Source organism: Amycolatopsis sp. NPDC039088 (assembly GCF_055598845.1).
Genome location: NZ_JBVKAE010000002.1, coordinates 1 through 54,762 on the forward strand (window position 1 = coordinate 1; position 54,762 = coordinate 54,762).

60 protein-coding genes and 1 pseudogene (1 of these 61 only partly in view) are annotated in these 54,762 nt (G+C 69.0%); 38 read left to right on the top strand and 23 right to left on the bottom strand.

Annotated elements, in window-relative coordinates; all coding sequences use genetic code 11:
• Window positions 1–402: 402 nt before the first annotated feature.
• Genes ACZ7KI_RS02275 through ACZ7KI_RS02285 form a run of 3 tightly spaced genes read right to left on the bottom strand, consistent with a single transcriptional unit; the run spans window position 403 to window position 3,208 of the window.
• The gene (locus tag ACZ7KI_RS02275) at window positions 403–1,284 is read right to left on the bottom strand and encodes an oxygenase MpaB family protein (RefSeq protein ID WP_470271449.1); all 882 of its coding nucleotides are present in this window, start codon (window positions 1,282–1,284) and stop codon (window positions 403–405) included.
• Window positions 1,281–1,829: a TetR/AcrR family transcriptional regulator gene (locus ACZ7KI_RS02280; RefSeq protein ID WP_470271836.1), complete on the bottom strand. Its 549-nt coding sequence runs from the start codon at window positions 1,827–1,829 to the stop codon at window positions 1,281–1,283. The genes ACZ7KI_RS02275 and ACZ7KI_RS02280 overlap by 4 nt, the downstream gene beginning before the upstream one ends.
• Complete coding sequence (locus ACZ7KI_RS02285; RefSeq protein ID WP_470271450.1) at window positions 1,826–3,208, bottom strand: amidase; 1,383 nt, start codon at window positions 3,206–3,208, stop codon at window positions 1,826–1,828. Before ACZ7KI_RS02285 ends, ACZ7KI_RS02280 begins: the two co-directional genes overlap by 4 nt.
• Window positions 3,209–3,282: 74 nt before the next feature.
• Here ACZ7KI_RS02285 and ACZ7KI_RS02290 point away from each other — a divergent pair, with 74 nt between their 5' ends.
• Window positions 3,283–4,287 (top strand): D-cysteine desulfhydrase family protein, encoded by a 1,005-nt coding sequence (locus tag ACZ7KI_RS02290; RefSeq protein ID WP_470271451.1) that lies wholly within the window; start codon window positions 3,283–3,285, stop codon window positions 4,285–4,287.
• 78 nt (window positions 4,288–4,365) lie between these two features.
• On the opposite strand, the pseudogene ACZ7KI_RS02295 reads toward ACZ7KI_RS02290, so the two are convergent.
• Together ACZ7KI_RS02295 and ACZ7KI_RS02300 are read right to left on the bottom strand one after the other, a co-directional pair.
• Window positions 4,366–4,917: pseudogene (locus ACZ7KI_RS02295) on the bottom strand (DUF998 domain-containing protein); the annotation flags it as partial.
• Window positions 4,918–4,970: 53 nt separating this feature from the next.
• Window positions 4,971–5,744 (bottom strand): protein phosphatase 2C domain-containing protein, encoded by a 774-nt coding sequence (locus ACZ7KI_RS02300; protein WP_470271452.1) that lies wholly within the window; start codon window positions 5,742–5,744, stop codon window positions 4,971–4,973.
• Between the two features lie 61 nt (window positions 5,745–5,805).
• Between ACZ7KI_RS02300 and ACZ7KI_RS02305 the strand changes: the two genes are divergently transcribed.
• Both ACZ7KI_RS02305 and ACZ7KI_RS02310 read left to right on the top strand, forming a co-directional pair.
• On the top strand, window positions 5,806–6,015 hold the full coding sequence (locus ACZ7KI_RS02305; RefSeq protein ID WP_004559389.1) for a sigma factor-like helix-turn-helix DNA-binding protein: 210 nt from the start codon (window positions 5,806–5,808) through the stop codon (window positions 6,013–6,015).
• Complete coding sequence (locus ACZ7KI_RS02310; RefSeq protein WP_470271453.1) at window positions 6,015–6,539, top strand: Clp protease N-terminal domain-containing protein; 525 nt, start codon at window positions 6,015–6,017, stop codon at window positions 6,537–6,539. The genes ACZ7KI_RS02305 and ACZ7KI_RS02310 overlap by 1 nt, the downstream gene beginning before the upstream one ends.
• 101 nt (window positions 6,540–6,640) lie before the next feature.
• Here the strand turns inward: ACZ7KI_RS02310 and yczE are convergent, their stop codons facing one another.
• The gene (gene yczE, locus ACZ7KI_RS02315) at window positions 6,641–7,273 is read right to left on the bottom strand and encodes a membrane protein YczE (RefSeq protein WP_470271454.1); all 633 of its coding nucleotides are present in this window, start codon (window positions 7,271–7,273) and stop codon (window positions 6,641–6,643) included.
• Between the two features lie 61 nt (window positions 7,274–7,334).
• On the opposite strand from yczE, the gene yczR reads away from it, so the two are divergent.
• On the top strand, window positions 7,335–8,789 hold the full coding sequence (yczR, locus tag ACZ7KI_RS02320) for a MocR-like transcription factor YczR (RefSeq protein ID WP_470271455.1): 1,455 nt from the start codon (window positions 7,335–7,337) through the stop codon (window positions 8,787–8,789).
• A gap of 537 nt (window positions 8,790–9,326) precedes the next feature.
• On the opposite strand, the gene ACZ7KI_RS02325 is transcribed toward yczR, so the two are convergent.
• Complete coding sequence (locus ACZ7KI_RS02325; RefSeq protein ID WP_470271456.1) at window positions 9,327–10,469, bottom strand: hypothetical protein; 1,143 nt, start codon at window positions 10,467–10,469, stop codon at window positions 9,327–9,329.
• A gap of 376 nt (window positions 10,470–10,845) precedes the next feature.
• Between ACZ7KI_RS02325 and ACZ7KI_RS02330 the strand changes: the two genes are divergently transcribed.
• The gene (locus ACZ7KI_RS02330; RefSeq protein WP_470271457.1) at window positions 10,846–11,319 is read left to right on the top strand and encodes a sigma-70 family RNA polymerase sigma factor; all 474 of its coding nucleotides are present in this window, start codon (window positions 10,846–10,848) and stop codon (window positions 11,317–11,319) included.
• A 15-nt stretch (window positions 11,320–11,334) separates the two neighbouring features.
• Here ACZ7KI_RS02330 and ACZ7KI_RS02335 read toward each other — a convergent pair whose 3' ends face one another.
• Entirely contained in the window at window positions 11,335–12,498 is a 1,164-nt protein-coding gene (locus tag ACZ7KI_RS02335; protein WP_470271458.1) for a pyridoxal phosphate-dependent aminotransferase, read from the bottom strand.
• 29 nt (window positions 12,499–12,527) lie between these two features.
• On the opposite strand from ACZ7KI_RS02335, the gene ACZ7KI_RS02340 reads away from it, so the two are divergent.
• On the top strand, window positions 12,528–13,826 hold the full coding sequence (locus ACZ7KI_RS02340; RefSeq protein WP_465500625.1) for a DUF445 domain-containing protein: 1,299 nt from the start codon (window positions 12,528–12,530) through the stop codon (window positions 13,824–13,826).
• Between the two features lie 174 nt (window positions 13,827–14,000).
• On the opposite strand, the gene ACZ7KI_RS02345 is transcribed toward ACZ7KI_RS02340, so the two are convergent.
• Window positions 14,001–14,501 (bottom strand): CGNR zinc finger domain-containing protein, encoded by a 501-nt coding sequence (locus ACZ7KI_RS02345; RefSeq protein ID WP_470271459.1) that lies wholly within the window; start codon window positions 14,499–14,501, stop codon window positions 14,001–14,003.
• Between the two features lie 60 nt (window positions 14,502–14,561).
• Between ACZ7KI_RS02345 and ACZ7KI_RS02350 the strand changes: the two genes are divergently transcribed.
• From ACZ7KI_RS02350 to ACZ7KI_RS02360, 3 genes are read left to right on the top strand one after another with little or no spacing between them, the layout of a single operon-like run.
• Window positions 14,562–14,930, top strand: a complete 369-nt coding sequence (locus tag ACZ7KI_RS02350; RefSeq protein ID WP_470271460.1) for a VOC family protein — start codon at window positions 14,562–14,564, stop codon at window positions 14,928–14,930.
• Between the two features lie 33 nt (window positions 14,931–14,963).
• Window positions 14,964–15,341, top strand: coding sequence for a TFIIB-type zinc ribbon-containing protein (locus tag ACZ7KI_RS02355; protein WP_074038212.1), 378 nt, complete (start codon window positions 14,964–14,966; stop codon window positions 15,339–15,341).
• A gap of 2 nt (window positions 15,342–15,343) precedes the next feature.
• A complete protein-coding gene (locus tag ACZ7KI_RS02360) occupies window positions 15,344–15,970 on the top strand; it encodes a P-loop nucleotide/nucleoside kinase family protein (RefSeq protein WP_470271461.1) in 627 nt (208 codons plus the stop codon).
• A gap of 86 nt (window positions 15,971–16,056) precedes the next feature.
• On the opposite strand, the gene ACZ7KI_RS02365 is transcribed toward ACZ7KI_RS02360, so the two are convergent.
• Both ACZ7KI_RS02365 and ACZ7KI_RS02370 read right to left on the bottom strand, forming a co-directional pair.
• Window positions 16,057–16,320 (bottom strand): hypothetical protein, encoded by a 264-nt coding sequence (locus ACZ7KI_RS02365; RefSeq protein ID WP_470271462.1) that lies wholly within the window; start codon window positions 16,318–16,320, stop codon window positions 16,057–16,059.
• A 115-nt stretch (window positions 16,321–16,435) separates the two neighbouring features.
• Complete coding sequence (locus ACZ7KI_RS02370; protein WP_470271463.1) at window positions 16,436–17,566, bottom strand: methyltransferase domain-containing protein; 1,131 nt, start codon at window positions 17,564–17,566, stop codon at window positions 16,436–16,438.
• A gap of 151 nt (window positions 17,567–17,717) precedes the next feature.
• Here ACZ7KI_RS02370 and ACZ7KI_RS02375 point away from each other — a divergent pair, with 151 nt between their 5' ends.
• From ACZ7KI_RS02375 to ACZ7KI_RS02395, 5 genes are all read left to right on the top strand, one after another.
• Entirely contained in the window at window positions 17,718–18,149 is a 432-nt protein-coding gene (locus tag ACZ7KI_RS02375; RefSeq protein ID WP_470271837.1) for a helix-turn-helix domain-containing protein, read from the top strand.
• Complete coding sequence (locus ACZ7KI_RS02380; protein WP_470271464.1) at window positions 18,146–18,835, top strand: hypothetical protein; 690 nt, start codon at window positions 18,146–18,148, stop codon at window positions 18,833–18,835. The genes ACZ7KI_RS02375 and ACZ7KI_RS02380 overlap by 4 nt, the downstream gene beginning before the upstream one ends.
• Before the next feature lie 85 nt (window positions 18,836–18,920).
• Window positions 18,921–19,214, top strand: a complete 294-nt coding sequence (locus ACZ7KI_RS02385) for a DUF2516 family protein (RefSeq protein WP_470271465.1) — start codon at window positions 18,921–18,923, stop codon at window positions 19,212–19,214.
• 13 nt (window positions 19,215–19,227) lie between these two features.
• Window positions 19,228–19,782, top strand: coding sequence for a YbaK/EbsC family protein (locus ACZ7KI_RS02390; RefSeq protein WP_470271466.1), 555 nt, complete (start codon window positions 19,228–19,230; stop codon window positions 19,780–19,782).
• The gene (locus ACZ7KI_RS02395; protein ID WP_470271467.1) at window positions 19,779–21,212 is read left to right on the top strand and encodes an aromatic amino acid lyase; all 1,434 of its coding nucleotides are present in this window, start codon (window positions 19,779–19,781) and stop codon (window positions 21,210–21,212) included. The genes ACZ7KI_RS02390 and ACZ7KI_RS02395 overlap by 4 nt, the downstream gene beginning before the upstream one ends.
• 129 nt (window positions 21,213–21,341) lie before the next feature.
• On the opposite strand, the gene ACZ7KI_RS02400 is transcribed toward ACZ7KI_RS02395, so the two are convergent.
• Both ACZ7KI_RS02400 and ACZ7KI_RS02405 read right to left on the bottom strand, forming a co-directional pair.
• Entirely contained in the window at window positions 21,342–22,058 is a 717-nt protein-coding gene (locus ACZ7KI_RS02400) for an ABC transporter permease (protein ID WP_470271468.1), read from the bottom strand.
• Window positions 22,055–22,741, bottom strand: coding sequence for an ABC transporter permease (locus ACZ7KI_RS02405; protein ID WP_465501043.1), 687 nt, complete (start codon window positions 22,739–22,741; stop codon window positions 22,055–22,057). The genes ACZ7KI_RS02400 and ACZ7KI_RS02405 overlap by 4 nt, the downstream gene beginning before the upstream one ends.
• 149 nt (window positions 22,742–22,890) lie before the next feature.
• Here ACZ7KI_RS02405 and ACZ7KI_RS02410 point away from each other — a divergent pair, with 149 nt between their 5' ends.
• The 3 genes from ACZ7KI_RS02410 to ACZ7KI_RS02420 all read left to right on the top strand — a co-directional run bounded on the left by ACZ7KI_RS02410 (window position 22,891) and on the right by ACZ7KI_RS02420 (window position 25,501).
• A complete protein-coding gene (locus ACZ7KI_RS02410) occupies window positions 22,891–23,811 on the top strand; it encodes an ABC transporter substrate-binding protein (protein ID WP_470271469.1) in 921 nt (306 codons plus the stop codon).
• A 151-nt stretch (window positions 23,812–23,962) separates the two neighbouring features.
• A complete protein-coding gene (locus ACZ7KI_RS02415) occupies window positions 23,963–24,397 on the top strand; it encodes an SRPBCC family protein (RefSeq protein WP_470271470.1) in 435 nt (144 codons plus the stop codon).
• A gap of 105 nt (window positions 24,398–24,502) precedes the next feature.
• On the top strand, window positions 24,503–25,501 hold the full coding sequence (locus tag ACZ7KI_RS02420) for an NADP-dependent oxidoreductase (RefSeq protein WP_470271471.1): 999 nt from the start codon (window positions 24,503–24,505) through the stop codon (window positions 25,499–25,501).
• 77 nt (window positions 25,502–25,578) lie between these two features.
• Here the strand turns inward: ACZ7KI_RS02420 and ACZ7KI_RS02425 are convergent, their stop codons facing one another.
• Genes ACZ7KI_RS02425 through ACZ7KI_RS02445 form a run of 5 tightly spaced genes read right to left on the bottom strand, consistent with a single transcriptional unit; the run spans window position 25,579 to window position 29,096 of the window.
• On the bottom strand, window positions 25,579–26,208 hold the full coding sequence (locus tag ACZ7KI_RS02425; protein WP_470271472.1) for a pyridoxamine 5'-phosphate oxidase family protein: 630 nt from the start codon (window positions 26,206–26,208) through the stop codon (window positions 25,579–25,581).
• A gap of 15 nt (window positions 26,209–26,223) precedes the next feature.
• On the bottom strand, window positions 26,224–27,108 hold the full coding sequence (purU, locus tag ACZ7KI_RS02430; RefSeq protein WP_470271473.1) for a formyltetrahydrofolate deformylase: 885 nt from the start codon (window positions 27,106–27,108) through the stop codon (window positions 26,224–26,226).
• Complete coding sequence (locus ACZ7KI_RS02435; RefSeq protein ID WP_470271474.1) at window positions 27,086–27,745, bottom strand: DedA family protein; 660 nt, start codon at window positions 27,743–27,745, stop codon at window positions 27,086–27,088. The genes purU and ACZ7KI_RS02435 overlap by 23 nt, the downstream gene beginning before the upstream one ends.
• 47 nt (window positions 27,746–27,792) lie before the next feature.
• Entirely contained in the window at window positions 27,793–28,617 is an 825-nt protein-coding gene (locus ACZ7KI_RS02440) for a class I SAM-dependent methyltransferase (protein ID WP_470271475.1), read from the bottom strand.
• Window positions 28,599–29,096, bottom strand: a complete 498-nt coding sequence (locus tag ACZ7KI_RS02445) for a DUF2505 domain-containing protein (protein WP_470271476.1) — start codon at window positions 29,094–29,096, stop codon at window positions 28,599–28,601. The genes ACZ7KI_RS02440 and ACZ7KI_RS02445 overlap by 19 nt, the downstream gene beginning before the upstream one ends.
• A gap of 26 nt (window positions 29,097–29,122) precedes the next feature.
• Here ACZ7KI_RS02445 and ACZ7KI_RS02450 point away from each other — a divergent pair, with 26 nt between their 5' ends.
• The 7 genes from ACZ7KI_RS02450 (at window position 29,123) to ACZ7KI_RS02480 (ending at window position 36,583) form a co-directional block, all read left to right on the top strand.
• The gene (locus tag ACZ7KI_RS02450; RefSeq protein WP_470271477.1) at window positions 29,123–30,187 is read left to right on the top strand and encodes a UDP-N-acetylmuramate dehydrogenase; all 1,065 of its coding nucleotides are present in this window, start codon (window positions 29,123–29,125) and stop codon (window positions 30,185–30,187) included.
• 213 nt (window positions 30,188–30,400) lie between these two features.
• Entirely contained in the window at window positions 30,401–31,579 is a 1,179-nt protein-coding gene (locus ACZ7KI_RS02455) for a L,D-transpeptidase (RefSeq protein WP_470271478.1), read from the top strand.
• Between the two features lie 182 nt (window positions 31,580–31,761).
• Complete coding sequence (locus tag ACZ7KI_RS02460) at window positions 31,762–32,574, top strand: alpha/beta fold hydrolase (RefSeq protein WP_470271479.1); 813 nt, start codon at window positions 31,762–31,764, stop codon at window positions 32,572–32,574.
• 21 nt (window positions 32,575–32,595) lie between these two features.
• Window positions 32,596–33,900 (top strand): D-inositol-3-phosphate glycosyltransferase, encoded by a 1,305-nt coding sequence (mshA, locus tag ACZ7KI_RS02465; protein WP_470271480.1) that lies wholly within the window; start codon window positions 32,596–32,598, stop codon window positions 33,898–33,900.
• Window positions 33,897–34,412 carry a type III secretion system chaperone family protein gene (locus ACZ7KI_RS02470; protein ID WP_470271481.1) on the top strand — a complete coding sequence of 172 codons (516 nt, stop codon included), beginning with the start codon at window positions 33,897–33,899 and terminating at the stop codon, window positions 34,410–34,412. The genes mshA and ACZ7KI_RS02470 overlap by 4 nt, the downstream gene beginning before the upstream one ends.
• Before the next feature lie 67 nt (window positions 34,413–34,479).
• A complete protein-coding gene (locus ACZ7KI_RS02475) occupies window positions 34,480–35,400 on the top strand; it encodes a DUF4349 domain-containing protein (protein WP_470271482.1) in 921 nt (306 codons plus the stop codon).
• A 433-nt stretch (window positions 35,401–35,833) separates the two neighbouring features.
• Entirely contained in the window at window positions 35,834–36,583 is a 750-nt protein-coding gene (locus ACZ7KI_RS02480) for a phosphoglyceromutase (protein ID WP_470271483.1), read from the top strand.
• Window positions 36,584–36,666: 83 nt separating this feature from the next.
• On the opposite strand, the gene ACZ7KI_RS02485 is transcribed toward ACZ7KI_RS02480, so the two are convergent.
• Window positions 36,667–37,584 (bottom strand): hypothetical protein, encoded by a 918-nt coding sequence (locus ACZ7KI_RS02485; protein ID WP_470271484.1) that lies wholly within the window; start codon window positions 37,582–37,584, stop codon window positions 36,667–36,669.
• Window positions 37,581–38,228 carry a DNA-binding response regulator gene (locus tag ACZ7KI_RS02490; RefSeq protein WP_470225427.1) on the bottom strand — a complete coding sequence of 216 codons (648 nt, stop codon included), beginning with the start codon at window positions 38,226–38,228 and terminating at the stop codon, window positions 37,581–37,583. The genes ACZ7KI_RS02485 and ACZ7KI_RS02490 overlap by 4 nt, the downstream gene beginning before the upstream one ends.
• 292 nt (window positions 38,229–38,520) lie before the next feature.
• On the opposite strand from ACZ7KI_RS02490, the gene ACZ7KI_RS02495 reads away from it, so the two are divergent.
• From ACZ7KI_RS02495 to ACZ7KI_RS02545, 11 genes are all read left to right on the top strand, one after another.
• Window positions 38,521–39,753, top strand: a complete 1,233-nt coding sequence (locus ACZ7KI_RS02495; RefSeq protein ID WP_470271485.1) for a sensor histidine kinase — start codon at window positions 38,521–38,523, stop codon at window positions 39,751–39,753.
• Entirely contained in the window at window positions 39,750–40,439 is a 690-nt protein-coding gene (locus tag ACZ7KI_RS02500) for a response regulator transcription factor (RefSeq protein ID WP_037319339.1), read from the top strand. The genes ACZ7KI_RS02495 and ACZ7KI_RS02500 overlap by 4 nt, the downstream gene beginning before the upstream one ends.
• Before the next feature lie 83 nt (window positions 40,440–40,522).
• The gene (locus tag ACZ7KI_RS02505) at window positions 40,523–41,512 is read left to right on the top strand and encodes a Ppx/GppA family phosphatase (RefSeq protein WP_465500653.1); all 990 of its coding nucleotides are present in this window, start codon (window positions 40,523–40,525) and stop codon (window positions 41,510–41,512) included.
• Window positions 41,513–41,617: 105 nt separating this feature from the next.
• Window positions 41,618–43,210: a hypothetical protein gene (locus ACZ7KI_RS02510; protein ID WP_470271486.1), complete on the top strand. Its 1,593-nt coding sequence runs from the start codon at window positions 41,618–41,620 to the stop codon at window positions 43,208–43,210.
• Window positions 43,211–43,232: 22 nt separating this feature from the next.
• Window positions 43,233–44,030, top strand: a complete 798-nt coding sequence (locus ACZ7KI_RS02515) for a sugar phosphate isomerase/epimerase family protein (RefSeq protein ID WP_470271487.1) — start codon at window positions 43,233–43,235, stop codon at window positions 44,028–44,030.
• A gap of 141 nt (window positions 44,031–44,171) precedes the next feature.
• Entirely contained in the window at window positions 44,172–45,002 is an 831-nt protein-coding gene (locus tag ACZ7KI_RS02520) for a thioesterase family protein (protein WP_470271488.1), read from the top strand.
• Window positions 45,003–45,103: 101 nt separating this feature from the next.
• A complete protein-coding gene (proC, locus tag ACZ7KI_RS02525; RefSeq protein WP_470271489.1) occupies window positions 45,104–45,919 on the top strand; it encodes a pyrroline-5-carboxylate reductase in 816 nt (271 codons plus the stop codon).
• 363 nt (window positions 45,920–46,282) lie between these two features.
• On the top strand, window positions 46,283–46,498 hold the full coding sequence (locus ACZ7KI_RS02530) for a helix-turn-helix domain-containing protein (protein ID WP_016330918.1): 216 nt from the start codon (window positions 46,283–46,285) through the stop codon (window positions 46,496–46,498).
• 145 nt (window positions 46,499–46,643) lie between these two features.
• Entirely contained in the window at window positions 46,644–46,745 is a 102-nt protein-coding gene (locus ACZ7KI_RS02535) for a 30S ribosomal protein bS22 (RefSeq protein ID WP_007030867.1), read from the top strand.
• Between the two features lie 288 nt (window positions 46,746–47,033).
• Window positions 47,034–48,083, top strand: coding sequence for an NAD-dependent epimerase/dehydratase family protein (locus tag ACZ7KI_RS02540; RefSeq protein ID WP_470271490.1), 1,050 nt, complete (start codon window positions 47,034–47,036; stop codon window positions 48,081–48,083).
• Window positions 48,080–49,186 (top strand): lysophospholipid acyltransferase family protein, encoded by a 1,107-nt coding sequence (locus ACZ7KI_RS02545; RefSeq protein WP_470271491.1) that lies wholly within the window; start codon window positions 48,080–48,082, stop codon window positions 49,184–49,186. The genes ACZ7KI_RS02540 and ACZ7KI_RS02545 overlap by 4 nt, the downstream gene beginning before the upstream one ends.
• A gap of 81 nt (window positions 49,187–49,267) precedes the next feature.
• Here the strand turns inward: ACZ7KI_RS02545 and ACZ7KI_RS02550 are convergent, their stop codons facing one another.
• The 3 genes from ACZ7KI_RS02550 to ACZ7KI_RS02560 all read right to left on the bottom strand — a co-directional run bounded on the left by ACZ7KI_RS02550 (window position 49,268) and on the right by ACZ7KI_RS02560 (window position 52,200).
• Window positions 49,268–50,170: an HAD family hydrolase gene (locus tag ACZ7KI_RS02550; protein ID WP_037308177.1), complete on the bottom strand. Its 903-nt coding sequence runs from the start codon at window positions 50,168–50,170 to the stop codon at window positions 49,268–49,270.
• Window positions 50,171–50,266: 96 nt separating this feature from the next.
• Complete coding sequence (locus ACZ7KI_RS02555; RefSeq protein WP_470271492.1) at window positions 50,267–51,361, bottom strand: DUF5667 domain-containing protein; 1,095 nt, start codon at window positions 51,359–51,361, stop codon at window positions 50,267–50,269.
• Between the two features lie 113 nt (window positions 51,362–51,474).
• Entirely contained in the window at window positions 51,475–52,200 is a 726-nt protein-coding gene (locus ACZ7KI_RS02560) for a sigma-70 family RNA polymerase sigma factor (protein ID WP_470271493.1), read from the bottom strand.
• Window positions 52,201–52,492: 292 nt separating this feature from the next.
• Between ACZ7KI_RS02560 and ACZ7KI_RS02565 the strand changes: the two genes are divergently transcribed.
• The 3 genes in view from ACZ7KI_RS02565 to ACZ7KI_RS02575 are tightly spaced (at most 57 nt apart) and all read left to right on the top strand, a layout consistent with a single transcriptional unit that may run on beyond the window.
• Window positions 52,493–53,977, top strand: coding sequence for an AMP-binding protein (locus ACZ7KI_RS02565; protein ID WP_470271494.1), 1,485 nt, complete (start codon window positions 52,493–52,495; stop codon window positions 53,975–53,977).
• A 10-nt stretch (window positions 53,978–53,987) separates the two neighbouring features.
• Entirely contained in the window at window positions 53,988–54,224 is a 237-nt protein-coding gene (locus ACZ7KI_RS02570) for a glutaredoxin family protein (RefSeq protein WP_005151738.1), read from the top strand.
• Between the two features lie 57 nt (window positions 54,225–54,281).
• Window positions 54,282–54,762, top strand: the 5' end (the start) of a protein-coding gene (locus tag ACZ7KI_RS02575) for a molybdopterin-dependent oxidoreductase (RefSeq protein ID WP_470271495.1). The gene runs 1,055 nt beyond the window's last position; 481 of the gene's 1,536 nt are visible here — the first part of the coding sequence; the start codon lies at window positions 54,282–54,284; its stop codon lies beyond the right edge, outside the window.

Below are 54,762 nucleotides of genomic sequence, written 5' to 3' on the forward strand. Positions count from 1 at the left end.
GGGACCCTGACGCCTAGCGCAAGGAAGGGGACCTTCATGTACTTCACGACCGGCCGCACGCCACGACACGTTTGACTTACCCCTCAATAGAACCCTCCTTCGCACTCAGGACCCACGCGCGAAACCACGCACACCACCCAAGTCGGACACTTATCTCCTAAATAGGGTCCTTTGTGGACAGATCAGCCTCCGTCCCCGCTTCCGTCGGTCGGCCCGGACCTGCGCCGGGGCACGCCACGTTTGCCTCACGCCTCAATAACCCCTACTTTGCAATCATGACCCCGCCCACAACTGGGCATATAGGCATCAAGTGGACATTCGGTCAGTCCGTGAAGGCCTCCTTCGCTACCTTCAGGGTAGGTAAGGGGGTCTTCGCGGCAGTGGGCCGATCACGCCACTCGACTAGACGCGGGCACTTCCGGGGCCGGTGGTGCCGCCCAGGAAACGGTACGCGCGGGGATGGGCCCGGAACCAGACGTTGAGCCTGCCGATCCGGCGCACGAGCGAGGAGCGCAACGTCGTCGGCACCAAGTTGCCGAAAACCCGCACCACCAAACGGAAACGATCGAAGCGACGTTGGTCGCGATCAGTCCACTGTAGACCGAGCCGGGTGCGCAGGACGGGCGGCAGGGTGCCCCGGATGACGAACATCTGCGCAAGGTACTGCCATCGACGTAGGCGAACCCAGTGCTTCTCGGGCAGCCGTTGCCACGGCTTCTTCACCGTCCGGATCGTCTCGAACAACGTCGAGATCGTCTCGTTCGGGCCGAAACCGTCGATCATCTCCGCGTAGTACCGCTCGAATTCCGGCCACGTCGGTGGCATGTCCTGCTCGCGCAGGCCGAGGAGCCGTCCGACGTCGCACATCTGCGCGTAGTATTCGTCCACTTCGGGCCGGGTCATCGGAGTGCCGTAAAACCGTTGTGTGTCAACGGGAACCATCACGAGCGTGGCGTGCACCCAGGCGTAGGCGTGCGGATTCAACGCGCTGTACCGGTGCCCGTCGGCGTCGATCCCGGTGAACGACCGGTGCACCGCGCGCAACCGGTCCGCCTCGTACCGGGCGCCGTCCGGACCGCCGTAGATGTAGATGGACAGCGACGCGGCCGTGCGCATCAGCCGGGTCCACGGATCCTCGATGTAGTCGGAATGATCCCGCACCCCGGCCGCCACCACCGGATGGGCGACCTGCAGCACCAGCACCTGACCGGCCAGCAGGCCGGCCCGGAAGTCCCCGAAGTACCGCCACGCCGCCGTCCCCTTGACGATCGGCGGCCCGCTCATGACGCGCCGCGGATGAGCATCATCAACGGCAGCGCCACCGCCACGCCGTCGTCGCCGGTGGCGAGCCTGCGCAGCTGCAGCCCGGCGATCAGCGCCACGACCGGTCCGGTCAGCCGTTCCGGCGACGCGACACCGAGCGTCCGCAGGATCACCAGCGCGAGTTCGTCGTAGGCGGCGAAACAGCGTGCTGCCGCGTCCCGCAGGCCGGGGTCGCGCGCCGCCTGCAGATACAGCTCGTGCGCGCCGAGTTCGTCGGTGCCGAACGGCAGCTTGGCGATGACCTGCTCGACCACCGACGCGGCCTCCTCGACGCTCAACCCCTGTTCGCGGTAGGCGTCGACGAAACCGGTCAGCTTCGCGGTCTCTTCTTCGACGAACAGCAGCATCGCTTCGCGCAGCAACGCCGTCTGGCTGGGGAAGTGGTAGGTCAGCGTGCCGAGCGAGACGCCGGCAGCAGTCGCGATGCGGCGGTTGGTCAGCCCGCCGACCCCCTGTTCCCCGACCACCTTGAGTGTGGCGTGGAGGATGGTCTCGCGGGTGTTCACCAACCGGTCTCGGGTTTGCGGTCCTGCCACCGTTCGACCTCTTCCAGTTGCGCGGCCAGCGAGATCAGCCGTTCTTCGGCGTGCGACGGGCCGAGCAACTGCCCGCCGAGCGGCAGCCCGTCCGGGCTCAGGCCGGCGGGCACGTTGACCCCCGGCCAGCCCAGCACGTTCCACGGCCAAGCGTAGGGGCACGCCGCGATCATGGCCTGGTCGGTCTGCCAGCCGCTGAGCTCGTCGAAGCTGCCGATCCGCGGTGGCGGGGTCGCGGTCGTCGGCGTGAGCAGCACGTCCACCCGGCCGAACACCGAGCCGATTTGCCGCTGCAGCAACGGTTCCGCGGCCCTGGAAAGCCGCAGTGCCGGACCGGCGAGCACCGAACCCTGCCGTGCGTTGGCCCGGGTGCGCGGATCGAGCCGCGCCTGATCCGGGACGCGACGGGACCAGTCACGGACGCCGACGAGCGAGCGCGGCAGGAAGGTGAGACCGATCAGCCGGTAGTCCGGTTCGACCTCGACGATCTCGTGGCCGAGTTCGGCGAATCGTTCCGCGAGCCGGATGACGGCCGCGTGCGCGTCCGGGTCAAGCCGGGTTTTCGTCGCGGTGAAAGGGATCCTGGTGGACAGCCCGATGCGCATCCGGCCGGGTTCGCGCCGGGCGGCCGCCTGGAACGCGGTGCCGGTGCCCGCCGCGACGTCGAGCAGCAGGGCCGCGTCGGCGACGGTACGCGCGAGCGGGCCGACCACGGTCAGGCCGTGGAACAGTTCCCGTTCGGTCGGGACGCGGCCGCGTTGCGGTTTGATCCCGACCAGATCGGTCCACGCGGCGGGGATCCGGATCGACCCGGCCCCGTCGGAACCCAGCGCGGCGGCGATCACCCCCGACGCGATGGCCGCCGCCGCGCCGCCGGAGGAACCGCCCGGGGTGCGCTCGGGATCCCACGGATTGCGGGTCGCACCGAACGCCGGGCCTTCGGTGAAGGGCCATTGGCCGAGTTCCGGGGTGTTGGTCTTGCCGATGAGCACCGCGCCCGCCTCGCGCAGCGCGGCCACGGGCGGGGAGTCGGTCGTCGCGGGTGAGAAGTCGCCTTCGCAGCCGAACGCCGTCGGCAGTCCGGTGACGTCGAGGTCGTCCTTGATCGCGGTGGGGACGCCGAGCAGGGGAGCGGTTTCGCCCTCGGCCAGCCGCCGGTCGGCGTCCTCGGCCTCGCGAAGGGCTTCCTCATGGCGAAGGCACTTGAAGGCGTTGAGGGTCGGTTGACTCGCTTCGGCCCGTTCGAGCGCGAGACGGGTCAGCTCGACGGACGACGTCGCCCCGCTGGCGAGCAGGGCGGCCTGTTCGGCGAGGCCGGTGAACGCGAGGCTCGATTTCGAGGTGGTCATGGCTCCCCCTGGACGTCTCGTTCGTTCAAACGAACGATACCACCGGGTAGCATCGGTGTGGTTACGTGAGTTTCATGAACCTCGATCGCTTTCCCCGCGTCGACCTCGGTGGTTACCCGACGCCGCTGCATCCGGCACCTCGGCTGGCCGAGGCACTCGGCCTGGAGAACCTGCTGCTCAAACGGGACGACGTGCATCCGCTCGGCGTCGGCGGCAACAAACTGCGCAAACTCGAGTTCCTGCTCGGCGCGGCGATCGAGACAGGCGTCGACACGGTGATCACCTTCGGCGCGCTGCAGACCAATCACGGCCGTCAGACCGCCGCCGCCTGCGCGAAGCTCGGTTTGCGGTGCGAGCTCGTGCTCACCGCCAAGGTCCCTCGTGACGGTGACGCGTACGAACGGTCCGGCAACGTCTCCCTCGACCACCTCTTCGGCGCGAACGTGCACATCTGCCGGGACGGCGAGGAGACCGGCAAGACCTACGACCGGCTGATCACCGAAGCCGCCGCCGAGGGCCGCGAGGTGGCCACCTTCCCGGTCGGCGGTTCCGACGCCGTCGGGGCGCTCGGGTACGTCGCCGCCGCGGGGGAGATCGCCGGGCAACTCGCCGAGCGCGGCATCACCAAGGCGCGGCTGGTCGCCCCGCATGCCAGCGGCGGGACGTCGGCCGGGCTCGTCGTGGGGACGGCGGACCTCGACTGGCTGACCCTCGACATCGCCTGCGTCAGCCATCCGGTGGACGAGGCCCTGGACAACCTCGCCGATCTCACCACCGCGGCGTCCGCTCTGCTGGGCAAGACGCCGCCATCACTCGAAGGTCTTCATATCGACGACCGCACGATCGGCCCCGGCTATGGCATCCCGACCGCCGAGACCTGGGACGCGGTGCGGCTTTTCGGCCGTACGGAAGGGATCGCGCTCGATCCCGTGTACACCGGCAAAGTGGGCGCCGCGCTGATCGACTGGGCCGCTGAAGGCCATTTCGCGGCCGACGAGCACGTTGTTTTCCTGCACACGGGCGGGCTGCCCGGCCTCTACGGGTACGCCTCGGAATTCGCCGACGCGGTGAGCCGCTGACGCGACCTTCAGCATCCCGGCGATCAGGACCACGTGCACCACCAGCGAAAGCCGCTGCGCGACACCGACCGGGACGATGTCGGTGAGGGTCATGAAGAACGGGATGTCGGACAGGCGCACGAAAATGAAGCTGAGCCCGAAGACGACCAGGCCGGTCGCGCTGCCCCAGGCCAGGCGGCCGATCTGCCTGGCCGCGGGGGTGCCGCGCAGATTGTCGCGCAGGCTGAACCCGGCGGCGGGCAGGCTGAGGAACGCCACAAGGCAGGCGTAGAGGTGGATCTCGCCGCTGACCGGGTCCGGGAATTCGGGGTAGCTCGCCGGGAAGACCGCGGCCGCCGCCAATCCCAGCGACCACAGCACGAAGAGCAGTTTCGTGGTGCGGCTCAGCGGGATCCCGGCCGCGGCCAGCGCGCCCAGCGCGGTGAGCGAGCCGATGGACAGCGAAAGCACGCTGGCCCCGAGCATGCCCGTGCCGCGGTCGACGTAGGCGTAGCTGGACAGCGTGTCGAACACCGGATCGCGTGAGCTGATCAGGTGCAGCACGACCATGGTGAACAGTGCCCAGCCGATGGCCGCCCCCGACGCGATCAGCCAGGGCTTCGTCCGCGATCTCTCCCCAGGGAACGTCATGCGTCCAGCGTGCTCGCGCGGCCGCGGATTTCCGATCCGGGAAGCCCCCGGTTTTACCCTGGGGCTACCCCGAAGTCGACTACTACCAACAGCTGGTCATCGTGCCTTTTCGCGCGGGGCCAGCGTTCGCCGTCGGGGTCCTGTTTCTCCGCCGTGCGCACCGCGTCGAGGACGGCGTCCGGACCACGCTTCCGGCTGATGTCGAGCACTTCCGGCCAGTCGAAGAGTTCGTACTCGTCGACACCGACCGCGACGCCGTCCGTCGCCAGCAGCAGGGCTTCGACCTCCGAACGCGGCCAGCTTCGGCGGACGGCCTCGGCGGCCGCCTTGGGTTCCGCCTCGGCGACCCAGAAGCCGTCCGGCGCGTTGCGTTTGGCTCGGACGTCGGAACCGGTGCGGAGCTGACCACCGCCGCGCAGCTCGACCAGCCTGTCGTCGGTGAGCGGGTCGGCGCCGGAGGGCCCGAAGGCGACGATCGGGCTGTCGGCGAGTACGAGTCCGTCGACGGTGTCGTCCGTCCAGCGGGCGATCGCGACCGTGCTCGACGGCGAGCGGCCCGGTTCGAGGCCTTCGCGCCGGGCGACGTCGGCGATCGACTCGGCCAGCAGCACCGCGAGATCCGCCTGGGGTTCCGCGCTCAGCGCCTGCGACAGGCTGTGCACGAGCAGGCTCGCGTACCAGCCGCCGGGCGGGAGATCCGGATGCGGCGAGGTCGCGCCGTCGAGCACCACCACGGCGTTCCCGAGCACGGCGACGTGGTCCTCGGTCGGGCGCGGCGAGCCGTCCGCACCTACTCCGTCCCTTTCCGCCACTGCGATTTCGGCCATGCCCCGACCCTAACTGTCAACCAGCGTTGACACAGCCGGGATGTCAACGTAGGTTGACGTCATGACCGAAGCGACAGACCTGGCCGCGCGAGCCGGCGACCGCGATCCCCGGGTGGGATTGCGCGCCGTCGCCGCCTTGCGCCGGCTGTTGGAACAACTCGAAGCCGTGCAGGTCCGCAGCGCGCGGGTCCACGGGTGGTCCTGGCAGGAGATCGCGGCCGAGCTCGGGGTCAGCAGGCAAGCGGTGCACAAGAAGTACGGGAGGCACTGATGTTCGAACGCTTTACCCCCGAAGCCCGCGAAGTCGTCGTCGAGGCTCAGCGCGTCGCGTCGGACGAGGCGTCCGCCAACGTCGACCCGCTGCACCTGCTGACCTCACTCGCCCGGAACACGAAGGTGCTGACCGCGCTGGGCTGCCCGGGCGACGAACTGGCCGACGACCTCCGGCGCGTCCGCCGCCGTGGCGGGATGAGCGACGCCGATGTCGAAGCACTGAGCGGGTTCGGCATCGACGTCGAGCACATCGTCGAGCGGGTCGAGCAGACCCACGGTCCCGGCGCGCTGACCGGCGGACAACGGAGCAAACGCGGCCACCGGCCCTTCACCCCCGAGGCGAAGAAGGTGCTGGCGCAGACCCTGCGCGAAGCCATCGATGTCGGCAGCAAGCGCATCGAGGGCGAGCACCTCTTGCTCGCGCTGACGTCACTTCCCGGCGTGGCCGCCGACGTCCTCGCCCAGCGCGGCATCGACTATCTCGCCGTCCGCCGCCTGCTGGAGCGGCGGGAGGCCAGCTAGCGCTCACTGATCAGACGGAGATCTCACGTGATCTCCGTCCAATCACGGGAGATCGCCGCTCAGTCACGCGTGATCGCCGTCTAGTCACGTGTAAGACCTCTTCAGCTCTCGGCCCGTCCACGCCAGGCGACCAGTGGCAGGAAAGCCTGCGTGAGCGGTCCGATGGCGAGTGCGTAGAGGATCGTGCCGATGCCGACGGTGCCACCGAGCAGCCAGCCGGCGGCCAGGACGGTGAGCTCGATGAGGGTCCGGACGAAGCGGATCGACTTGCCCGTCCGCGCCGCGAAGCCCGTCATCAGCCCGTCGCGGGGTCCCGGGCCGAGCCGCGCGCCGACGTAGATCGCGGCGGCGAGGCCGTTGAGCACCACGCCGGCGACCAGGTTGGTGATCTGCCAGCCGAGCACGTGCTGGTCGGGCAGGAAGAGCCGCACGAAGTCGACGGTGAGCGAGATGACCACGATGTTGGCGACCGTGCCGATGCCGGGTCGCTGCCGCAGGGGGATCCACAACAGCAGCACCGCGACCGAGGCGAGCGCGGTGACCGTGCCGAACGTGAGGCCGGTGAGCTTCATCAGGCCTTCGTGGAGCACGTCCCACGGGTCGAGGCCGAGGCCGGACCTGGTCAGCATGGCCATGCTGCCGCCGTAGAGGGCGAGCCCGCCGACGAGCTGGATCGAGCGGCGGGCGGTGTCGTGGGAGATGCCGACGGGTCTGAGGTCGAGTGTAAGTGCCACGACTGCACCATCGGGGGTAAGTGGCTACCTTGACCATGACCAATCCGCAATAATTGGCCTTATGGAACCGCTGATTCCGCTGACTGGACGTGTTTCGGGCCAGAAATTGGCCACCTTGCTGGGAAGTTGGCGGCAGAGTGGTTCTCGTCACGGCGCCGCGGACCTCGCCGCGGCGGTCGAACTGCTGATCCTCGATGGCAGGCTGCCGCTCGGCACGAAACTCCCGGCCGAACGAGAACTCGCCGACGCGCTGGAGGTCAGCCGCACGCTGATCGGCGCCGCGCTGGACAAACTGCGGGCCGACGGGCTGGTCGCCAGCCGCCGTGGGGCGGGCTCCTGGATCGCGTCTCCCGGCGGCCGTGGCCGGGAGACGCTCCTGCCGTCCGGCGAAGACCTCATCGACCTCGCCCAGGCCTGCCCGCCCGCCATCGCGGGCCTCGTCCCCGCGGTGGACGCGGCCCGGAAGTCCTTGGTGGAGCATCTCGGCGAGAACGGCTATCACGTGCGCGGTCTGCCGGTCCTGCGTGAACGGATCGCCCGCCGCTACACCGAACGCGGGCTGCCGACCAACGCCGATCAGGTGATGGTCACCAACGGCGCGCATCACGCGTTCGTGCAGGTCCTGCGGATGCTGGCCGGTCCAGGTGACCGGGTGCTGGTCGAGCAGCCGACGTATCCGAACGCCCTCGAAGCCATCGGCGCCGCGCACGCCATCCCGGTGCCGGTGCCGCTGGATCCGGCGGGCGGCTGGGACATCGTCGGGATCGAGGCCGCGCTGCGGCAGTCAGCGCCGAGGCTCGCGTACTTCGTCGCGGACTTCCAGAACCCGACCGGGCTGCGGCTGGACGTCGACGGCCGGGAGCGGCTCGCCGCCGCGCTGAACCGCGCACGGACACCGGCGATCATCGACGAGACACTGGTCGAGCTGGACCTCGAAGGCGATCCGGTGGACGGGCCGCCGCCGCTCGGCGCGTTCGCGGGCGATCTGGGCATCACGATCGGCTCGGCGTCGAAATCGCATTGGGCCGGGCTCCGGCTGGGCTGGATCCGCGCTTCGGAGGACGTCATCGGCAGGCTGATCGCGGCCCGTTTCGCCGTCGACCTGGGGTCTCCGGTCTTCGAGCAACTCGTCCTCGCCGAACTGCTCGACGACGGCGGGGCCGCGCTCGCGCACCGCCGCGAGGAGACGCTGGCCCTGCGTGACGCGCTGACCGGAGCACTGAACTGGTACTGCCCGGACTGGACGTTCACCGTGCCGCCGGGCGGGCTTTCGCTGTGGTGTCGTTTGCCGGAGCCGATGAGCACGCGCTTGGCCGTCGCGGCGGCGGGGCACGGGGTGCAGGTGGCGCCGGGCTCGCGATTCGGCGTCCACGGTGGGTTGGAGCGCTGGCTGCGGCTGCCGTACGCGTTGCCGGCCGACCGGCTTTTCGAGGCCGTGCGCCGGCTTGGCGCGGCCGCCGCTTCGGTGAGCGCGACCCCCGCCACGGCCGCCCCCGTAGCCGTCCAGATCACCTGACGCGCCCCCTGACCGCCCGCGTTTCGTCCTCTAAACGCGGTAGTTCGTACTGCCAACTACCGCATTCAGAGGACGAAACGCGAGGGGTACGGGGCGGGAAAACGGAAATAGCCGGTGCGCCGGTGGGGCGGCCGATGCTCCAGGGAGGGCATCGGCGCCGCACGACCAGCGCACCGGCTATCCGGCCCGCCCCCAGGCCGAAACCTGGGGACGGGCACCGCGGCGGTTACCCGGCACCGCCCCTCGACGTGCCGGGAACCGCCCGCGGATCAGGTGGTCTTCGAGCTTGGCCGGCTCCTGCTCGGCGCGGTGAGCAGAAGCCCCCGAAGTCCACCCGGTGCTGGTCCCGGCGCCGCAGGGGCAGCGCGGCGCCGGGGCCGGAATCCGAACCGGCCGGGCGCGGTCGGCCGTTCGGGAAGACGGGAAAACCTGAACGAGGGCAGGCTGAAACGCGACTGGGCCGAGGATTGTCAGAAGACGTCGAAAACCGAAGTTGATCTTGGTTTGGACGTGGTTCTCCCCGGCGACCCGGTCAGGTCAGTCGGGGGAGGTGGCGGGAAGCGCGGCTTCCCTGCCGGTGCGCTCGCCTTCGTGATCGCAGCCGGTGCCAAGGAGCTTCAGCTGCGTGGCGGGGATTCCGGCGTCGAGCACCGCGAGCGGCCCGCGGCCGCCGGCGGAGTTGTCATGCCCTGGCTGAGCGCTCGAGGTGGGCGCCAGCGGGGCCACCGGGGTGTTCGGCAGGCCACCGCCGCCGCCCGAGCCGCCGCCGTGCGGGGACGCGTGCGTGCCGGACTCGGCGGGAGCGGCCGGGGAAGCGGGCTGGACGTCGGACTTGACCCGGGTGGGCAGGACGACGCGGTGGTTCTGGCTCGCCGCCGCCGGAGCGGGTGTCTCGGCCGGGACGGCCGGACGCGGGGCCGGGGCGATCGGCGCTGTCGGTGCGAGCGGCGTGGCGGTCTTGGCCGGGACGGCGATGGTGACCGAGCCACTGGCCGAATCGCCGGAGCCGCCGCCGAAGACCGGGTCGAGCGCGTCGCCGACGCCCGGCAGGATCTCGGGGTTGTCCGATCCGCAGCACGGACTCGGCGTGATGATCGGCACGATGACGTGCTCGCCGATGCCGCCGACGACCCCGCCGACGGTTTCGACGACGCCGCCGACCGTGTTCGTGACGACGTCGAGCACTCCGCCGAGGAGGCCGCCCAGCAGACCGTTGCCGGACTGGGTCTTGGTGGTCTGCGTGGTCGTCTCGACGGGTTCCGGGGAAGCGGTCTTCTCGACGGGACTCGCGTTCGATACGGCCTGCTCCTCGACGGTGGCCTCAGGCTCCTCGCTCGAAGCGGGAGCGGGCTCTGCCGTCGCGGGCTCTTCCTCGGGGGACGCGGACTTCGTGGATTCCGTGGTCTCGGCGGGTTTCGTGGCCCCGGCCGAGCCGGAGTCCGAAGTGGACTCATTCGGAGTAGTCGTTTTCCCGGCGTCGGTTTCGTTCGACGGCTGGACCACGGAGCTCTCGGGCGTCGTGGCTGCCGGTTCTTCGGCCGAAGCCGGGGTGCTCAGGACGGCGCCGAGGACCCAGCCCGTGAGCGCGATTCCGCTCGCGAAAAGGATTCGCGCTCCGGCGTTCGACAGCGTTTTCGACGGGATGCGGCCGCGACGGTGCACGACTGCCGTACCGCTCATGGCAATCACCGCCGTCCGCGCCTGAAACCCACGTTTTCCGCGTGAGTTCGATCTTTCTTGGGGTCTCTTCCGGTCAGGTCGCAGTTCCCCCGGGGCTGCACCAGTTTTAGCACCGGAGGGGAGTGTTTCACCTCAGCCGCCGTTGATCCAGCCCGTTAGGCGGAACGACGCAACCGGCTCCGGTACCTGGAGTACCGAAGTTGATCACTCTCGGTGTGTGTCCGGCGGCCATCCGGGCACAGGTGGAACTACTCAAATGCTCGGTGACCTGATGTTTTCAAGCCTTGAGCCGGATCCCTGCTGCGGTGCGTGCCGTCGAAGTCGCGTTCGGTGATCGAGCGGGCGGACGTGCGCCGCCGGGAGGGGAGAGTCCGCGATGTGGGACGTGAACGCGGTGACGGCGGCGGTGCTCGGCGCGCTGAAGGCCTACCGGCTGAGCGAAGCCGACGCCAGGGACGTCTGTCAGGAAGCGTGGCTGGAACTGTTTCGCGCGCCGGGCTCACTGCGCGACGAAGCGAAGCTCCGTGCTTGGTTGACGACCACCGCGCGACGCCGCGCGCTGCGGATGATCACCAGGAACAGACGCGAAACGCCGCCTCCGCCGCCGGGTCCGGAGCCGACCCCGGAGGCCGAGGTCGTCCGCGCCGAACGCGACCGCGCGCTCTGGGCGGCGGTCGATCGGCTCCCGGACGTGCACCGCCGCCTGATGTGGTTGCTCGCGCACCGGCCGGAGCTGTCCTATGCCCAGCTCGCCGGGGAGCTGGGGATCAGCCCGGCCAGTGTCGGAAGGCTCCGAAGACGGTGTCTCGACAGGCTCCGGCGTGCTCTCGAAAAGGGCGGCTGGGCCTGACGGACATCAGACCAGTCACGCCAGTTTGCGCAATCGGGTGACGGCTTCATCGATGACCTCGTTACGTTTGCAGAACGCGAAACGCAGCAGGTGTTTCCACTCTTCCGGGTGATCGGTGAACACCTTTACGGGGACGGCGGCCACGCCCACCCGTTCGGGGAGCTCCCAGGCCAGTTCCGCGGCGTCTTCGAAACCGAGCGGCCGGACGTCGACGCAGATGAAGTACGTCCCGGCGGTCGGCCGGACGGCGAACCCGGCTTCCGCGAGGCCTGCCGCGAGCCGGTCCCGTTTGCTCTGCAAGCTCTTACGCAGGTCTTCGACCCACGGCAGTTCGTGGTCCAGCGCGTGGGCGACGGCCGGTTGCAACGGGCCGCCCGAGACGAAGGTGATGAACTGCTTCGCCGCCTTCACCGCCGCGACCAGTTCGGGAGTCGCGCAGACCCAGCCGATCTTCCAGCCGGTGCAGTTGAACGTCTTGCCGGCGCTGGAGATCGACACCGTCCGCTCGCGCATACCGGGCAAGGTGGCGAGCGGGAAGTGCTCGGCGTCGTCGAAGACCAGGTGCTCGTAGACCTCGTCGGTGATCGCGATCAGGTCGTGCGTCACGCAGAGCGCGGCGACCGCCTCCAGCTCGGCGCGGGTGAACACCGTGCCGGTCGGGTTGTGCGGCGAATTGATCAGGATCGCCCTGGTCCGGTCGGTCACCGCGGCGCGGAGGCCCTCGACGTCCAGCGCGAACCGGCCGTCACGTTCCACCAGGCCGACCACGCGCCGCTCCGCGCCGGCCATGGCGACCGCGGCCGCGTACGAGTCGTAGTACGGCTCGATGACGATGACCTCGTCGCCTGCCTGCGTCAGCGCGATCAGCGACGCCGCGATGGCCTCGGTCGCGCCCGCGGTGACGAGGATCTCGGTGTCCGGGTCGTACTCGACGCCGTACCGCAGGCGGTGCCCCGCGATCGCCGCGCGCAGCTCCGGCCGCCCCGGACCCGGCGGGTACTGGTTCGCGCCGCCGAACAGGGCGTTCTTGGCGGCGTCGAGCATCCCGGCGGGCCCGTCGGTGTCGGGAAAACCCTGGCCGAGGTTGACGGCGTCGTGGCGGACGGCCAGCGCCGTCATCTCGGCGAAGATGGTCGAGGTGAAGGGCTGGAGGCGGGAGACGAGGAGAGGTTCGCGCACGATCAGCCATCCTCACGGACAATGGCGGTGTGGAGCAACTGACGCCCGCCAAGGTGACCCCAGCCGATCCGCCCGGTGGTACCGCCGCCGAGGAGGAGAAGCGGCGCGGCCTGCGCAAGATGAAGATGGTCGCGCTGTCGTTCCTGCTCGGCGCCACGGTGATCTTCCTGCTGACCAGCTGGGCCGAAGCCGCGGGCTGGCCGGGCTGGGTCGGCTACGTCCGCGCCGCCGCCGAAGCCGGGATGGTCGGCGCGCTCGCCGACTGGTTCGCGGTGACCGCGCTGTTCCGGCATCCGCTGCGGATCAAGATCCCGCACACCGCGATCATCCCGAACAAGAAGGACGCGCTGGGCAGCAGCCTCGGTGACTTCGTCGGCTCGAACTTCCTGTCGGAGTCCGTGATCCGCGAGAAGCTGAGCCGCGTCGAGGTCTCGAAGCGCCTCGGCGGCTGGCTCTCGCAGCCGCAGAACGCCGAACGCGTGACATCCGAGCTGGCCACCGTCGTCCGGGCCGCGGTCAAGGTGCTCCGCGACGAAGACGTCCAGGCGATCATGGAACAGGCCGTGGTCAAGCGGATCGTGGACAAGCCGTGGGGTCCGCCGCTCGGCAAGATCCTCGCGGGCGTGTTCGCCGACGGGGCGCACCACAAACTCGTGGACCTGATGTGCGACCGCGCCTACGAATGGGTGCGGGACAACCACACGACGATGCTGCGCGTGGTCTCGGACCGGGCGCCGAGCTGGTCGCCGAAATTCGTCGACGAGATGCTCGCGGACAAGGTCTACGGCGAGGTGCTGTCGTTCGTCTGGGCGGTGAAGACCGACGTCAACCACCCCATGCGGCTGGCGCTGGACAAGTTCCTCGGCGAGTTCGCCCTCGACCTGCAGACCAACCCCGAGGTGATGGCGCGCGCCGAGCAGGTCAAGTCCCAGATGCTGGGGCACGACGAGGTGCAGAAGCTGATCGGCTCGGCGTGGGCGACGGCCAAGGAGATGCTGCTCAACGCCGCCGAGGACCCGTCGAGCGAGCTGCGCCGCCGGGTGCGCACCGGACTCGAGGCGCTGGGCGGGCGGCTGGTCTCCGACGACCACATCCGGTCCAAGGTGGACAACTGGGTGGAGGGGGCGGCGGCCTATCTGGTCACGCACTACTCCAAGGAGATCACCACGATCATCACCGACACCGTGGAACGCTGGGACGCCGAGGAGACCTCGCGCAAGATCGAACTCCAGGTCGGCCGGGATCTGCAGTTCATCCGGATCAACGGCACGGTGGTCGGCGCGCTCGCCGGGCTGGTCATCTACGCGGTCGCGCAGCTGCTCTTTTGAGCGGCGGCGCCTATACCACACTCCGGAGGCCTCACCGCGAGTTGTCCACAGGAAGTGGAGTCATCCCCAGGGTTATCCACAGCTTTTCACGTTTTTGGCCTAACGCTGTGCACAACCCCTGGGGGTAACTCGGGGGTGGATGACACCAGAAGTTGTGGTGAGGACGCGTGCCGGTCAGGTCGAGATGTCCGCCGTCCGCGCCCGCCACGCCCGCGCCTTCTCCCGGTTCCCGCACGACCGCATCGAGCACCACGTCCGTGACCGGTTGCGTGACTCGTCGTAGAACGCCCACAGGCAGTCGTCCGCCGGGCAGATCTTGAGCCGGATCCACTCCCCGAGCACGGTCAGCCGGATCGACGCCGCCATCACCGCCTCGCTGACCGATTCCGCGACCAGGAGCGGGCCTTCCGGGCCGAGGACGACCTCCGCCGGAGCGCGCAGGCCGAGCCGGGGCAGCCGCGGATCGCCGATCGCCGCCCGCAGCGCGTTCCGGGTTTCGCGGGCGGCCGCGGGGGTATCCGGGCGCAGCCGGTGATCGTGGGCCCAGCGTTGCCAGGTCTCCAGATCGTCCAAGAGGTCGGTGCCGCGTTCGACGTTCACCGTGTTCAAAAACTCGACCACCAGGGACGCGTCGGTGTTCACCTCGCCCAGTGTACGGCCGGGACCGGTTGTCATCGGCAGCGATAACCCTCATACTCGATTCACTGGTTACTCGATCATTCTGGAGGCTGAAGCATGGGTGCGGTACCGACCTTCGGCGCGGTGGCCCTCGACTGCCCGGACCCGGTCGCGCTGGCGGAGTTCTACCGCGAGCTGCTCGACTGGAAGGCCGCGGAAGTCGCCGAAGACGGCCATTGGGTGACGCTGCGGAACCCGGAAGGCGGCGCGCGGTTCTCGTTCCAGCGCGTCCTGGACTACCGCCCGCCCGCGTGGCCGTCCGCCGAGAACCCGCAGCAGGCGCACGTCGACCTCGACGTCACGGACCTCGAAGCGGGGCACGAGCGCGCGCTGGCCATCGGCGCGAAGCTGCTCGACGACTCCCCGGAGGACTTCCGCGTGTACGCGGATCCGGCCGGGCACCCGTTTTGTTTGTGTGCCTGCTGACCAGGGCCGCGAAAAATGCGTAATCTCTGATACGTGATTTGTCCGAAGTGTCAGAACGTCATGAAGACCGTCGACAAGAACGGTATCCACATCGACCAGTGCCAGGGATGTCGCGGCATCTTCCTGGACAGGGGTGAGCTGGAAGCCATCGCCGGCGCCGAGAACTCGTACTACGCGGGTGGGCACGCGCCGCCTCCGCCGTACCAGGGAGGTGGGCACGCGCCGGCTCCGCACTACGGACGGCCCGACTCCCCGCGTCCCCACCGCGGCGGTTACGCCGACTCGCCGAAGGGCTACCGGGGCGGTTACGCGGATTCGCCGAAGGGTTACCGCGGCGGCTACGCGGACTCTCCGCACGGGTACGGCCACAAGCGTCGTAAGGGCGGTTTCCTCGAGGGTCTCTTCGACTGACCGTGGTCCTCGATCTCAAGATCTGCCCGGCCTGCGGTGATCGCGCCGAACGGCCACGAGTCGAGAGCGGGCTGCTGGTGTGCGCGAAATGCGCGCATCGGTGGCCGTTCCGGCGGCTCCCGCTGTTCGCGCTGACCGGCCCGAGCGGGGCGGGGAAATCGACGGTCGGGCCCCGGCTGGCGGACCGGCTCGGCGAGCTGGCCCTCGTGGTCGAACAGGACGTGCTGTGGACGGGGGCGCTGCGCGACGACGTCCCCGGCCACCCCGCGTTCCGGTCGACCTGGCTGCGGATGGCGGCGATGCTGCACCAGAACGGGCGGCCGGTCGTGCTCTGCGGCACCGTCGCGCCGCCCGAGTTCGAGCGCTTGCCCGAACGTGTCTTCTTCTCCGACATCCACTACTTGGCGCTCGTCAGCGAGCCCGAAGCCTTGCGCAAGCGCTTGCTGGCGCGGCCCGCCTGGCGCGAGTGGGACGAGGAACGGGTCGAGGAGATGCTGGAGTTCAACGAGTGGCTGCAGCGGGAAGCGCCGTCGCTGGAGCCGCCGGTCGAGTTGTTCGACACCACCCACATCCCGGTGGAGCAGACGGTGGACCGGGTCGAAACGTGGGTGCGGGACCACCTGACGTGAGTGGCGCACTGCCTGTGTGAACTCGGCCGCCAGGCAGGTGCGGGTCCGGAATCCGGCCGGCACCTGCCTTTCATGGCCGCTGAGACCTATCGGTAGATCCAGGTCGCCCAGAAGGGACCGGCGCCGTCATCGCCCTCGAGGCACCGCCCGGGAGGATTGATGTACGTCCCCGCCAGATAGAGGCAGTCGTTGTGCCCCTGATCGGTGTACGGGAAAATCTTGACGATTCGCCAGGACGCCTGGACGGTGATCGGGGACTCCGAAGCCGCGGCCGGAACGCCGGAGCCGATGAGGCCGACCGCGGCGCCGGCCGCTATCAGCCCGGTGATGGCCATCTTTCGCAAACCCATGCTTTTCCCTCCAGTTGATCTTGCGAGGGCAGTTTCCCCCAGATCGACGGCGCTCGGCGTTTGTTTCGCGGAATTTGACTCCTTTTGCCGCAGGATCTGGAGTGACGTTGACGGCTCAGGGTGACAACGGCCAGGTGCGGCCGTCGGGTGAATCCAGCCAGATCACCTGGTCTTCGCCGTCGAGGCTGAGCCCGAACCGGTCCCGCCACGGCTCACCGAGTTCGAACCATTCCTCCTGCGCGCTTTCGACCAGTTCCCAGAGCCGTCGAGGACCGCCTTCGGCCACCTCGAACCCGTCGCCCCGTTGCCGATGCCGCACCCATGAGCCGTCCGGGTGGACCAGCGCGGTGTTCCGGCCGTCCCGCAAGGCCGTCACGCCGGGAAGCTGGAGCCCGGCGAAGAACTCGAAGCGGCTGCGGACTTCGGTGATGGCCCTCATCGGCAACCGGGTCGGCCGCCAGGCCGCTTCGCCGTCGGGCACCTTCGACGGTTTGAACCGATGCGCGCGCAGCGGCATGAAGCGGCCGTCGCGGGCGAGCACGCGTCCGTGTCCTGTCGCGCCTTCGCCCGCGACGATCCGGACGAGCCCGCCGCCGATGGGCCGGTTCAGCGTGGTGACGATCAGCCCGCCCGGCACCGTCTGTTCCAGCCAGGCAGGCGGAATCGACGACACCGAGCAGGTGCACAGGATCCGGTCGTAGAGCACGCCGGCCGGGTATCCCTCGGCGCCGTCGGCCGCGGCGCACGAAGGCGCGTACCCGGCCTCCGCGAGCCGTTTGCGCGCGGTGGCCACCAGCTCCGGGTCGATGTCCACTGTGTACACGAGTCCGGAGCCCAGGCGCTGGCACAGCAGGGCGGCGTTGTAGCCGGTGCCTGTGCCGATTTCCAGCACTCGATGCCCGTCGGCGACCCGGAGCTCCTCGAGCATGATCGCCATGATCGACGGCATGCTCGACGAACTCGTCGGCGTGCCCGGCTGCGCGCCGAGGTAGCGCGCCCGTTCCCAGAGGCCGGAATCGTCATCGAGCTGGATGACGAGCACGTCGGGCGAGTAGGCCCTGGCCAGCCAGCCGTCGTCGCCGCTCTGCATCGCGGCCCAGCCGTCCGCCACCGGGACGAAGAAGCGCGGCAGGAAGACGTGCCGGGGCACGGTGCGGAAAGCGGTCATCCAGTGCGCGTCGTGCAGTACGCCTTCGGCGAGCAGATGCTCGACGAGGCGCCGCCGTAGCCGCGTCGCACTCGACATCCCTCCACCGTAGCGGGGTGAGCGCCAACACACCCGATGGTTGCAAGCAGAGTGCTTGCAATAGCTAGCACTCGGGCGTAGCGTTGAAGACGTCGCGAGGAGGTGACCGATGTCAGACACCAACCGGGACCAGCCCGCATCGGGTGGACCGATGGAGAAGGTCGCGGACATCGCTTCCGACATCGGCGAGTACATCCGCCAGCAGCGCAGCAACGCGAAGATCTCCTTGCGGCAGCTGTCGAAACTCGCCGGCGTGTCCAATCCGTACCTGAGTCAGATCGAGCGCGGGGTCCGCAAACCCAGCGCGGAGATCCTGCAGCAGATCGCCAAAGGCCTGCGTATCTCGGCCGAGGCGCTCTACGTGCAAGCGGGAATCCTCGATCTGCCGATGGGCGGCCCGGTCGGCGACGCGATCCGCGCCGACACCGAGCTGACCGAACGGCAGAAGCAGGTCCTGCTCGACGTCTACGAATCGTTCCGCCGCGAGAACGCCGTCGCGAAGCCAGAACAGGCGGCGCAGGCGAAAAGCACAGCCACAGTCAAGATCGAAAACGAAGCCGTCGAATCCAAGGAGTCAGCATGACCACGGCCACGAAGAACAAGACCGAGCGCAAGCACAGCGCCCTCGACCAGGTCCGCACCCCGCTGCTCGCCGCCCTCGGCGCCGGGAACCTGGCGGGCCAGGCCGTCGTCGACGCCGTGTCGAAGGCCAAGGAGCGCGTCGTCGAGGGCAGCGAGACCGCCCGCAAGAACATCGAAGAGCTCCCGCACGACGTCGAGGGTCTCCGCGAGAAGCTGGACCCGGCCGAGCTGCGCAAGGTCATCGACGAGTACACCGAGGCCGCGCTGAAGCTGTACAACAAGCTGGCCGAGTCCGGTGAGCAGGCGTGGGACAAGATCGCCACGCAGCCGCAGGTCAAGAAGGCCATCGAGCAGCTCGAGGACGCGCTGAGCACCGCGCAGGACCGCGTCGAGGAAGCCACCACCGACGCCCGTGAGCGCATCGACACCGTGCTCGGCAAGGTCACCAAGGGCACCCGCTCGGTCGGTGAGAAGACCGCCCGCAAGGTGACCGAGGTCGCCGGCGAGATCGCCGACGAGGTCGAGGAGATCGGCGACGACCTCGCGCACGAGACCCGCTCGGCTTCGCGCAAGGTCGCCAACAAGACCGCGCCGAAGACCACCACCCCGGCGCGCCGCACCACCACCAGCACCACCAGCCCGGCCGCCAAGAAGCCGGCCACCGCGCCGAAGACGACCGAGAAGTAAGGTCCGCGTGAATCCCAGGGCCCCTGGTACCGGCTTCGGTACCAGGGGCCCGGGCCATTCGCCCGGTTTGACGTAAGCTGACTTCGTGTTCGTTGCCACCTGGATCCTCATCGCCATTCACTGGGGCGGCGCACTGACGGGGCTGTTCGCTTTCGTGCATGCGCTGCTGCAGCGCGCGGACGCGTATTCGGCCGCCGACCGCAAGACCAAACCCATCTGGATGCTCATCACCGGCGGGGCGACCGCGGTGCTGACCATCTTCGAGTTCTACGGCGGCGGCATGATCCTGTGGCTGCCCGCACTCGTCGCGGTCCTGGTCTACCTCGTGGACGTCCGGCCCAAGCTCATCGAGGTCCAGCGCGGCGGCCGCAACTGGTGACTATCGTGGCGGTGTGACTGACTGGACCATCGCCGGAAGCCTCACCGTCGTCCCCGCCCCTTCGCGCCCGGACCTGCTGGCCGAGCCCGTCGCCAAGGCGCTCGCCGCCCTTGCCGATCCGGACGCCGTCGGCGTCACCGAGATCGATGCCGAACTGGCCGACACCGCCGCCTTCTGCGAGGCCTACGGCTCACCGCTTTCCGCGTCCGCGAACTGTGTCGTCATCGCCGGCAAACGCGCCGGTGAAGTCCGGTTCGCCGCCGCGATGATCCTCGCCACCACCCGCGCCGACGTGAACGGCGTGATCAAGCGCCGCCTCGACGTGCGCAAGGCGTCCTTCGCCCCGATGGACGAAGCCGTCTCGATCACCGGCATGGAGTACGGCGGCATCACGCCGGTCGGGCTGCCAGAGGGCTGGCCGATCCTGATCGACCAGCGTGTCGCGGACGAGCCCGAGCTGGTCATCGGAAGCGGTATCCGCGGCAGCAAGCTGCTGATCTCGGGTGCGGCGCTCGCGTCCCTGCCCGGCGCCGAAGTGATCGACGGTCTCGCTCGTCCCATCGAGTGAGGCTGTCCACAAAGGACTTCACACTGAGCTCGGCGTTCGAAGCCGAGTTCCTCGAGGTCGATCCCGCGTTGCTCACCAGGCTCGGTGAGAACCGCGCACGCGTTCTCGCCGCGCTGTCCGACCGTCCGGTCTACGGCGTGAACACGGGCATGGGGCGGCTTGCCGGAATTTCCGTGGACGGCTCGGCCGGACACCAGCGGAACCTGCTGATCGGCCGGGCCGTCGGCGGACCGCCGTGGCTCTCGGCCGAAGAAGTGCGCTGGCTACTGCTGGTGCGCCTGCGGGATCTGCTCGCGCCGGAGGCGGGTGCGAGCCCGGAACTGGTGACGTTCCTCGTCGACCGGCTGAACGAGGGGTTCACGCCCGCGGTGCCGAAGACGGGACTGGGCAGCGCGGGCGAGATCATCCCGCTGGCGCATGCCTTCCAGACGTTTCTCGGCGTCGGAACCGTGCTGGTGGACGGCGTCGAGACACCCGCGTCGGAGGTGCTGGCGAAGCCGTATGAGCTGGGCCTCAAAGAAGGGGCGACGCTCATCCAGGGCTCGCCGCTGGCCGAGACACTCGCGGCTTTCGCGCTGCCCGAGGTCCATCAGGTGGTGGATTTCCAGACGCTGGCCGCCGCTATCGCGATCGACGTTCTCGGTGCGCCGCAAGCGGTTTATCGCCCTTCGCTCGCGGGAGACGACTGCGTGCTGGAGTCGGTGCTGTATGAGATCACCGGCTTGCTCGACAGTGCCGAGACGCGCTCAGGCGTCGTGCAGGCGCCGGTCTCCGTACGCGTCGCGCCGCGGGCGATCGCCCATCTGACGCGGGTCAACGGTGAGCTGCGCGAGGCCATGCGGCGTTCGATGCCGACCGACTCGCCTGCCTTCCTCGACGGCGAATTCGTGTCCACGACGGGTTTTCACGCCGTCGAACTCGGCCTGCGGATGGACGCGGTGACGGCGGCGCTGGTGCATCTCGGCGAGGTGAGCGTCCAGCGGACGCACCGGTTGCTGGACGAGCGGTTCAGCGGGTTGCCCGCGCAGCTGGCGGTGGATCCGGGGCCGCAGGCGGGGCTGGTGCCGTTGCACAAACGCGCGGTGGGGGAACTGCACGCGCTGCGAAGGCTGGCCACCCCGGCGACGGTGGGTTCCGTCGACACTTCCGCCGGGCAGGAGGACGTGCAGGCGTTCGCCTGGGCGGCCGGGAATCAGCTCCGGGAGGCGTGTGCGCGGATGTTCGCCATCACGGCCTGCGAGCTGATCACGGGTTCGCAGGCGCGATTCCTGGCAGCCGGACAAGGTGCTTCCGGACTTCGGACCGCTTACGAGTGGCTCGGGTCGCTGGTTCCGCCGGTCGTGGTGGATCGGTCGCTGGGGCCCGAGGTGACCGCGTTGATCGCCGTCCTGCGGGACTCGTACTTCGACGACCTGACGACGTTGACCTGAGCTCGTCCGACGGTAGCGAAAGCCTCCTTCACTACCCTCAGAGTAGGCAAGGAGGCCTTCACTACCAAGAGAACGCGTACACAGGAGCGACACCGGCCCCACGCCGCGACACGTTTGACTTACCCCTCACTAACCGCGGACTTCCGCGCGGGATCGGACGGCCAGTCCCCGCGGAGTCACCAAGCGAGTGATGAGCGCGAAGGCGGCCTCGCACACCAAAGCCAGTACGACGACGGCGATCCCGCCTGCCAGGATCTCGCCGTGGCCGGGATCCCCGAGCGCGAAACCGTCCACAATGTACCGGCCGAGCCCGCCGCCGTCGTTGACGATCGCGCCGATCGCGACGGTGGCGACCAGTTGCAGGAACGCGACGCGAGCACCCGCGAGAATGACCGGAGACGCGAGCGGCAACTCCAGGCGCAGCATGATCTGCCACTCGCGGTAACCCGTTCCGCGTGCGGCGTCGATGGTTTCCTGCTCCAGCTGGATGACGCCCGCGTACGTGTTCGTGAACAACGGCGGCAGCGCCAAAGCCACCAGCGCGAGCATCAGCGGCCAGAACGTCGTGTCGACTTCGAGCCGGGAAGCCAGGAACCAGAACAGGATCACCAGCCCGAAACTGGGGATCGCGCGGCCGATGTTCACCGCGCTCGTCGCGAGGAACTGCGCGCGCCGGTAGTGCGCCAGCCACAACGCGGGCGGGATGGTCAGCACGGCCGAGATCACCAAGGCCAGCAAGGAGAACTGGAGATGTTCGACCGTCCGGTACGGCACGCCTGCCGGGTCGGTCCAGCTCCAGCGGCCCGGTTCGCCGAACCACTCGATGGTCTGGTCGATGATGCTCATCGCGACGCCGCCTTCCGCGACCACGGCGCGAGGGCGCGCCCGCCGAGCCACAGCAGCAGATCCACCACGACGGCGAGCACCACGGAAAGCCCGACACCGACGATGATCGACGTCGGATTCGGGGTGGCCGTCTGGATTCCGTTGCGGATGAAGTAACCCAAGCCGCCCTTGCCGAGCATGGAAGTCACCGTCACGAGCCCGATCGTGGTCACCGCCGCTACCCGCAGCCCCGCCATCACCACCGGCAGCGCGAGCGGGAGTTCGACCTGCCACAGCAAGCGCGAGCGCGTGAAACCCATGCCTATCGCGGCTTCGCGGACTTCCTTGGGTACCTGTTCGACGCCGGTGACGATGTTGCGGATCAGGATCAGCAACGTGTAGGTCGCCAAGGGGATCACCGCGGTGGTGAAGGACGTCAGGCCGGTGAACGGCACCAGTACGGCGAAGGCGCCGAGACTCGGTATGACGTACAGCGAACCCGCCGTGCTCAGCGCGACGACGTAGAACCATCGGCGACGCAGCGAAACCACGGAGATACCGACCGACACCACCAGTCCGATGGCCAGCGCCGCCGCGGTCAGCGTGATGTGCTCACCGAGCCGATCGAGGATCTCGTCGAAATGACGGTCCACCCAGCGCCATTCGAACAGCGGCCGCCCGCTTTGGGCAGGCACGGGGAACACGGAGGACGCTCGCACCGGCCGACCCTACCCCGTTCGGAGGGCTCGATTCCGTCTGTCGGGAGCGAAAAGGGCGGAACTCTCAAAATGTGGATTCTGTCGGTACCCGGAGATACTGTCCATTCCTCTGATCGAGTCATAGGAGTGTGCACGTGCGCTGGACACGGAATGTTCGAGTGGGCGCGGTGCTCGCCGCCGCCGTCCTCGGGATGACCGCCTGCGGGGGTGGCGACGACGCAGCGGCTCCGGCCGCGCAGAGCAAGGGCGGGGCACCGATCGTCGTCGCCTCCTTCAACTTCACCGATAGCCTGATCCTCGCCGAGCTGTATGCGAACGCGCTGGAGGCCAAGGGCTATCCGATCACCCGCAAGCTGAACCTCGGTTCGCGCGAGCTGATCTACCCGGCGCTGAAGTCCGGGGAACTGCAGTTCATCCCGGAGTACCAGGGAGCCGCCATCACCACCGGCTTCGGCAAGGAAGCCGCGAAGGACGCGGCGGGCGAGCACGAGCAGCTCAAGAAGCTGTTCGAGCCCGAAGGGATCGGCCTGCTGGACTACTCGCCGGCGGAGGACAAGAACACCTACATCGTGAAGGCCGATCTCGCCAAGGAGAAGGGGCTCGCGAAGATCAGCGATCTGTCCAAGGTCGACAACGTCATCGTCGCGGGCGGCCCGGAGTGCGAGAAGCGGCTTCCCTGCTTCAAGGGCTTCACGGACGTGTACAAGCTGAAGGCCACGTTCCAGACCGTGCAGGAAGCGGGCCCGCGCGTCGAGCAGCTGCGATCCGGCAAGGTCACCGTCATCCCGGTCGACTCGGTGAGCCCGCTCGTCGGTGACCCGCAGTTCGTGGCGCTGGAGGACGACCTCGCCATCGTCCCGACCGAGAACGTCGTGCCGGCGGTGAACAAGAAGGTGCTCGACGAGCGCGGCGCCGACTTCGCGGCCGCCGTCAACGCCGTCAGCAAGGCCCTCGACACCGCGCAGCTGCGTGAGCTGAACAAGCGCGTCGACTCGGACGGCGAGAAGCCGGGCGACGTCGCGAAGGACTGGCTGAAGGAGAAGTCCCTCATCTAGTCCTCTCGCGCGCGCCATGAAAGGTCCTTTCCTTGCGAAATTTCGCAAGGAAAGGACCTTTCATGGCGTCCGGGGCAGGGGGCGCCCGCTCCGGTCGCACTCAGCGGTGGAATCGTGGACGCTGTCTTGCACACGGGTGAAAGGGAGTGGGATGGGAAAGGTCACGGCCATCGCGGAGCGCACCATCGAGGCGCCGGTCGACAAGGTCAGGGCGCTCGTCGCGGACTACGCCGAAACCCGCCCGAAGCTGCTGACGGAGCACTACCGCGACTACGAGGTCATCGAAGGCGGCGTCGGCGCGGGCACGAAGGCGCGCTGGAAGCTGCAGGCGACCTCGAAGCGCGTACGGGACGTCGCCGCGACGGTGACCGAGCCGTCCGAAGGCACCCTCGTGGAAACCGACGCGAACTCCAGCATGGTCACCACCTGGACCGTCCGCGAGGTGCCAGAGGGCAGCCTCGTCCACATCGAGACGACTTGGGACGGTGCGGGCGGCATCGGCGGCTTCTTCGAGAGGACCTTCGCGCCCGGTGGGCTCAAGCGGATCTACGAGGGAGTTCTCGGCAAGCTCGCCGAGGTCGTGTAGCGCTCGCCACAATCGGAATGGTCGCCCCGGTTAGCTCGTTGTACCGGTAGTGAATACGGGGCGATCGCCCCGCTTGTGTTTCGCAACAGACTTGGAGTCACCCCCGTGAACGCAACCGAGATCCGGCTCGCCTCCCGTCCGCACGGTGTCCCGACGCTCGAGAACTTCGAGATCGCGGACGTCGAGATCCCGACCCCCGGCGAGGGGCAGCTCTTGGTCCGCAACCAGGTGCTGAGCGTGGACCCGTACATGCGTGGCCGGATGAGCAGCGCGAAGTCCTACGCCGCGCCGTACGAGGTCGGCAAGGTCATGGAGGGTGGCGCCGTCGGTGAGGTCGTCGAGTCGACCGTCGACGACTTCAAGCCGGGCGACATCGTGCTGCACGGGCTCGGCTGGCGTTCGCACGCCGTCGTCGCCGCCAAGCACGCGGTGAAGGTCGACCCCGATGCCGCGCCGATCTCGGCGTACCTCGGTGTCCTCGGCATGACCGGGCTCACCGCGTACGCCGGGCTGCTGGAGGTCGCGGAGTTCAAGGAAGGCGACACCGTCTTCGTATCCGGCGCTGCGGGCGCTGTCGGGTCCGTCGTCGGCCAGCTGGCGAAGCTGAAGGGCGCGAAGCGGGTCATCGGCAGCGCTGGCTCGGACGACAAGGTCAAGTGGCTGACCGACGAGCTGGGCTTCGACGCGGCGTTCAACTACAAGGACGCCCCCGTCATCGAGCAGCTGCGCGCGGCGGCGCCCGAGGGGATCGACGTGTACTTCGACAATGTCGGTGGCGACCACCTCGAAGCGGCAATCGACTCGATCAACCTGCACGGCCGGATGGCGATCTGCGGGATGATCTCGGTCTACAACAACACCGAACCCGCCGCGGCGCCGCGGAACCTTTCGCAGATCATCGCGAAACGGTTCACCATGCGCGGCATGCTGGTCGGTGACCACTACGCGCTGCAGCCGCAGTTCGTCAAGGAGGTCGCGCCGCTGGTCGCCTCCGGCGAACTCAAGTACTCCGAGACCATTGTGGACGGTATCCGCAACGCGCCGCAGGCCTTCCTGGACCTGTTGGGCGGGGCGAACACCGGCAAGATGCTGGTCCGCGTCTGACCCACGTCCCAGTGCAATGAAGGGGCCTTTCATCGCAAAATTTGCGATGAAAGGCCCCTTCATTGCACGCGGGGGGCTCAGTACTGCGTCGTGAGCGCCCCGTGCGTCAGCGTCGCGTCCAGTTCCTCGGCCGTCACGTCCAGCTTCATCTGGTCGCGGAAGATCTGACCGGCGGTCGGCAGGCTGGACCGCTCCGGCCACGTCTCCGGTTTCCACAGCGAAGACCGCAGGAACGCCTTGGCGCAGTGCACGTACAGCTCTTCGACCTCGACCAGGATCGCCAGCTTCGGCCGCTTGCCCTTGACCACGAGGTCGTCGAAGAACGGCGCGTCCGCGACCAGTTTCGCGCGGCCGTTGATCCGCAGCGTCTCGTTCATCCCCGGCACCACGAACAGCAGTCCGGCGTACGGGTTCTCGATGATGTTGGTCTGGCTGTCGAGCAGTTTGTTGCCGGGCCGGTCGGCCAGCACGAGCGTCCGGTCGTCGAGCACCTTCACGGAACCGGCCGGGTCGCCGCGCGGGGAGACGTCACAGGTCCCCTCGGACGATGCCGTCGCCAGCAGGTAGAACGGCGAGTGTTCGATGAGCGTGCGCGCGTGCGGGTCGATGAAGGGGATGATCTTCCCCTTGGTCCGCTCGGCCGGGTGGCCGAGATGCTCGCGCAGCGCTTCGTGCGTCTCGATCACCTGGATCTCTGGAGTCCCCATGGACCTAGTCAACCATTAGAAGACGACAGTCCGGTTCCCGTGCACCAGGACGCGGCCTTCCAGATGCCACCGCAGTCCCCGCGCCAGCGTCACCTTTTCGATGTCGCGGCCCTTGCGGACCAGGTCCTCGACCGAGTCGCCGTGGTCGACGCGGATGACGTCCTGGTCCACGATCGGGCCCGCGTCGAGGTCGGCGGTGACGTAGTGGCAGGTCGCGCCGATCAGCTTCACCCCGCGTGCGTGCGCCTGGTGGTACGGCCGCGCGCCGACGAACGACGGCAGGAAGCTGTGGTGGATGTTGAGCGCCCGCCCGGCCCAGGCTTCGCACAGTTCCGGGGGCAGGACCTGCATGAACCGGGCGAGGACGACGGCGTGCGGGTCGTGTTCGTCGACCAGTTTCCGCACCTCCGCGAAGGCCGGCGCCTTGGCTTCCGCGTCGCCGGCGGGGAACGGGACGTGGTGGAACGGGATGCCGTGGGCGCGGGTGATGTCGCCGAGCGACTCGTGGTTGCCGATGACCGCGGCGACGTCGACGTCCAGTTCGCCGGACGCGACGCGGCCGAGGAGGTCGTAGAGGCAGTGCCCGGCCTTGGAGACGAGGATCACGGCGCGGCGGCGCTCGCCGGTGTCGGTGACCTGCCAGCTCGACTCGGCTGAAAGCGACTCCGCGACGTCGGCGAAGCGCGAGCGCAGTTCCGCGGCGTCGAAGGGGAGCGAATCGGCGCGGACGACCTGGCGGGTGAAGAACCAGCCGGTGTCCGGGTCGGTGTGGTACGCGGCTTCGACGATCCAGCCGCCGTGCTCGGCGAGGAAACCCGAGATCCGGGCGATGATGCCGGTGCGGTCGGGGCAGCCGAAGGAGATCACGTAGCGGCGTTCAGGGTTTGACACGCACACCATTGTCGCTGGTCCCGGCCGCGGCGCGGCGCCGGGTCAAGATGCGGACGCGGACCCGGCGGCCGATCTCGATCGCCCCGACCAGCAGCAGGCCGAGTGCGAAGGACAGCAGAAGGCCCTTCTCCGGTTCGTCCGCGAAGGCCGCTCCGCCGACGAGGCCGATCAGGACGCTGTACACCGCCCAGACGCTCGCGCCGAGGGCGTCGAGCGGGACGAATTTGCGCGGCGGGTAGCCGAGGCTGCCGTTGGCGAGTCCACTCGCGACACGGCCGCCTGGCAGGTAGCGGGCGGCGAGGATCAGCAGGACGGCGTTGCGCCGCACCTGGATCTTCGCCCATTCGTAGCGCCGGATCCCGTCCGGACCGCGCTGCAGTCGGGCGAGTGCCCGGGGGCCCGCCGCGGCGCCGACGGTGTAGCCGAGGCAGTCGCCCAGCCAGGCCCCGAGCGCGGCGACCACGGCGAGCAGCACCAGTCGCGGCAGCTCCGGCCCGATCAGGACGGCGACCGTGATGACGGTCGTCTCACTCGGCATGAACGGCAGGAGCGCGTCCAACCCGGACACGAGGAACACGATCACCCACAGCCAGGGTGATCCCAGCGAGCCCCGAAGCAGTTCGGTGACGTACTCCAGCAGTTCCACGGTTCCATGGTGATCACCGCAGGTCGCGGCGGGATGACGGAGCGGGGTTATACCGGTGAATTCCCGCGAAGGTCCTGGTCGGGCGCGACCGAAGCCCACGGCACGGTGAGTTCGCCCAGCCGCCAGCGCGACGGGCGGCTCAGCACCGGCCAGCCGCGCGCGGTGAGCAGGTGCACGGTATGCGCCCAGCGGGCACGGACACCGAAGTTCTGATGCGGCGCGGCCGTCGCCCAGCAAATGTCCAGAGTGGACAGTAGTTCGTGGATGCGTTCACCGGGAACATTGCGGTGAATGAGGATCTTGGGTAGTCGTTCGGCCACTGTGGACGGACGTTCCAGGCTGGCGAGATGCACCGAAAGGGTCAGCGCGCGGGGACCGTCGTGCCCGACGGCGACCCAGGTACTCAGCCGCCCGATCTCGTCGCAGGTGCCTTCGACGAGCAGTCCGTCCGGCGCCATCGCGTCCAGCATCAGCGACCAGGCCCCGGCGACCTCGGCTTCGTCGTACTGCCGAAGCACGTTGAACGCGCGCACCAGCACCGGCCGGGTCCCGGCGAGTTCGAAGCCGCCGCGCCGGAAGTCCAGCCACGGCCGGTCGACACACGCCTGCGCCACGGCCACTCGTTCGGCGTCCAGTTCCAAACCCAGCACCCGGACGTCGCGGCGCACGGAGCGCAGCCAGCGCGCCATCTCCACCGTGGTCACCGGGGAGGCGCCGTAGCCGAGGTCCACCACCAGCGGTTCGTCCGCGCGGCGCAGCAGCCGGGTCACGCCGGCGTCGCTCGCGAGCCACCGGTCCACGCGGCGGAGCCGGTTGGGGTTGGTCGTCCCGCGTGTCGGTGCCCCGACCGGTTTCAGCGCTCGGCCAGCCACTTCGCGACGAATTCGGCCTCGCGCTCCAGCAGTTTGACGACCTGTTCGGCGATCACGCCCTCCAGCTTCCCGCCGACGAACGGGATCCGCACCTTGACCTCGCCGCTGTTGGCCAGCGTCGTCTGCCCGCCTTGGCCGGTCAGCGACGTCTTCGCGGTGATCTCGCCCGGCACACCGTGTACGGACGCCGTCGCGACGCCCGTGTACCCGTCGCCGTCGGCGCGCCAGGTCTGCTCGCGCTCGACGACGAGGTCGCCGCGGTGCAGGGTCCGGACGGCGGACGGGAGCTTGTCCGAGCTGATGCCCTGACGCAGCTTGTAGCGCACGCCGTCCCCGGTCGTGACGTACTCCAGCAGTTCCGCGTCGTCCCCGCCGATCTGCTCCAGCCTGGCCCGCAGCGCCGCCTCGCTCGACACCGCGTCCCACACGCTCGGGACGTCGGCGGAGAAGGCTGTGCGGTGCTCGATACGGGAGGCCATGGCGCCAGACAGTACCGTTCACGGGCGTGAGCACTGCTGAAACTCCCACCCAGCACGCCGCCCTCGCCGACCACACCACGCTGCGGCTCGGCGGCCCGGCGCGGCGCTACGCCGAGGCGACGACGGCACAAGCCCTGGTCGACGCGGTCCGCGAGGCCGACGACGCGGGTGAGCCGGTCCTGCTGCTCGGCGGCGGTTCGAACCTGGTCGTCGCCGACGAGGGCTTCGAGGGCGCGCTCCTGAAGGTCGGTAACACCGGCTGGACACGTGACGGAGCTCTCATCGAGGTCGCGGCCGGGCAGAACTGGGACGGTTTCGTCGAGGGCCTCGTCGCGGAAGGCGTCGGCGGACTCGAATGTCTCTCCGGGATCCCCGGCTCGGTCGGCGCGACGCCGATCCAGAACGTCGGCGCGTACGGCTGCGAGGTGGCCGAGTCGCTGGTCTCGGTCGACCTCTACGACCGCGCCGCGCGCGAGATCCGCACGCTGACCGCCGAAGAGCTCGGATTCGGCTACCGCACTTCGATCCTGAAGGGGACCGACGCGGGCGTCGTGCTCACGGTGCGCTTCAACGTCACCGAAGACGGCCTCTCGGCCCCGATCCGCTACGCCGAACTCGCTCGCACACTCGGCGTCGAGATCGGTGATCGCGTCCCCACTGCCGAAGCGCGCGAAGCGGTCCTCGAACTACGTCGCGGCAAGGGCATGGTCCTCGACGCGGACGACCACGACACCTGGAGCGCGGGCTCGTTCTTCACCAACCCGATCATCGGGGAGGCACAGGTCGCGAAGGTGCTGGCGGGGATCGTCGACGTCGTCGGCGAGGACGTGCGCGTGCCGCGATACCCGGCGCCCGGCGGCACGAAGCTGTCCGCGGCGTGGCTGATCGAACGGGCGGGGTTCGCGAAGGGACACGAAGGGCCGGGAGGACGCGTCTCGCTGTCGACGAAGCACACCCTCGCGCTCACGAACCGGGGGAAGGCGTCGACCGCCGACCTCCTTGCCCTGGCCCGCGAAGTACGCGACGGCGTCGAAGCTCGCTTCGGTGTTTCGCTGCACCCCGAGCCCCTGCTCATCAACTGCTCGCTCTAGTCCCTGTCGCATTTCGTCCTCTAAATGCGGTACTTGCACGCGCAAAGACCGCGTTTAGAGGACGAAATGCGGGTACTCGGAACAACCCGGTGACCTTCCCGCGCGTCTAGACCATGAGGGGCGAGGGTGAGTTCCGTCGCCGCGGGTAACGTCGGAGAGGTCTCCAGCGCTGAGCGGGTAGGTGCTCGCGTGGGGGTCAATGGGAGGTTCACGGTGATCGAACGGCGCACGGTGTTCAAGGCCGCGCTCGCCGCGGGTGCGGCCATGCTGGCCGCTGCCTGCTCCAGCGAAGAAGGCGGCAACGCCAAACCGCAGGGCAGTGGTGGCGAAGGAGAGACGTCCGCGCCGCCCGTCGCGAAGATCACCGCCGAACCCGCCGTCGACGCCAAGGACGCTTCCGTGGTGACCCCGGTCGTGGTGAAGGTCGCCGACGGCAAGCTCACCGAGGTCAAGGTCACCGGCGATGCCGGAAAGGACGTCAAGGGCGAGCTTTCCCCCGACGGCCTCACCTGGACGGCCTCCGAGGTCCTCGGCTACGGCAAGACGTACACCTACGCCGCCAAGGCCACCGGCAGCGACAACAAGACCGCCGAGCTCAAGGGCACGTTCACCACGGTCAAGCCTGCCAAGGAGGTGCGCGCCACGCTGAACCCGACCGACAACGCCGAGGTCGGCGTCGCGATGCCGATCAGCGTGAAGTTCGCGTCCGCGGTCAAGGACAAGGCGGCCGCCGAGAAGGCGCTCAAGGTGAAGACCGACAAGGACGTCGAGGGCTCCTGGGGCTGGCTGTCGGATACGCAGGTCGACTGGCGGCCCAAGGAGTACTGGCCAGCCAACATCACGGTCAGCGTCGAGGCCAAGCTCTACGGCGTCGCGCTCGGCGGCGGCGCGTACGGCAAGGCCGACGTCACGACCAAGTTCAAGATCGGCCGCAACCAGGTGGTCAAGATCAACACCCCGGACCACGTCATGAAGGTCTACCGCGGTGGGGCGGAGTCGGCGAGCTACCCCTGCTCGAACGGGCTCGATGGCGACGTCCAGCGCAACACCCCCAACGGCACGTTCATCGTGATGACGAAGGAGCCGACGGCGCGGTTCGACAACGCGCGCTACGGCTACACCAACGTCAACAAGAAGTGGTCCTGCCGGATCTCGAACAACGGCGAGTACATCCACGAGAACCAGGACAACGCGGCCAACATCGGCAAGGCCAACACCTCGCACGGCTGCGTGAACCTGCTCGAAGCGGACGCGAAGAAGTACTTCGACTCGGCGATGATCGGCGACCCGGTCGAGATCACCGGCTCGAAGCTGGGCAGCCCGACCAAGTCGGACGTCAAGAACTGGTTCTACGACTGGAAGTCCTGGAAGGCCCTCTCGGCCGTCAAGTAGCCGTCGGGCTCGTGAGTGAAGTACATGAAGGCCCCCTTTCGTCGCGCTAGGCGCAAGGAAGGGGGCCTTCCTTCATGGCACGGCCGCTACCGAACTCGCCCCGGTAGGTACCTAAAACGCTTTTGGCTCTGACCGCCATTGCCACTCACGACCTCCCCGGCGGAAGCCCATAAAGTGCTGGCATGAAAACCGAAGTGGTCGGCTACGGCGGGACGCGGATCGGCCTGTGGGTCGAGGGTGCCGAGAACACCCGTCCGATCGTGTTCGTGCACGGCTGGGCCCAGTCCGCCAAGGCCTGGGCGCCCCAGCTCGCCGATCCCGCGTTGTCCGAGCGGTTTCGCCTGGTCGCGATGGATCTGCGCGGGCACGGGGACTCCGAAGCCCCCTCGGCCGGCTACGACGACCCGCGGGTTTGGGCCGAAGACCTCGCCTCCGTACTCGACTTCGCCGGCGAAGACGCGATCGTCGTCGGCTGGTCCTACGGCGGCTTGGTGATCACGGACTACCTCCGCGTGCACGGTTCCGCACGGCTCAGCGGGGTCGTGCTTGTGGGCGCGATCACAGAAATCGGCAAGAATCGTCCGGGCGGGAAGGTCGGCCCCGCCATGCGCGAAGCCATTCCGGCGGTGCTGTCGGACGATCCGGCGGTCGCGATTCCCGCGTTGGTGCAGTTCAGTCAGCGGATGACCGCATCGCCGGTGTCGGGAACGCTGACCCAGTCCCTGCTCGGCACCAGTCTCGCGACGCCGCCCTCGGTGCGTTCCGCGCTGTTCCGGCGCGACGTCGGCAGCGAGGACGTTCTTCGCGATCTGGACAAACCGACACTGATCGTCCATGGTCTCGCGGACGCTGTGATCGATCCGACGTCCGCGGAGTACGCGGCCGGGAAGATTCAGGGTGCCGTCATGCGTTGGTTACCTGAGGTGGGGCATCTGCCGTTCGCCGAAGCGGCGGAGGAGTTCGGTGGCCTGCTGCGCGGGTTCGCCGATCAGTAGGACTTCAGGAGTGTTGACCAGGTGACGTTCCCTCTGCACGGGTTCGATGCCGCGCCAAGGCGCGTCGCGGTGCTGTCGTTGCACACCTCTCCGCTGGAACAGCCGGGTACCGGTGACGCCGGCGGGATGAACGTCTACGTGAGCCAGACGGCCACCGAGATGGCCCGCCGCGGCGTCGAGGTCGAGGTGTTCACGCGGGCCACGTCCTCGGACCAGCCACCGGTGGCCGAACTGGCGCCCGGCGTACTGGTGCGGCACATCCCGGCCGGCCCGTTCGAGCCGCTGGGCCGCGACGAGCTGACGGCGCAGCTGTGCGCCTTCACCGCCGGGGTGTTGCGGGCCGAAGCGTTCCACGAGCCCGGCTACTACGACCTCATCCATTCGCATTACTGGCTCTCCGGCCAGGCGGGCTGGCTCGCCCGCGACCGCTGGGGCGTGCCGCTGGTGCACACCGCGCACACCCTGGCCAAGGTCAAGAACGCCGCGCTGGCCGAAGGCGATACCCCCGAACCGCGCACCCGCGTGATCGGCGAGGAGCAGGTCGTCGCCGAGGCGGACTGCCTGGTCGCGAACACCCGCGTCGAGGCCCGCGAGCTGATCGAGCTGTACGACGCCGACCCGCACGCAGTGCACGCCATTCCGCCGGGGGTCGACCTCGACCGTTTCACGCCGGGTTCCCAGTCTGCCGCGCGCCGGGCACTGGGGTTGCCGCAGGACGCGATCGTGCTGGCCTTCGCGGGCCGGATCCAGCCGCTGAAGGCACCGGACGTCCTCCTGCTGGCCGCGGCCGAAATGCTGCGCGAGCGGCCGGAACTGGCGTCGCGGCTGGTCGTGCTGATCGTCGGCGGTCCGTCCGGGAACGGGCTGGAGCAGCCGCAGGCCCTGCGTGAACTGGCCGTCTCCCTCGGCATCGAGCGGCAGACCCGGTTCATGCCGCCGCAGCCGGGCGCGGCACTGGTCGACGTCTACCGCGCGGCCGACATCGTCGCGGTGCCGAGCTACAACGAGTCGTTCGGTCTCGTCGCCCTCGAGGCGCAGGCCTGTGGGACGCCGGTGATCGCGGCCGAGGTCGGCGGGCTGCCGGTCGCGGTCCCGCACGGCGTTTCCGGGCTGCTGGTGCCTTCGCATGATCCGAAGGACTGGGCAGGCGCGCTCGCGAACGTCGCTCTGCGGCCCGGCTGGCGTGCCGAACTCTCGGCCAACGCCGTCGTCCACGCGCAGCGCTTTTCCTGGCGCCGTACGACGGATCGGCTGCTCGACACGTACGCTCAAGCGACCGGCGCGTTCCGGCGTGCCCTCGAACAGCGCGCGGAGGTGGCGGTTTGACGCTCGACGAGACCTTGCAGTCCTCTTTGGACAACGCGGGCCTGAAGTACGACAAACGTGGCGAGGGAAAGTACTTCGTCACCTTGCCCGGTACCAAGAAACTGCAGACGAACTGCTGGCTGGTCGCCGGGGATCACGCCTTCGCCGTCGAAGCCTTCGTCTGCCGCCGCCCCGATGAGTCCCATGAGGACGTTTACCGTTTTCTGTTGCGGCGCAACGCGAAACTGTACGGCGTGCACTACACGGTGGACGCGATGGGCGACATCTACCTGGTCGGCCGGTTCGGCCTGGACACGGTGACCGAGTCCGAACTGGACAAGATCCTCGGGCAGGTGCTGGAGGCCGCCGACGGCGACTTCAACACGCTGCTGGAACTCGGGTTCGCCGAGTCGATCAAACGCGAATGGGACTGGCGGGTCTCGCGTGGCGAGTCGCTGGCGAACCTGCAGGCGTTCAAGCATCTCGTCGAGCCTTCGAACGGGCACGAACCAGGGGCCTTGACCGACTCGTGACCCGGATGGTGCAACGGCGCCGGGCTCCGCTCCGTCTCTCTCCGCAGCACTGGAGGGAGAAGGTTTGATGCACAAGCGATGGAGATGGGTCGCCGCCGCCGGGATCGTGCTGGCGCTCGCCGGCTGCTCGGCGAACGACTCCGGCGAGAAATCCGCCGCGCAGCCGATGTCGGCCGACGGCAGGGAGGCGGCCCCGAACCAGGGGGCGCCGAACAAGGAGAGTGGCGACAGCGCCGGAACGGCGGGCAAGGAGAAAGCGCCGGTGCCCGCCGGGCAGCCGGGAATCGCCGACCGCAAGCTGGTGCGCACGGCGAGCCTGGAGCTCACCGCGCCGAACGTGGGCGACGTGATCTCGCAGGTACGCGTCATCACGCAGGGCGCCGCCGGGTACACCGGGCAGGAAAGCACCCAGGAGAAGCGGGCGTCGGTCAACGTCGTCGTCCCCTCCGAGCGCCTCGACGGCGTGCTGGACCAGTTGGGGAAGCTGGGGAAGCAGGTCAGGCGTGAGGTCACCGCGACGGACGTGACCGAGCAGATGGTCGACGTCGATTCCCGGCTGGCCACCCAGCGGGCGAGTGTCGAGCGCATCCGCGCGCTGCTCGCGAAGGCGACTTCGGTTTCGGAGATCGCGTCGGTCGAGAGTGAGCTGACGAGCCGCGAAGCCGAACTCGAGTCGCTTCAGAAGCGTCGGGAAAGCCTCGCCGGAAGTGTCGCCATGTCGACAATCAGTCTACAGGTGAAGGCGGATACGGTCGCGGCGAAGGAGGAATCGAGCAGCGGGTTCTTCGGCGGACTGGCCGACGGCTGGGACGCGTTCCTGACCTTCGGCGGCGGCCTGCTGACCGTGCTCGGCGCGATGGCGCCGTTCCTGCTGGTCTTCGGGGTCCCCGCGGCCGCGCTGGTGTGGTGGCTGCGCAAACGGCGCCGCTCGGCGACACCCGCGATGGCGACGGCGTCGGATCTGCCGTCCGCGCCGCCGCTGGAATGAAAGAACTAGGCGGGACGGCTCGAGGGAGGGGGGAGTCGCGATCTCGAGCCGCCCCGCTGAAGTTCCCGCCGAGGTGGACCCGGTGACGAGGGGGATGCCAACGGGGCCGGCGGGCGCCGCGACTCGGCAGGGGGGAGACGAGTCGCGGTCGTCACCCGCGTCGGGCCGGGGAGTGCGTGGAATCCGGCCGCGCGGGACGTAGTCAACCTGTCAGATCTCCACCTGTAATCACAAGACTACCCGTTACTCCGTTAGAGTGAACTTCGCGAACTGGGATAACGGAGTGCAGACCGAAATTCGCGGATTCACGCTTGTTGGCAGCCCGTCTTCTGGACGAGTGAGGTGTTACTCGCGGGTAACGCACTCTCTGTAGAGGAACAGGCAATTCCAGCCCTCTGACCGGCGCTTCCGCTCGCTCTGGCAGGCTGGGTGCATGGCTGAGCTTGGGACTCTGGTGCTGCTGCGTCACGGGCAGAGCACGTGGAACGCCGAAAATCTGTTCACCGGCTGGGTGGACGTGCCGCTCTCGGAGCAGGGCGAGCAGGAGGCCCGGAAGGGCGGGCAGCTGCTCGCCGAATCCGGTCTGCTGCCGGACGTCGTGCACACCTCGCTGATGCGCCGGGCGATCTCCACCGCCAACCTGGCGCTCGACGCCGCCGACAGGCACTGGATCCCGGTGAAGCGCGACTGGCGCCTCAACGAGCGGCACTACGGCGCGCTTCAGGGCAAGAACAAGAAGCAGACCCTGGACGAGTTCGGCGAGGAGCAGTTCATGCTCTGGCGCCGTTCGTACGACACCCCGCCGCCCCCGATCGACCCGGCCGACGAGTTCAGCCAGGTCGGCGACGCGCGCTACGCCGACCTCGGCGACTCCGCGCCGCTCACCGAATGCCTCAAGGACGTCGTCGCGCGGCTGCTGCCGTACTGGGAGTCCGCGATCGTGCCGGATCTGCGCGCGGGCAAGACCGTTCTGGTCGCCGCGCACGGAAACTCGCTGCGGGCGCTGGTGAAGCACCTCGACGGCATCTCCGACGACGCCATCGCCGGGCTCAACATCCCGACCGGTATCCCGCTGCGCTACGACCTGACCGACGACCTCAAGCCGGTCACCGCCGGCGGGACCTACCTGGATCCGGAGGCCGCCAAGGAAGCCGCGGCCGCCGTCGCGAACCAGGGCCGCTGAACCTCGCGCCACACCGCCCGCGTTTCGTCCTCTAAATACGGTAGTTCGTACTACGGACCACCGCTTTTAGAGGACGAATTGCGTCAGGGGAGGGCCGCGACCATCTCGACGTTGGCGGCCTTCCAGCCTTCGGGGAGACGCTGCAGGCGCAGGACGATCGGCAGGTACTTCGGCTGGGTCGTGCCCTGGGCATCCGTGACATTCGTCGTCGCGAAGAGCAGCACGCTCGCCTTGTCGCCCACGAGCTCCATCACCGCCGCTATCGACTTCGGATCCATCGACGACTTCGTGCCCCCGCTCCGGATCCGGTCCATCTGAGCCGCTTTGCCCTGCTGGAACTGGGTCAGCAGCGGTCCGGTCGAGACGGACTCGTAGCGAGCGTAGGTGCCTTCAGGGTCGGCGGGATTCACGTTCAGCAGGACCTCCGCGATCCGCAGACCGCCGTCACGGGCGGAGTCCCGTGCCACCGCGATCGCGCGGTCGCCCGCGCCCGGCTTCTCGGGCGGCAGCTGGACCCGCGACGGGGTCACCTCGATCTTGTCGATCCGCCAGCGGTCGCCTTCACGCACCGTCCCGAGCAGCACCGACGCGATGCCCTTGCTGGTGGTGCCCGCCCTGGTGCTGGTCTGGTCCAGCACGGTCAGCACCCGCGCCTTGTCCGGCGTCTGCTCGACCGCGGCCGAGACGATCACCTTGGTCACCAGCTTGATCGGCTCCGCCGAGCGCAGAACCTCGGCGAACAGCTTCGCGATCTCGCCGCGCGCGCCCGGCGTGATGTTGTCCGCGATCGCCTTCTCGTAGGCGGGCACGGCCGTGCTGTCGTAGGAGAACGCCGCTTCGATGGCCGTCTTCACCGCTCCCAGCACCGAACCCGTCTGCGCCGGGTTGACGAGGGCGAAGTTCGCCGGTGGGCTCTCCGGCTCGGGTCGCGCGGCGCCGGAGACCGTGGTGGTGCAGCCCGCGAGCGCGAGCAGCACGGCGAGCCCCACCCAGCGCTTCACAGCAGGCCCAGTTCCCGCGCCCGCGCGTCCACCTGGAGCCGCGACGTCACGCCGAGCGCGACCAGCAGTTCCGACACACGCCGCTGATAGGTGCGCACGCCCATGCCGAGGCTCTTCGCCGCTTTGTCGTCCTTGCAGCCGGTGGTCAGGAACTCGAGGATCTGCGGTGCCTCCATCCGGATGTCGGCGAACCGCGCGTCGAACGTCTCCAGCGTGGCGGCCGCCCGCCAGGCGGTTTCGAACAGCGACAGGATGCCCTGCACCAGCTCCGGGCGCGAGATGACGCTGTAGGAGCGCACCGCCTTGCCCTCGTCGCCCGCCATGATCGCGACCCGCTCGTCGAGCAGGATCGTCTCGTTGATCTCCTCGGTGCCGATCCGGATCTGCGCGCCGAGGCCGGAGAGGCGGTGCAGGTGCTGCGCGGTCTGCTCGTTCAGCAGGACGCCGGGGCGGTACAGCTTGCGGATCCGCTTGTCGTGCACCAGCCGCTCGCCCTGCCTGGTGAGCGAGGGCCGGGAAAGCGCCCAGGTGTACAGGTCGTCGGCCGCGCACGCGATGTCGGTCGCCGCGACGAACAGATGAGCCGTCCGGTCGAACAGCTCTTCTTCTCCACGGATCAGGGAGATGTCACTGACGAGTTCCACGGCGACAGTCTCCCAACATTCAGAATGACTTGTGATGGGAACGTCGCTATTTCCCCGTGGACGGGACAGGGGGTGCCGGGATAGTCGCGACGAAAGTAGGAATCCGGGCACCGGCGGCCCACGCCGTCCCCGCTTCGGGTGACCCGCCTCACCCAGGAGATCTCGGCGAGGGCTCGGCCACGTGAACGGGGTCTGACCTGCAGGCGAACAGGGTGCCGCCAGGTGTCATAGGCATCACGAGTACGGATCCAGGACTAGGCCAAAAGGCTACCCGGACGCTTACGATCCCCTTGTGACCACGCCTGTTGCCCTCGCCCTTGCCGTCGGCGGACTGATCGTCGGTGTGGTTTTCGGCTTCCTGATCGCGAGGGGCCGTGCCCGCCGCGAGGAACGCCGCCCGACCGGGCCGACCGTCGCCGAACTACTCGAACGGCTCGTGCGTTCCAGCAACAACGGGGTCGTCGTGCTCAACAAGTTCGGCGACATGGTCCTGCACAACCCTCGCGCCTACGAGCTGGGCCTGGTGAAGGTCAACCAGGCCGACCCGCGGGCCCGCAAGGCCGCCGAGCAGGTGACCGAGACCGACGAGCCGGTGGAGATCGACCTGTCGCCGCTGGAGGCGAGGGGACGCCAGCCCGAAGCCGTCCTCGGCGAGGTCCGTCCGCTCGGCGACGGATTCACCGTGGTCGAAGCCGTTGACCACTCCGAGGCGGCCCGCCTCGAAGCCGTCCGGCGGGACTTCGTCGCGAACGTCAGCCATGAACTGAAGACGCCGGTCGGCGCGATCGCGCTGCTCACCGAGGCCGTCCTCGACGCCGCGGACGACGAGGAGGAGGTCCGCCGGTTCGGCGGCAAGATCCTCCGCGAGTCGACCCGGCTCGGCCAGCTCGTCACGGAGCTGATCGCGCTTTCGCGGCTGCAGGGCGCCGAGCGGCTGCCCGACCTGAACGTGGTCGAGGTCGACGCCGTCGTCCGCGAGGCGCTCGGCCGGACCACGCTCTCGGCCGAATCCGCCCAGATCACCATCACCACCGACGCGGCGAGCGGGCTCCTCATCGAGGGCGACCGGACGCTGATGGTCACCGCGTTGTCGAACCTGCTGGAGAACGCGGTCGCCTACTCGCAGCCGGGCAGCCCGGTGTCGATCAGCAGGCGGCTGGTCGACGGCAAGGTCGAGATCGCGGTGACCGACCGCGGCATCGGCATCGCCGAGGACGAGCAGCAGCGCGTCTTCGAGCGGTTCTACCGCGCGGACAAGGCGCGGTCGCGGGCCACCGGCGGGACCGGGCTCGGCCTGGCGATCGTCAAGCACGTCGCGGCCAACCACGGCGGTTCGGTCGGCCTGTGGAGCCGCCCCGGCACCGGATCGACGTTCACCCTGCGGATCCCCGCGCATATCGGTGCCGAACCGGCGGCGGCCGCCAAACAGACTCCGCCGGCATCCCGGCCGGAGAAGACCCCCGAGCGGACACCCCGTCTCGTGGCAACAGGGCAAGAAAGCCCCGACCATGGAGGAAACCTGTGACGAGGGTTCTCATCGTCGAGGACGAAGAGTCGTTCGCCGACCCGCTCGCGTTCTTGCTGCGCAAGGAGGGCTTCACCGCCGCCGTGGCCGGAACGGGACAGCAGGCGCTCGAGGAATTCGACCGCAACGGCGCCGACATCGTCCTGCTCGATCTCATGCTCCCCGGAATGAGCGGAACGGACGTCTGCAAGCAGCTCCGGCAGCGCTCCGCCGTCCCGGTGATCATGGTGACCGCGCGGGACAGCGAGATCGACAAGGTCGTCGGGCTGGAACTCGGCGCCGACGACTACGTCACCAAGCCGTACTCGGCCCGCGAGCTCATCGCGCGGGTGCGGGCGGTGCTGCGCCGCGGCGGTGAGCCCGGCGCCGAAGGCGAGCTGGCGCCGCTGGTGCTGTCCGCCGGGCCGGTGCGGATGGACGTCGAGCGGCACGTGGTGACCGTCGACGGCCAGGAGGTGTCCCTGCCGCTCAAGGAGTTCGACCTGCTCGAGTACCTGCTGCGCAACGTGGGCCGCGTGCTCACCCGCGGGCAGCTGATCGACCGGGTGTGGGGTGCGGACTACGTCGGTGACACCAAGACGCTCGACGTCCACGTGAAGCGGCTGCGGTCCAAGATCGAACCGGATCCGGGTTCGCCCCGGCACCTGGTCACGGTCCGCGGCCTTGGCTACAAGTTCGAAACCTGATCGGCGCTGGTACCCGCCCGCTGCGATACAGATCACGGTTACGGTTTCGTGACCTGACGGGCGGGCGGGTACCGTAGACGCTCGTGCGCCTAGGGGTACTCGACGTCGGTTCCAACACCGTCCACCTACTCGTGGTCGACGCCCATCGTGGCGCCCACCCGACCCCGATGCATTCCGAAAAGGCCGTCCTCCGGCTCGCCGAGCAGATCACCCGCAACGGCGACCTGAGCCGCGCGGGCGCGGACAGCCTCGTGCGGGCGGTCGAATCGGCGAAGGCGGCGGCCCTGCGGCTCGGCTGCGAAGAGGTCATGGCGTTCGCGACCTCCGCGGTCCGCGAGGCCAAGAACGCCCCCAAGGTGCTGGCGAAGGTCCAAGAGCAGACCGGCGTCGAGTTGAAGGTGCTCTCCGGGGTCGACGAGTCCCGGCTCACCTTCCTCGCCGTCCGCCGGTGGTTCGGCTGGTCGGCGGGCAAGCTGCTGGTCCTCGACATCGGCGGCGGCTCGCTCGAGGTCGCGATGGGCCGCGACGAGGAGCCCGAGCTGGCCGAGTCACTCCCGTTGGGCGCGGGCCGGACCACCCGGACGAGGTTCCGGAACGATCCGCCGTCCCGCTCGGAACTCATCGCGACTTCGGCCTGGCTCGAAGAACAGCTCGGCACGCTCGCGAAGAAGGTCGCCAAATTGGGTGAACCCGATCGTGTCGTGGCGACGTCGAAGACGTTCCGGTCACTCGCTCGGCTGACCGGAGCGGCGCCGTCGGCCAGCGGGCCGCATGTGCGCCGTACCCTGACCGACACCGCGTTGCGCCAGCTCATCGCGTTCATCTCCCGGATGACCGCCCATGACCTGGCACAACTCGAGGGGGTCAGCGCGAGCAGGTCGCATCAGCTGGTGGCGGGCGCGCTCGTCGCGCAAGCCACCATGCGGGCGCTTTCACTGGAAGAACTGGAGATCTGCCCGTGGGCGCTGCGAGAAGGTGTCATCCTGCGGCGGCTGGACCATTCGAATGGTGCGGACGAGACTGGGGGCGGCAGCGCCCGACTGGACTTCGTCGAAGGAGAACGGGCACGGTGAAGAGGTGACGGAAATGCGGATGACGGCCACTAGCGCGCGCGACGCCGCCGATGCCCCGTCGCGAGCCGGTTCGCAACGGCTGGAGCGCGCATTGGACAGCACGGTATGACGGACGAGACAGAGAGCGGCCCGCCGCAGAAGACCGTGGCGGAGCTGCTCGCGCAGCACGGAGCCCAGCCCGAAGGCGGGCGCCGCAGGCGACGCCGCGCGGCCGACGACGAGGACGAGGCTCCCGAGCCGACGCGCGGCCGCCGTGCGCCGTCGGTGAGCGACACCGCGCCGCAGGCGATCATCGACCGGGTCTCCGGCGACACCCCGCCGCCGCCCTCGCGCCCGCCGCGTCGCGGCCGCCCGCAGGCGCCGCCGCAGCAGGACTCCGCGCCGCTGCCGGTGCCGCCGGACGTCGCGTCGACACCGACCCGCCAGACACCGCCGGTGCGCCCGCCGAAGCCGGTCCAGCCCCCGCAGGAGTCCGGGCAGTTCGCCCGTCCGGTCCCGCCGAAGCCGGGCCAGCCTCCGCAGGAGTCCGGCCAGTTCGTCCGACCGGCCCCGCCGCAGGAACAGAGCGGCTACCAGCAGCGGCCACCCCAGCAGTCCGGCCAGTTCGCGCGCCCGGCCCCGCCCCAGGAGTCGAGCGGCTATCAGCGGATGCCCGATTCCAACGGCCTGCCCCCGCGCGGCCGTCCGCGGCCGCCCGGCCCGGACGAGACCCGCGGCGCGGTACCGCCGGTCCGCCGCCGCCCGGAGCCGCCTGCCGGTCCGCCGTCCGCCGGTCTCTCGGCGAGACTCGACGGTGGGGCGGACTCGGGCGTCGACGAGGACCAGGACCAGCCCGGCCCGATGGCCAGCGGCGCGTTCGCGACCCCGCCCGCCCAGCCGGCGCGGCGCCGTCGTCCGCCCGCCCGCCCGGTCCAGCCCAAGGCCGAGCCGAGCACCGAGCAGTTCGCCGCGGTGGGTGACGAGGCCGCTCCCGAAGCCAAGGCGCCCGCGCCCGTCGAGCCGGAGGTGCCTGCCGGGCTGGCAGGCTGGCGCAAACGACGCCAGAAGGTGCAGTCCGAGGACACCGAGATCGGCGGGATCCCGCCGGTGCCGCCCCCGGCGGCCGCCGCGCCCGTCGAACCGCAGGCGGATCCCGAACCGGATCCGTTCGACGGCGGCCCCCCGACCATGGGTGCCGCTCATCCGGCACCGATGCCGTTCGTGCCGCCGCATTCGCTCGACGAACGCGACCGGCAACAGGACGACCTCGACGAGTACGAGCGCGACTTCGCCGACCCGGCCTACCCCGACAGCGGTCCGGACTTCGACCGCGAGGAGTACGGCTTCGGCCGGACGGCGGACGGCTACCGGTCCGACGACTACGAGGACGACTACGAGGACGACCAGGACGCGGACGTCGTCGAAGGGGACGAGCCCGAGTACGCCGAGAACGCGTCGCCGGGCAAGCAGTGGCTGGCCTTGGCCGGCCAGCTCGCCCTCGGCGTCGTCGGCGGTGCCGGCGTCTGGCTGGGCTTCAACTGGCTGTGGGTGAACATCCCCGCCGCCGCGCTGGTCGCCGCGTTGCTGGTGATCGTCGCGCTGGTGTGGATCGTCCGGAAGATCCGCAAGGCGGACGACCTGCAGACCCTGGTGCTCGCGGTCCTGGTCGGACTGGTGGTGACGGTCTCACCGGCCGCACTCCTCCTCGTCGCCCGTTAGCGGCCTCGGGGAGGATGCCGGAATGGCAGTTCCTGTTCCGGTGGGGATCTCGACCGCTTCCGTCTGGCCGTTGCGGGCGGGAGCGGCCTTCGAGATGGCCGCCGACCTCGGCTACGACGGCGTCGAGGTGATGGTCTGGGCCGACCCGGTCAGCCAGGACGTCACCGCGCTGCGCCGGTGGTCGCGCCGCACCGGGGTGCCGGTGCTGTCGATCCACTCGCCGTCGCTGCTGATCACCCAGCGCGTGTGGTCGCCGGATCCCGAAGTCCGCCTGCGGATGTCCGTGGACGCGGCGCTGGAACTGGGCGCGCGCACGGTCGTGGTGCATCCGCCGTTCCGGTGGCAGCGGCGCTACGGCGACGCGTTCGGTGACCTCGTCGACGAACTCGAAGAGGAAAGCGGTATCGAGATCGCGGTCGAGAACATGTTCAAGGTCCGCCCGCCCGGCGGCTCGCGGACCGCGCGCGTGTCGGCCTTCCGGCCGTCGATCGACCCTACGGACGTAGGGTTTCGCCACTACACGCTCGACCTGTCGCATACGGCGGCGGCGGGAATGGACGCCCTCGCGCTCGCCGAACGGATGGGTTCCGGGCTCACGCACGTCCATCTGGCGGACGGCACGGGCCTCCCGAAGGACGAGCACCTGGTGCCCGGACGCGGGATCGAACCCTGCGCCGAACTCCTCGAAAAGCTCGTGAACAGCGATTTCGCCGGACAGATCGTGCTGGAGATCAACACCCGCCGGTCACCGAACGCGGCACAGCGGTCGAGGGACCTCGCGGAGTCACTCCTGTTCGCGAGGTTCCACCTCGGCCAGTGACAAAGATCGTCTCCAGGTGCGGAGATTCATTCCTGTCTGCACTCCAGGCGCTGGTACACGTAAAGTTCCGACCGTGAACCAGCTGCGCTTGTTGATCTCCCGCACCCCGACGGATCGGCTCGTGGCCTTGGTCAGTTCTCGGTGAGCGCGGCCGACGACACGGTCACCTCCTTCGACGCGGCATGCGCGACGCGATCACTGGGTGACGGCACGTTCACCGCGGTACTGCGCACGGAATGGTCGATCGGCGGACATCCGCACGGCGGCTTCCTGATGGCACTGATGGCGCGGACCGCCCTCGCGCACCTGCACGAACGCGGCGAACCGCCGTCCGAGCCGCTGGCGATCAGCGCGGAGTTCCTGCACCCGCCGGCGGTGGGGCCGGTGCTGCTGCGGATGGACGTCCGGAAGGTCGGAAGGCGCGCCTCGGTCGTCGCGGTCCTGCTGGAGCAGCGGGGCCGCAGTTGCGTCGAGGCCAGGGTGACCACCGGACGGCTGCCGATGCGGCGGCCGGAGTGGACCGACGTCCCGGCCATGCCCGCCGAGCCGCCGCCCGGCGCGGTGCCCGTCACCGGTGAGACCTCCGAAGGCATGTTCAACCTGGCGAAGGGGTGCGACGTCCGGCTGGATCCGGCGAGTGTCGGCTACCTGCACGGCCGGATCGGCGACCCGCCGAAGATGCGGCTGTGGGTCCGGCCGCGGCACGGCCTGCCGGATCCGTTCTTCGCCCTGCTCGCGGGGGACGTGAACCCGCCGGTGGTCTACAACCTCGGCCGCGTCGGCTGGGCGCCGACCGTGCAGCTGACCGCGTTGCTGCGCACGCGTCCGGCGCCGGGCTGGCTGCGGGTGATCGTGCAGGCCCAGTCGGTGCACGAGGCCTGGTTCGACTCGGACGCCATGGTGGTGGACTCGCAGGGCAGGCTGGTCTGTCAGGCGCGTCAGCTGGCGCTCGCCCCGGCGCCCGGCGGCTGACGGCGGTTTGGCACGCTGAACCGCATGAGCGAGCCTGCGAGCGAATCATTGACACAGTGCCCGCTCATGCGACGCGAAGTGACCCAATACGGGGAGAAGGCATGAGTGTGATCGCGGTTCTCGGTGCCGGGAAGATCGGAGAGGCCCTGCTCTCGGGCCTGCTGCACGGCGGGCACAGCCCCGATGACCTGCTGTTCACCGAGCGCTACCCGGCCCGCGCGGCCGAGCTGACCGAGCGCTACGGCGTCCAAGGGGTCACCGTCGCCGACGCCGCGCGCCGGGCGGACATCCTGGTCGTCGCGGTCAAACCGCAGGACATCGACCCGGTGCTGGCCGATCTCGCGCCGTTGCTCGGCAAGGAGTCGCTGGTGGTCTCGCTGTGCGCGGGCCTGCCGACCGCCCTGTACGAGCGCAGGCTGGCCGAGGGCGTCCCCGTGGTGCGGGTCATGCCGAACACCCCGATGCTCGTCGGCGAGGCCATGAGCGCGGTCTCAGCGGGTGCGCACGCGACCGCCGAGCACATCGCGGTGGTGAAGGACCTGCTTTCGCACGTCGGGCAAGTCGTGGAGGTGCCGGAGTCGCAGCAGGACGCCGTCACGGCCCTGTCCGGCTCCGGACCGGCGTACTTCTTCTACCTGGTCGAGGCCATGATCGACGCCGGGATCCTGCTCGGCCTGCCGCGCGCGCTCGCCGGGCAGCTGATCATCCAGTCGGCGGTCGGGGCGGCCAAGATGCTCGCGGAGTCCGACGAACACCCGGTGCTGCTGCGCGAAGCCGTCACTTCGCCCGCCGGAACGACCATCAACGCGATCCGCGAACTGGAGAAGCACGGCGTCCGCGCTGCCCTCCTGGCCGCCATCGAGGCCGCGAAGGACCGCTCGACCGAACTCGGCGCCGCCCACGACCCCCGCGTTTAGTCCTCTAAACGCGAGGCCGTACGCGGCTCCGGGTGAGTCGGCTGTGGCGTCGGCAAGACCAAAGTTGCCCCGACCGAGGCTGAGGCGACCGAGGCTGACCCGACCGAGGTCTTTTGATCCCTTGAAGTCGCGCCTTTAGGCCGATAGGCCCCGCTATCGCGATGGCAGGGCGCCATCCAGCCTAACCGCGACTTCACTACGTAGTCGCGCCCTGGCAGCGCGATCACGGTCGCGCGATAATTCATACAGTCTCGCGTCGCTTTAGTCCCACCAGTCCCGCTACTCTCAGGAGAGCACGTGCGTGTCGATACCACAGGTGGGGAAGCCTCGTGGCGCGACACGTGTCGAAGGACACGGTGAATCATGCCGCCGAACAAGAAGGATGATCTGCCCTCGGTGGGCCAGGTCCAGTTTCTGACGGTCGCCGAGGTGGCCACGCTGATGCGGGTCTCCAAGATGACCGTCTACCGCCTAGTTCACTCGGGCGAGTTGCCCGCGGTGCGCGTGGGGAAGTCGTTCAGAGTGCCCGAAAAGGCCGTTCACGAATATCTGCAGGGCGCGTACTTCGACGTGGGCTGAGGCTCGCTTCGCGGAGCACAACGTGCCCGCCGGAGGGTGTCTTCCGGGGCGCGGGTACCCTGGAAGACCGCTCGTGCCTGTGCGCTCCACCCGTTGGACGCTGCGCCGGGCAGCGTGACCGACGACGAAGGAAGGAGCGCTCTCGATGGGCTCTGTGATCAAGAAGCGCCGTAAGCGCATGTCGAAGAAGAAGCACCGCAAGTTGCTGCGCCGGACGCGCGTTCAGCGTAGGAAGGCCGGCAAGTAAGACACAGCCGGTGAGTGGCCCGTCCAGTTTCTGGACGGGCCACTCCCATTTAGTGGGCGCCGTCCACCCATTCGAGTGAGACGTGCATCCTCTCTGCGAGCGCCTGGTTAATAGCATGTAAGCGCTGCATCGACTACCCCTAATGAGCGGTAACATCTCAAGGGCAGCCGCGCGATGCTTCCAGTGAGTGCAGGTACGCGCACACTCGGTGGATCAAGTACGTGCTCAAGGTCATCAGGACCCCGTGATCGAAGTCCGAGAAACCGCCTGAAAGCCGCAGGGAGTCCTATGCCGTCGAACATCGTGCTCGTGACCGGGGTCGGGGGAGACCTTGGCGGGAAACTGCTCGCCAGACTCGGCAACAATCCGGAGTTCGAGCGGGTGATCGGCGTGGACACCACGCCACCGCAGAAGTCGGTGCTGCAGCGGATGGGCCACGCCGAATACGTCCGCGCCGACATTCGCAACCCGCTGATCGCCAAGGTGATCAGCACGGCCAAGGTCGACACCGTCGTGCACGCGTCGTGCACCGCGCATCCGGCCGGGCCCGCTCGCCGTACGGCGATCAAAGAGGTCAACGTCATCGGCACGATGCGGCTGCTGGCGGCCTGCCAGCGCTCGCCGCTCGTGCGCAAGCTCGTGGTGAAGTCGACGGCCGCGGTCTACGGCGCCGGAGCGCGTTCGCAGGCCGTCTTCACCGAGGATTCCGAGCTCATCCCCACCTCGACCAGCGGATACGCCAAGGACGCCGTCGAGATGGAGGGGTACGTGCGCGGGCTCATGCGCCGCCGTCCCGACATCACGACGACGCTGTTCCGGTTCGCCAACATCATCAGCCCGGAAATCGACACCGTGCTCTCGCGCTACTTCGCGCTGCCGGTCGTCCCGACCGTTTTCGGCTACGACGCGCGGATCCAGCTGCTGCACGCCTCGGATGCCCTTGCCGTCTTCGAGCGGGCGACGCTGGAAGACAAGCCAGGCGTGTTCAATGTCGGCTCGGAAGGGGTACTCACCCTGTCTCAGGCGATCCGGCGAGCCGGCCGGGTGGGGCTGCCGATGCCCAGCGGTGTCGTGCCGTCGATCGGGAAGGTCCTGCGCGGTGCCCGCGTGGTCGACTTCTCCGCCGACCAGGTCCGGCTGCTGAACTTCGGCCGCGTCGTGGACATCACGAAGCTCAAGAAGGACTTCGGCTACATCCCGCGCTGGACGACGCGTGAGGCGTTCGACGACTACATCACCGGCCGCGGGCTCAGGCCCGTGGTGGACGGTGGCAGGCTCGCCGGGCTCGCGGGCAAGGTACTGGTGGCCGCGGCGACCGGGCAGGCGGCGAACCGGTGAGCAGGCCTTACGGACACACCCCCGAAAACTCTCACGAAGGCGAGGCGGAAAACGTGAGCGGCGCTGAAGCGCAGGTCATCCCGTTGCACGGCCCCGGCAGAGAGAAGCCGGACCCGGCCGCTCAGGCGGATCGGGATCTTCGCGAGTCCGAAGAGGCGCAAGAACATCTGAAGCAGCAGGAACGCAGGGCGGACGCGCCCGTCGTGGAGTTCCCCGGCTCGGTGCGGGTCCCACCCGCCACGACCCAGCCCGCGGATTCGGATCTGCTCCCGGAGTCGCTCAAAAAGGCACTGGGGTTCCTGCGGGGCAGGCTGACCGGTGACTACACCGTCGACGAGTTCGGCTTCGACGCCGAACTCACCGAAACACTGCTGATGCCGCCACTGCGCGCGCTGTACGAGAAGTGGTTCCGCGTCGACACGTTCGGCGTCGAGAACCTGCCGCCCGACGGCGGCGCGCTGCTGGTGTCGAACCACTCGGGCACGTTGCCGCTCGACGCGTTGATGACCGCCGTCGCCGTGCACGACCACGCCCCCGGCGGCAGGCATTTGCGCGGCCTCGGCGCGGATCTGGTGTTCCAGGTGCCGTTGATCGGCTCCTTCGCGCGCAAGTCCGGGCAGACCCTCGCCTGCAACGCCGACGCGGAACGCTTGCTGCGCAAGGGAGAACTCGTCGGCGTCTGGCCGGAAGGGTTCAAGGGCATCGGGAAACCGTTCTCGTCGCGGTACAAACTGCAGCGCTTCGGCCGTGGCGGTTTCGTTTCCGCGGCGCTGCGGGCCGGGGTGCCGATCGTTCCCGTGTCGGTCGTCGGCGCGGAGGAGATCTACCCGAAGGTGGGCGACATCAAGCTGCTCGCCCGGCTTCTCGGCCTGCCGTACTTCCCGGTGACGCCGTTCTTCCCGTTGCTCGGCCCGCTCGGCGCGATCCCGCTGCCGACGAAGTGGAGCATCGAGTTCGGCGAGCCCATCCGTACGGACACCTACGACGCGGACGCCGTCGACGACCCGATGCTGGTGTTCACGCTGACCGACCAGGTGCGGGAGTCGATCCAGCAGTCGCTGTACAAACGTCTTTCGCAGCGGAAGAGCGTCTTCAAAGGCTGACCACCCGACGCGTTTAGTCCTCTGGATGCGGTAGTTGCGTGGGCAACGACCGCATCCAGAGGACTAAACGCATGTCGGGGGTTACCGGCGTCGGTAGGCCATCCCGGCCGCCACGGCACCGGCCACCGCGCCGACGCCGAGCACCGAGGGGACGCCGATCTTCGCGGCCTTCCGCCCGGTCCGGAAGTCGCGGATCTCCCAGCCGCGCGCACGGGCGACGTCGCGAAGGCCGCCATCGGGGTTCACCGCGACCGCGGTCCCCACGACCGACAGCATCGGGACGTCGTTCTGCGAGTCCGAATACGCCGTGCAGCGCTTGAGATTCAGCCCTTCGCGTGACGCGAGTGCCCGGACGGCGTGGGCTTTCGCCCGGCCGTGCAGGAGATCGCCGACCAGACGGCCGGTGTAGACGCCGTCCTTGGTCTCGGCGACGGTGCCCAGCGCGCCGGTGAGGCCGAGGCGCCGCGAGATGATGGCCGCGAGTTCGATCGGGGTCGCGGTGACGAGCCAGACGCGCTGGCCGGCGTCGAGGTGCATCTGCGCCAGCGCCCTGGTGCCGGACCAGATCTTGTCCGCCATCAGCTCGTCGTAGATCTCTTCGCTGATATCGGTCAGTTCCTGCACGGTCCGACCGGCCACAAAGGACAGTGCGCGTTCGCGATGGGTTTTGATGTCCTCTTTGTTCTCCCGGCCGCCGAGCCGGAATTTCACCTGCTGCCAGACGAATCCGGCCAGATCGGCGGAGGTGAAGAACTTGCGCGCGGCCAGGCCGCGGGCGAAGTAGAAGATCGACGCGCCCATCATCATGGTGTTGTCGACGTCGAAGAAGGCGGCCGCGGTCAGGTCCGGCGGTGCGGGCGGGGCCGGCGGTTCGAGGGCTTCGGCGGACGCGGTCGCCATGGCGGCCTCGGCCGACGCCTCGCCCGCGAGCTCGGCCAGCCGTTCGAGCTCTTGACTCTTATCCCTGCCCCGCCAAACTGACACGCACACCGCCTCCGGAATCCCAGGTGCCTACGCACAGCGTAGCGAGAGCTCAACCGGGCTGTCCCAGGTGTGGCGCCTGCCTCATCACCCGGCCTGTCAGCCGATGACGATCGGTGGCAATCCCGGGATCAGCGGCGGAATCGAAAGCAGCGGCGGGGTTGGCGTGCCGGTCGTCGGAACCGGCAGCGGCGGGTTCGGTTTCAGTGTCGGAGTCGCCACCACGGGCGGCGGCGTCCCGCCCGTCGGCGGTGCGAGCGGCCCGGTCGGGTTGGCGGTGTCCACGCCGGACGACGGCGGGACAGCCGTCGGCGTCGGCGTCGGCGAGCCTGTCGGCGCGGAGGACGGCGGGGGCACGGTCACCGGCGGTACGACGGCGTCGGGGGAGCCGGGGTCGCGCACGCAGTCACCGGCGGCCGGGACGGCGCCCAGTTCGTCGGACGAGCCCGTGGTGATCGTGTAGCAGACCAGCCGTGAGCCGAGATCCGTCGTGCGGGCCTGGACCTTGTCGAGCAGCACGCGGGCCGAGGTGAACTTGTCCCGTGCTTCGGCGGGGGCTCGTTCGATCTGCAGGCCGAGCCGGTCGGACTGCTGCCGCGCCCAGGTGCGGAGTTCCGTCAGCCGAGCTTGGCCGCCTTCGTCGGTGACGACGGCCGTCAGCTGCGAGACGCCGGCGCGCAGGTCGGACTCGAAATCGGCGAGGCCGGTGAAGTACGCCTCGGTGGTCGAAGCCTGGCGGGTGAGTTCGTCGAGTTCGCCGACGCGGTTCGTGGCGAACTCCAGATGCTTGTTCGCCTTGTCCTTCTCGTCGAAGGTGAGCCCGAGCGCGGCCGATTCACCCGCTCGTTTGATGCCGTAGAGCGGATCGCCCGGCAAAGCGTCCTTGGACAGCAGCAAGGTGAGACCACCCAGCGCCAGGACGAGCGCGACGGCGGCCGCGGCGAGGTTGGCGACGGTGTGGCCACGCCGTTTCGGCGGTGCTTCGGCTTCGGCCAGCCGTCCGGCGATCTCCTCGCGGATCCGTTGCCGGGTTTCGGCGTCGGGGGCGCCGGCCGAGCCCAGTTCGCGAAGGCCGCCGACGAGCGCGAGTTCACGCGCGAATTCGTCCTCTTCCGGAGTCGCGTCGCCGTCGACAAGGTCCGCGAAGCGGTCACCGTCCGCTCGCTCCCGTGCGAACCATCCCGGCACGCCCACGGTCCTGCTCCGTCTCTTGCGCTCAGCCCGGTCCTGACACCGGTCTGGCTTGGGAAACGAGTGGGAGCGCCCCAGGGTTACGGCAAGGCCGGGTGAGGAAGAAATATGGAACGTTAACGCAATCCGGTGGGCAGAAGTTGTGCCAAACGGCGTACCGCGCGGTGCTGGAGCGCCTTGATGGCGCCTTCGTTGCGTTTCATGATCGCGGCGGTCTCGGCGACCGAAAGCCCCTGCATGAACCTCAGCACGATGCATTCGCGCTGGTCTTCACCCAGTTCGGCGACACAACGCAGCAACTCGGCACGGGTCGCGCGGCTGATGGCCTGCTGTTCCGGCCCCGCGACGGCCTGGACGCCGACGTTCCCGATCGGCGCCCCGCTGGGTTCGGCGACCTCGTCGGTCACCACCTCCAGCCGGAACCGGCTCGACTTCACGTGGTCGAGGATGATGTTGCGCGCGATCGTGACGAACCAGGCGCCGACGTCACGCCCCTGGTAGCTGACCGACGTGATGCGGCGCAGCGCGCGCAGGAAGGTCTCGCTGGTGACGTCCTCGGCGAGATCCCGGTCGCCGAGGCGGAACAGGACGTAGCGGTAGACGACGTCGACGTAGCGGTCGTAGAGCCGTCCGAAGGCGGAAGTGTCGCCACCCTGCGCGGCGCTGACCAGCTCCCAGGCTTCGGCCTTCGCGGCTTCGGCGGCGGCATTGGTCTCTTCGGCGGTTTCGTCGTGGCTCGGGGCCTTGGCCTGCCGAGGCGACGACGGCGCCGGGGAGAGCCCGCTCCGGCGGAGGATGTGGCCCGCCAGCATGGAGACGGGATGGGGCGCGGGAAGGGTCACGGTGCACCTCCCGTTCCGGGCAGAGAAGACCGGCCCGCATGTCCCACCGCCGCGTGGGCCTGCAAGATCTGCACGTCCGGACTTCCTTTCTCACCATCGAGTGATCAACACCACTCGACGACGCCCAGCAGCATACGTGTAGTTACCGCGAAGTAGGTAGCGGTGCCGGGGTTACGGAACTGCGACGAAACCGAGTGACCCCCATGACGGTGGCCGAGATGACAAACTGGCAACGCCGTTCACCGAGGGAAGAGGTTCGCAGTTGAGCGCGGAGCAGGTTGCCGAAGGAAGCGTGCCCACTTTGCTCGCCGAGGCCGCCCGGCAGTGGCCAGGCAAGACGGCCGTCCAGGAGACCGGCGGCGGGGTCAAGCTGACTTGGGCGGAACTCGACAACGCCGCCCACATGCTGGCCCGTGCCCTGCTCGACGCGGGAATCGACCGCGGCGACAGGGTGGCGCTGCGGCTGCCGACTTCGGCCGCGTTCGCCGTCTCGCTCTTCGGGGCGCTGCGGGCCGGCGCGACCGTCGTCCCGATCTCGCCGCAGGCTCCGGTGGCGGAGCTGAACGGGTTGCTGGAGCACAGTGGCGCGCGGCTCCTCCTGGAGCGCGAAGCGACCGAGGAACTCCTCGAGGGGGTGACAAGCCTCTCACCGCCGGTTACCTCGGATGGAGTAGCCGAGCCGGTCGACGCGGCCGGGGCCGGTGAGGACATAGCCGTCATTTCGTACACCTCCGGAACGACCGGCCCGCCGCGCGGCGTGATGCTGTCGCACCGGGCACTGCTGGCGAACCTGGACCAGCTGAGCCGGATCGTCCCGACGCCGCTCGTGCACGGCGACCGCGTGCTCATCACCATCCCGCTGTTCCACGTCTACGGCCTCGGTCCGGGGCTGCTGCAGACCACGTCGGTCGGCGCGACGGCGATCCTTTCCGAGCGTTTCCTCGCCGAGCGAACCCTCTCCGACTGCGCCGAATACCGCGTGACCTCGATCGCCGGCGTGCCCGCGATGTACGCCGAGTTCGCCGCGATGGACCCGGAAGAGCTGGGTGCGGGGCTCTCCAGCATCCGGCGGATGACCTCGGGGGCGGCACCGCTGCACCCCCGGATCCTCGCCTCGATCCGCGGCGCCACCGGCCTGGACGTCTACGAGGGCTACGGCCTCACCGAATGCGCGCCGGTGGTCACCACGACGCTGGTCACCGGCTACCCGAAGCCGGGCTCGGTCGGGCGGCCACTGCCCGGGATCGAGATCCGGCTGGTCGACAGCGACGGCGACGCGGCGCCCGTCCCGCTCGACCCCGACGACCTCGGCGACACCTTCGACGAGGACGGCGGCACCGGGCTGGTGTCCATCCGCGGCGCGAACCTGTTCTCCGGCTACTGGCCCGACGGCGCGCACGGTCCCGACGAGGAGGGCTGGTTCCGCACCGGCGACGTCGGCTACCTCGACACCGACGGCGACCTGCACCTGGTGGACCGGGCGAACGACCTGATCATCGTCAACGGCTTCAACGTCTACCCGCACGAGGTCGAGAACGTGATCTCGATGCTGGACGAGGTCGTCGAGGCCGGTGTGGTCGGCGTCGTCGACGAGCGCACCGGCGAGGCCGTGAAGGCGGTCGTTGTCCCCGCGCCCGGAGCGTCGCTTTCGGAACAGCAGGTCGTCGAGCACTGCGCGGAGCATCTGGCCGGGTACAAGGTGCCGCACACCGTCGAGTTCGCCGAGTCGCTGCCGCATTCGGCGACCGGGAAACTCCGGCGCTTGCGCCTCAGGTAAGGATTGACGCATGGCGCACCACGTGACCGTCATGACCCGGACGGGCTGCCACCTGTGCGAGGTCGCGGAACAGGACATCGAGCGGATCTGCGGCGAACTCGGCGTCGCCTGGTCGGCGCAGGACGTCGACAGCGACCCGGAATGGCGGGCCGAATACGGCGACCGCGTGCCGGTGATCCTGATCGACGACGCCGAACACGGCTACTGGCGGGTCGAAGAGGACAGGCTCCGCAAAGCCTTGGCGTAAGACACTCGTAAGGGCGAACGGCCGACCTCAGGCCTCGCCCCTGGTGAAGATGGAGTCGTGGACGACGAACGCAGGCTCACCTTCCCGCAAGCCGCGCTGACCGGGCTGCTCGCCCTGGCCGCCGCGCTCGGCGTCGGGCATCTTGTCGCGGGCTTCGTCGGGTACACGGCCTCGCCGTTCATCGCCGTGGCGAACTTCGTCATCGACCACAGCCCGCACGCCGTCGTGGCCTGGGCCGAGCGGACGCTGGAGACCTGGGACAAACCCGTCCTCAGGTTCGGTCTCGCCGTCGTCTTGGTGCTGTTCGCACTGCTCACCGGACAGCTGTCGCGACGCAAGCCGCTGCCGGGCCAGGTGCTCGTCGGGGTCCTCGGCGCGGCCGGCGTCGCCGCGGTCTTCGTGCGCACCGACCTCGGGCAGATCTCCCTTCTGGCGCCGGTGGCCGCGACGGTCGCCGGACTCGCCGTCTTCACGTGGCTGCACCGGTTCTTCCGGCCGCCGGTGTTCTTCGACGACCGCGAAGGCGAGGGGCCGGACC

What these genes read in the sequence shown, in the direction of transcription:
- ACZ7KI_RS02285 (WP_470271450.1), bottom strand. Translation starts at nt 3,208, where the DNA reads ATGACCACCTCGAAATCGAGCCTCGCGTTCACCGGCCTCGCCGAACAG.
- ACZ7KI_RS02370 (WP_470271463.1), bottom strand. Translation starts at nt 17,566, where the DNA reads ATGTCGAGTGCGACGCGGCTACGGCGGCGCCTCGTCGAGCATCTGCTC.
- ACZ7KI_RS02380 (WP_470271464.1), top strand. Translation starts at nt 18,146, where the DNA reads ATGACCACGGCCACGAAGAACAAGACCGAGCGCAAGCACAGCGCCCTC.
- ACZ7KI_RS02330 (WP_470271457.1), top strand. Translation starts at nt 10,846, where the DNA reads ATGTGGGACGTGAACGCGGTGACGGCGGCGGTGCTCGGCGCGCTGAAG.
- proC (WP_470271489.1), top strand. Translation starts at nt 45,104, where the DNA reads ATGAGTGTGATCGCGGTTCTCGGTGCCGGGAAGATCGGAGAGGCCCTG.
- ACZ7KI_RS02475 (WP_470271482.1), top strand. Translation starts at nt 34,480, where the DNA reads ATGCACAAGCGATGGAGATGGGTCGCCGCCGCCGGGATCGTGCTGGCG.
- ACZ7KI_RS02530 (WP_016330918.1), top strand. Translation starts at nt 46,283, where the DNA reads ATGCCGCCGAACAAGAAGGATGATCTGCCCTCGGTGGGCCAGGTCCAG.
- ACZ7KI_RS02425 (WP_470271472.1), bottom strand. Translation starts at nt 26,208, where the DNA reads ATGGGGACTCCAGAGATCCAGGTGATCGAGACGCACGAAGCGCTGCGC.
- ACZ7KI_RS02535 (WP_007030867.1), top strand. Translation starts at nt 46,644, where the DNA reads ATGGGCTCTGTGATCAAGAAGCGCCGTAAGCGCATGTCGAAGAAGAAG.
- ACZ7KI_RS02400 (WP_470271468.1), bottom strand. Translation starts at nt 22,058, where the DNA reads ATGAGCATCATCGACCAGACCATCGAGTGGTTCGGCGAACCGGGCCGC.
- ACZ7KI_RS02510 (WP_470271486.1), top strand. Translation starts at nt 41,618, where the DNA reads ATGACGGACGAGACAGAGAGCGGCCCGCCGCAGAAGACCGTGGCGGAG.
- ACZ7KI_RS02275 (WP_470271449.1), bottom strand. Translation starts at nt 1,284, where the DNA reads ATGAGCGGGCCGCCGATCGTCAAGGGGACGGCGGCGTGGCGGTACTTC.
- ACZ7KI_RS02345 (WP_470271459.1), bottom strand. Translation starts at nt 14,501, where the DNA reads ATGACAACCGGTCCCGGCCGTACACTGGGCGAGGTGAACACCGACGCG.
- ACZ7KI_RS02415 (WP_470271470.1), top strand. Translation starts at nt 23,963, where the DNA reads ATGGGAAAGGTCACGGCCATCGCGGAGCGCACCATCGAGGCGCCGGTC.
- ACZ7KI_RS02445 (WP_470271476.1), bottom strand. Translation starts at nt 29,096, where the DNA reads ATGGCCTCCCGTATCGAGCACCGCACAGCCTTCTCCGCCGACGTCCCG.
- ACZ7KI_RS02365 (WP_470271462.1), bottom strand. Translation starts at nt 16,320, where the DNA reads ATGGGTTTGCGAAAGATGGCCATCACCGGGCTGATAGCGGCCGGCGCC.
- ACZ7KI_RS02325 (WP_470271456.1), bottom strand. Translation starts at nt 10,469, where the DNA reads ATGAGCGGTACGGCAGTCGTGCACCGTCGCGGCCGCATCCCGTCGAAA.
- ACZ7KI_RS02350 (WP_470271460.1), top strand. Translation starts at nt 14,562, where the DNA reads ATGGGTGCGGTACCGACCTTCGGCGCGGTGGCCCTCGACTGCCCGGAC.
- ACZ7KI_RS02515 (WP_470271487.1), top strand. Translation starts at nt 43,233, where the DNA reads ATGGCAGTTCCTGTTCCGGTGGGGATCTCGACCGCTTCCGTCTGGCCG.
- ACZ7KI_RS02310 (WP_470271453.1), top strand. Translation starts at nt 6,015, where the DNA reads ATGTTCGAACGCTTTACCCCCGAAGCCCGCGAAGTCGTCGTCGAGGCT.
- ACZ7KI_RS02305 (WP_004559389.1), top strand. Translation starts at nt 5,806, where the DNA reads ATGACCGAAGCGACAGACCTGGCCGCGCGAGCCGGCGACCGCGATCCC.
- ACZ7KI_RS02570 (WP_005151738.1), top strand. Translation starts at nt 53,988, where the DNA reads ATGGCGCACCACGTGACCGTCATGACCCGGACGGGCTGCCACCTGTGC.
- ACZ7KI_RS02460 (WP_470271479.1), top strand. Translation starts at nt 31,762, where the DNA reads ATGAAAACCGAAGTGGTCGGCTACGGCGGGACGCGGATCGGCCTGTGG.
- ACZ7KI_RS02375 (WP_470271837.1), top strand. Translation starts at nt 17,718, where the DNA reads ATGGAGAAGGTCGCGGACATCGCTTCCGACATCGGCGAGTACATCCGC.
- purU (WP_470271473.1), bottom strand. Translation starts at nt 27,108, where the DNA reads ATGGTGTGCGTGTCAAACCCTGAACGCCGCTACGTGATCTCCTTCGGC.
- yczR (WP_470271455.1), top strand. Translation starts at nt 7,335, where the DNA reads ATGGAACCGCTGATTCCGCTGACTGGACGTGTTTCGGGCCAGAAATTG.
- ACZ7KI_RS02290 (WP_470271451.1), top strand. Translation starts at nt 3,283, where the DNA reads ATGAACCTCGATCGCTTTCCCCGCGTCGACCTCGGTGGTTACCCGACG.
- ACZ7KI_RS02480 (WP_470271483.1), top strand. Translation starts at nt 35,834, where the DNA reads ATGGCTGAGCTTGGGACTCTGGTGCTGCTGCGTCACGGGCAGAGCACG.
- ACZ7KI_RS02540 (WP_470271490.1), top strand. Translation starts at nt 47,034, where the DNA reads ATGCCGTCGAACATCGTGCTCGTGACCGGGGTCGGGGGAGACCTTGGC.
- ACZ7KI_RS02300 (WP_470271452.1), bottom strand. Translation starts at nt 5,744, where the DNA reads ATGGCCGAAATCGCAGTGGCGGAAAGGGACGGAGTAGGTGCGGACGGC.